Origin of the sequence: Pseudomonas sp. GM78, assembly GCF_000282475.1 — a bacterium.
Taxonomy (GTDB): domain Bacteria; phylum Pseudomonadota; class Gammaproteobacteria; order Pseudomonadales; family Pseudomonadaceae; genus Aquipseudomonas.
On the sequence record NZ_AKJF01000021.1, the window covers coordinates 1 to 57,671 of the forward strand.

The 57,671-nt window shown below is 60.4% G+C and carries 42 protein-coding genes and 1 pseudogene (1 of these 43 running past the window's edge); 15 read left to right on the forward strand and 28 right to left on the reverse strand.

The window, feature by feature from the left end; all coding sequences use genetic code 11:
* The 5 genes and pseudogenes from PMI35_RS29265 to PMI35_RS29245 all read right to left on the reverse strand — a co-directional run.
* Nucleotides 1-246, reverse strand: a pseudogene (locus PMI35_RS29265) (BatB protein); the annotation flags it as partial.
* Nucleotides 239-733: a DUF4381 domain-containing protein gene (locus PMI35_RS29260; RefSeq protein ID WP_008055130.1), complete on the reverse strand. Its 495-nt coding sequence runs from the start codon at nucleotides 731-733 to the stop codon at nucleotides 239-241. The pseudogene PMI35_RS29265 and the gene PMI35_RS29260, both read right to left, overlap by 8 nt.
* A complete protein-coding gene (locus PMI35_RS29255; RefSeq protein ID WP_008055131.1) occupies nucleotides 730-1,674 on the reverse strand; it encodes a DUF58 domain-containing protein in 945 nt (314 codons plus the stop codon). The genes PMI35_RS29260 and PMI35_RS29255 overlap by 4 nt, the downstream gene beginning before the upstream one ends.
* Before the next feature lie 5 nt (nucleotides 1,675-1,679).
* A complete protein-coding gene (locus PMI35_RS29250; RefSeq protein ID WP_008055132.1) occupies nucleotides 1,680-2,639 on the reverse strand; it encodes an AAA family ATPase in 960 nt (319 codons plus the stop codon).
* 266 nt (nucleotides 2,640-2,905) lie between these two features.
* Nucleotides 2,906-3,259, reverse strand: a complete 354-nt coding sequence (locus PMI35_RS29245) for a hypothetical protein (RefSeq protein WP_008055133.1) — start codon at nucleotides 3,257-3,259, stop codon at nucleotides 2,906-2,908.
* Nucleotides 3,260-3,617: 358 nt separating this feature from the next.
* On the opposite strand from PMI35_RS29245, the gene PMI35_RS29240 reads away from it, so the two are divergent.
* Nucleotides 3,618-5,012 carry a hypothetical protein gene (locus PMI35_RS29240; RefSeq protein ID WP_008055134.1) on the forward strand — a complete coding sequence of 465 codons (1,395 nt, stop codon included), beginning with the start codon at nucleotides 3,618-3,620 and terminating at the stop codon, nucleotides 5,010-5,012.
* A 488-nt stretch (nucleotides 5,013-5,500) separates the two neighbouring features.
* Nucleotides 5,501-10,390, forward strand: a complete 4,890-nt coding sequence (locus PMI35_RS29235) for an NAD-glutamate dehydrogenase (RefSeq protein ID WP_008055135.1) — start codon at nucleotides 5,501-5,503, stop codon at nucleotides 10,388-10,390.
* A 181-nt stretch (nucleotides 10,391-10,571) separates the two neighbouring features.
* Here the strand turns inward: PMI35_RS29235 and PMI35_RS29230 are convergent, their stop codons facing one another.
* The 4 genes from PMI35_RS29230 to pdxR form a co-directional block, all read right to left on the reverse strand.
* Nucleotides 10,572-11,282 (reverse strand): hypothetical protein, encoded by a 711-nt coding sequence (locus tag PMI35_RS29230; RefSeq protein WP_008055136.1) that lies wholly within the window; start codon nucleotides 11,280-11,282, stop codon nucleotides 10,572-10,574.
* Nucleotides 11,283-11,511: 229 nt separating this feature from the next.
* Nucleotides 11,512-11,922 (reverse strand): cupin domain-containing protein, encoded by a 411-nt coding sequence (locus tag PMI35_RS29225; protein WP_008055137.1) that lies wholly within the window; start codon nucleotides 11,920-11,922, stop codon nucleotides 11,512-11,514.
* A 204-nt stretch (nucleotides 11,923-12,126) separates the two neighbouring features.
* Nucleotides 12,127-12,420 carry an antibiotic biosynthesis monooxygenase family protein gene (locus PMI35_RS29220; protein ID WP_008055138.1) on the reverse strand — a complete coding sequence of 98 codons (294 nt, stop codon included), beginning with the start codon at nucleotides 12,418-12,420 and terminating at the stop codon, nucleotides 12,127-12,129.
* Between the two features lie 100 nt (nucleotides 12,421-12,520).
* Nucleotides 12,521-13,954 carry a MocR-like pyridoxine biosynthesis transcription factor PdxR gene (gene pdxR, locus PMI35_RS29215; RefSeq protein WP_008055140.1) on the reverse strand — a complete coding sequence of 478 codons (1,434 nt, stop codon included), beginning with the start codon at nucleotides 13,952-13,954 and terminating at the stop codon, nucleotides 12,521-12,523.
* A gap of 203 nt (nucleotides 13,955-14,157) precedes the next feature.
* On the opposite strand from pdxR, the gene PMI35_RS29210 reads away from it, so the two are divergent.
* The 4 genes from PMI35_RS29210 to PMI35_RS29195 all read left to right on the forward strand — a co-directional run bounded on the left by PMI35_RS29210 (nucleotide 14,158) and on the right by PMI35_RS29195 (nucleotide 16,937).
* A complete protein-coding gene (locus PMI35_RS29210; RefSeq protein ID WP_008055141.1) occupies nucleotides 14,158-14,598 on the forward strand; it encodes a carboxymuconolactone decarboxylase family protein in 441 nt (146 codons plus the stop codon).
* Between the two features lie 73 nt (nucleotides 14,599-14,671).
* The gene (locus PMI35_RS29205) at nucleotides 14,672-15,652 is read left to right on the forward strand and encodes a LysR family transcriptional regulator (protein WP_008055144.1); all 981 of its coding nucleotides are present in this window, start codon (nucleotides 14,672-14,674) and stop codon (nucleotides 15,650-15,652) included.
* A 176-nt stretch (nucleotides 15,653-15,828) separates the two neighbouring features.
* Nucleotides 15,829-16,350, forward strand: a complete 522-nt coding sequence (locus PMI35_RS29200; RefSeq protein ID WP_008055145.1) for a GNAT family N-acetyltransferase — start codon at nucleotides 15,829-15,831, stop codon at nucleotides 16,348-16,350.
* 92 nt (nucleotides 16,351-16,442) lie between these two features.
* Nucleotides 16,443-16,937 (forward strand): hypothetical protein, encoded by a 495-nt coding sequence (locus tag PMI35_RS29195; RefSeq protein ID WP_008055146.1) that lies wholly within the window; start codon nucleotides 16,443-16,445, stop codon nucleotides 16,935-16,937.
* A gap of 50 nt (nucleotides 16,938-16,987) precedes the next feature.
* Here PMI35_RS29195 and PMI35_RS29190 read toward each other — a convergent pair whose 3' ends face one another.
* The gene (locus PMI35_RS29190) at nucleotides 16,988-17,209 is read right to left on the reverse strand and encodes a hypothetical protein (protein ID WP_008055147.1); all 222 of its coding nucleotides are present in this window, start codon (nucleotides 17,207-17,209) and stop codon (nucleotides 16,988-16,990) included.
* Nucleotides 17,209-18,636 (reverse strand): cytochrome-c oxidase, cbb3-type subunit I, encoded by a 1,428-nt coding sequence (gene ccoN / locus PMI35_RS29185; RefSeq protein WP_032831315.1) that lies wholly within the window; start codon nucleotides 18,634-18,636, stop codon nucleotides 17,209-17,211. The genes PMI35_RS29190 and ccoN overlap by 1 nt, the downstream gene beginning before the upstream one ends.
* A gap of 369 nt (nucleotides 18,637-19,005) precedes the next feature.
* On the opposite strand from ccoN, the gene PMI35_RS29180 reads away from it, so the two are divergent.
* The gene (locus tag PMI35_RS29180) at nucleotides 19,006-20,679 is read left to right on the forward strand and encodes a nitrite/sulfite reductase (protein ID WP_008055150.1); all 1,674 of its coding nucleotides are present in this window, start codon (nucleotides 19,006-19,008) and stop codon (nucleotides 20,677-20,679) included.
* Nucleotides 20,676-21,155: a DUF934 domain-containing protein gene (locus PMI35_RS29175; RefSeq protein WP_008055153.1), complete on the forward strand. Its 480-nt coding sequence runs from the start codon at nucleotides 20,676-20,678 to the stop codon at nucleotides 21,153-21,155. The genes PMI35_RS29180 and PMI35_RS29175 overlap by 4 nt, the downstream gene beginning before the upstream one ends.
* Nucleotides 21,156-21,335: 180 nt before the next feature.
* Here PMI35_RS29175 and PMI35_RS34520 read toward each other — a convergent pair whose 3' ends face one another.
* The 16 genes from PMI35_RS34520 to PMI35_RS29100 form a co-directional block, all read right to left on the reverse strand.
* Complete coding sequence (locus PMI35_RS34520) at nucleotides 21,336-24,929, reverse strand: hypothetical protein (protein WP_008055154.1); 3,594 nt, start codon at nucleotides 24,927-24,929, stop codon at nucleotides 21,336-21,338.
* A 298-nt stretch (nucleotides 24,930-25,227) separates the two neighbouring features.
* Entirely contained in the window at nucleotides 25,228-27,588 is a 2,361-nt protein-coding gene (locus PMI35_RS29170) for a tetratricopeptide repeat protein (protein WP_008055156.1), read from the reverse strand.
* Nucleotides 27,589-27,813: 225 nt separating this feature from the next.
* Nucleotides 27,814-30,327: a fused MFS/spermidine synthase gene (locus PMI35_RS29165; protein ID WP_008055157.1), complete on the reverse strand. Its 2,514-nt coding sequence runs from the start codon at nucleotides 30,325-30,327 to the stop codon at nucleotides 27,814-27,816.
* Nucleotides 30,328-30,521: 194 nt separating this feature from the next.
* On the reverse strand, nucleotides 30,522-32,099 hold the full coding sequence (locus PMI35_RS29160) for an arylsulfatase (protein ID WP_008055158.1): 1,578 nt from the start codon (nucleotides 32,097-32,099) through the stop codon (nucleotides 30,522-30,524).
* A gap of 70 nt (nucleotides 32,100-32,169) precedes the next feature.
* Nucleotides 32,170-33,198: an HAD family hydrolase gene (locus PMI35_RS29155; RefSeq protein ID WP_008055159.1), complete on the reverse strand. Its 1,029-nt coding sequence runs from the start codon at nucleotides 33,196-33,198 to the stop codon at nucleotides 32,170-32,172.
* Nucleotides 33,195-34,616, reverse strand: a complete 1,422-nt coding sequence (locus tag PMI35_RS29150) for a BatD family protein (protein ID WP_008055160.1) — start codon at nucleotides 34,614-34,616, stop codon at nucleotides 33,195-33,197. The genes PMI35_RS29155 and PMI35_RS29150 overlap by 4 nt, the downstream gene beginning before the upstream one ends.
* Nucleotides 34,613-36,193: a VWA domain-containing protein gene (locus PMI35_RS29145; RefSeq protein WP_008055161.1), complete on the reverse strand. Its 1,581-nt coding sequence runs from the start codon at nucleotides 36,191-36,193 to the stop codon at nucleotides 34,613-34,615. The genes PMI35_RS29150 and PMI35_RS29145 overlap by 4 nt, the downstream gene beginning before the upstream one ends.
* Nucleotide 36,194: 1 nt before the next feature.
* Nucleotides 36,195-37,187, reverse strand: coding sequence for a vWA domain-containing protein (locus PMI35_RS29140; RefSeq protein WP_008055162.1), 993 nt, complete (start codon nucleotides 37,185-37,187; stop codon nucleotides 36,195-36,197).
* Nucleotides 37,174-37,752 (reverse strand): DUF4381 domain-containing protein, encoded by a 579-nt coding sequence (locus tag PMI35_RS29135; protein WP_008055163.1) that lies wholly within the window; start codon nucleotides 37,750-37,752, stop codon nucleotides 37,174-37,176. The genes PMI35_RS29140 and PMI35_RS29135 overlap by 14 nt, the downstream gene beginning before the upstream one ends.
* On the reverse strand, nucleotides 37,749-38,684 hold the full coding sequence (locus tag PMI35_RS29130; protein WP_008055164.1) for a DUF58 domain-containing protein: 936 nt from the start codon (nucleotides 38,682-38,684) through the stop codon (nucleotides 37,749-37,751). Before PMI35_RS29130 ends, PMI35_RS29135 begins: the two co-directional genes overlap by 4 nt.
* A complete protein-coding gene (locus PMI35_RS29125; protein WP_008055166.1) occupies nucleotides 38,681-39,661 on the reverse strand; it encodes an AAA family ATPase in 981 nt (326 codons plus the stop codon). Before PMI35_RS29125 ends, PMI35_RS29130 begins: the two co-directional genes overlap by 4 nt.
* An 8-nt stretch (nucleotides 39,662-39,669) precedes the next feature.
* The gene (locus tag PMI35_RS29120; protein WP_008055168.1) at nucleotides 39,670-40,617 is read right to left on the reverse strand and encodes a SphA family protein; all 948 of its coding nucleotides are present in this window, start codon (nucleotides 40,615-40,617) and stop codon (nucleotides 39,670-39,672) included.
* Between the two features lie 43 nt (nucleotides 40,618-40,660).
* Complete coding sequence (locus PMI35_RS29115; protein ID WP_008055170.1) at nucleotides 40,661-42,112, reverse strand: DUF1254 domain-containing protein; 1,452 nt, start codon at nucleotides 42,110-42,112, stop codon at nucleotides 40,661-40,663.
* A 9-nt stretch (nucleotides 42,113-42,121) separates the two neighbouring features.
* Nucleotides 42,122-42,913, reverse strand: a complete 792-nt coding sequence (locus tag PMI35_RS29110; protein ID WP_008055172.1) for a hypothetical protein — start codon at nucleotides 42,911-42,913, stop codon at nucleotides 42,122-42,124.
* A gap of 285 nt (nucleotides 42,914-43,198) precedes the next feature.
* Nucleotides 43,199-43,477, reverse strand: coding sequence for a DUF6124 family protein (locus PMI35_RS29105; RefSeq protein ID WP_008055173.1), 279 nt, complete (start codon nucleotides 43,475-43,477; stop codon nucleotides 43,199-43,201).
* Nucleotides 43,478-43,980: 503 nt separating this feature from the next.
* Nucleotides 43,981-44,403: a YciI family protein gene (locus PMI35_RS29100; protein ID WP_008055174.1), complete on the reverse strand. Its 423-nt coding sequence runs from the start codon at nucleotides 44,401-44,403 to the stop codon at nucleotides 43,981-43,983.
* 231 nt (nucleotides 44,404-44,634) lie between these two features.
* On the opposite strand from PMI35_RS29100, the gene tpx reads away from it, so the two are divergent.
* The 7 genes from tpx to PMI35_RS29065 all read left to right on the forward strand — a co-directional run bounded on the left by tpx (nucleotide 44,635) and on the right by PMI35_RS29065 (nucleotide 57,507).
* Nucleotides 44,635-45,135 carry a thiol peroxidase gene (gene tpx, locus PMI35_RS29095; RefSeq protein WP_008055176.1) on the forward strand — a complete coding sequence of 167 codons (501 nt, stop codon included), beginning with the start codon at nucleotides 44,635-44,637 and terminating at the stop codon, nucleotides 45,133-45,135.
* Nucleotides 45,136-45,313: 178 nt separating this feature from the next.
* Nucleotides 45,314-46,630, forward strand: a complete 1,317-nt coding sequence (locus PMI35_RS29090; protein ID WP_032831312.1) for an MdtA/MuxA family multidrug efflux RND transporter periplasmic adaptor subunit — start codon at nucleotides 45,314-45,316, stop codon at nucleotides 46,628-46,630.
* The gene (locus PMI35_RS29085) at nucleotides 46,627-49,731 is read left to right on the forward strand and encodes an MdtB/MuxB family multidrug efflux RND transporter permease subunit (protein WP_008055179.1); all 3,105 of its coding nucleotides are present in this window, start codon (nucleotides 46,627-46,629) and stop codon (nucleotides 49,729-49,731) included. The genes PMI35_RS29090 and PMI35_RS29085 overlap by 4 nt, the downstream gene beginning before the upstream one ends.
* Nucleotides 49,728-52,835, forward strand: a complete 3,108-nt coding sequence (locus tag PMI35_RS29080; RefSeq protein ID WP_008055181.1) for an efflux RND transporter permease subunit — start codon at nucleotides 49,728-49,730, stop codon at nucleotides 52,833-52,835. The genes PMI35_RS29085 and PMI35_RS29080 overlap by 4 nt, the downstream gene beginning before the upstream one ends.
* Nucleotides 52,832-54,319 (forward strand): efflux transporter outer membrane subunit, encoded by a 1,488-nt coding sequence (locus PMI35_RS29075; protein ID WP_008055183.1) that lies wholly within the window; start codon nucleotides 52,832-52,834, stop codon nucleotides 54,317-54,319. Before PMI35_RS29080 ends, PMI35_RS29075 begins: the two co-directional genes overlap by 4 nt.
* A 267-nt stretch (nucleotides 54,320-54,586) precedes the next feature.
* On the forward strand, nucleotides 54,587-56,668 hold the full coding sequence (locus tag PMI35_RS29070) for a putative bifunctional diguanylate cyclase/phosphodiesterase (protein WP_008055187.1): 2,082 nt from the start codon (nucleotides 54,587-54,589) through the stop codon (nucleotides 56,666-56,668).
* A gap of 92 nt (nucleotides 56,669-56,760) precedes the next feature.
* Entirely contained in the window at nucleotides 56,761-57,507 is a 747-nt protein-coding gene (locus PMI35_RS29065; RefSeq protein WP_008055188.1) for an SDR family oxidoreductase, read from the forward strand.
* Nucleotides 57,508-57,597: 90 nt separating this feature from the next.
* Here PMI35_RS29065 and mapR read toward each other — a convergent pair whose 3' ends face one another.
* Nucleotides 57,598-57,671 carry the 3' end of a GntR family transcriptional regulator MpaR gene (gene mapR / locus PMI35_RS29060; protein WP_008055189.1) on the reverse strand. 1,336 nt of this gene lie beyond the right edge of the window, so 74 of the gene's 1,410 nt are visible here — the last part of the coding sequence; its start codon lies beyond the right edge, outside the window; its stop codon occupies nucleotides 57,598-57,600.

Here is a 57,671-nt window from a genome sequence, read left to right on the forward strand (position 1 = left end):
TGGCTCGCCGAGCCATTGCGGGCGCGCAGCGGCGCTCAGCAACAGCAACCAGAGCAGCAGGAACGGCGCCTGCTGGCGCCAGGCCGGCAGGTTGGCGCGGGCGCGGCGCCGGGCCAGGCCTTCGAGGTCACTGAGGAAACTGACCTTGAGCGCCGGTTCGCCACTGTCGGCCACCGGCAACAGCACACGCATCAACCAGGGCAGCGGCAGCAGGGCGAAGATCCACGGCCAGGCGAACTCAAACATGTTTGCGAATCCAGGTGTCGACGGCCTGGGTCAAGCCGGCGATGGCCTTGTCGTCGAGCTTGCATTCGGGCTTGTAGGCGCCTTCGACCAGCACCATCCAGCGGGTCAGGCCCGCTGCGGGGCAACGGTTGTCGAGAAACGCCAGCCATTTGCGGCCATTGAGGGTATGGCTCTGGCTGTAGGGGTAATGGTTACGGCACAGACGCTTGAGCAGGCCATTGAGCTGCTGCAGCCAGGCACCGGCGGGCGCGCCGTCGTAAGGTTTGGGCATGCGCGCCAGCTCCGCCAGTGCGGCCACGCGCACCGGGTCCAGGGGTTGTTCGACGGGTGCCTCCGGCGGCTTGCCAGGCCACAGGTGGCGCAGTTTCCACAGGCCGAAGCCAATGGCTGGTAGCAACAACAGCAGCAACCACCAACCCGGTGCCGGCGGCCAGAAAGCTACGGGGGGCGGGGAAATCAGTGGCTGCAGTTGCTCGAGACCGTTCATCGACCTTTTCCCGGCTTCTGTGGGTTGAGGTACTCACGCAGTTGCTCGACCATTTCACTTTGCGTGCTCAACGGCATCAGTAACACCCGCAGCTTCTGCGCGAGCAACTCCCAGCGGGCGATGCGGTCTTCGGCCTGGGCGCGATAGGTCTGGCGCAGGTCGAAGTTGAGCGTGTCCAGTTCCAGTTGTGCGCCACGCTCGGCGAAGCGCAACAGTCCGGCGGCGGGCAGGGCATGGTCCAGTGGATCGGACACCGGCAGCAGCAACAGGTCGCAATGGCGTGACAACAGGCTCAGCTGTTGTTCGGCGTTGCCGGACAAGGCACGTTCATCGCAGATCACGATCACCAGGCTGCCAGGGCGCAACACTTCGCGCGCGCGGCGCAAGGCAATGCCGAACGCATCGCCAGCGGGCTCGCTTTCGGTGTGCAGCGACTGGTTGACCCGTACCAGGCGGTTGAGCAACTGCAGCAGGCTCTGTTTGCTGCGCCTTGGCTTGATTTCGTAATGCTCGTTGTCGCCGAACACCAGGCCGCCAACCCGGTCGTTATGCCCCAGGGCGGCCCAGCCAATCAGGCTCGCGGCCTGGGCGGCCAGCACCGACTTGAACATCAGCCCCGAGCCGAAAAACAGGCGACGGCTTTGCTCGACCATGATGAAAATCGGCCGCTCACGCTCTTCGTGGAACAGTTTGGTGTGGGGCTCCTGGGTCCGGGCGGTGACGCGCCAGTCGATGCTGCGCACATCGTCGCCGGCCTGGTAGACCCGCACCTGATCGAAATCCACCCCACGGCCACGCAGCTTGGAATGGTGCAGGCCGATCAGCGGGCTGCGCTGGCTCGGCGTGGAAAACAGCTGCACTTCGCGCACGCGGTGGCGCATCTCGATCAGCTCGGCGAGCGTGACACGGATGCCCGGTTGGGGCGGCAGGAGGGCGTTCATCGGGCTCAAGCGACAGCTACGACGTCGAGAATCCGCTGGACCACCCGGTCCTGGTCGATACCGGCGGCTTCGGCTTCAAAGGACAGGATGATGCGGTGGCGCAGCACATCGAACAGTACCGCCTGGATGTCTTCGGGGCTGACGAAGTCGCGACCGGCCAGCCAGGCGTGGGCCCGCGCACAACGATCCAGGGCAATTGAACCGCGGGGGCTGGCGCCGTAGGCGATCCATTCGGCCATTTCCGGATCGAACTTGGCCGGGTTGCGCGTGGCCATGACCAGTTGCACCAGGTATTCCTCCACGGCGTCGGCCATGTACAGCCCGAGAATCTCCTTGCGTGCGGCGAAGATCGCCTGCTGGCTGACCCGGCGCTCGGGCTTGGTTTCGCCGTTCAAGGCTTCGCCACGGGCCTGTTGCAGGATACGGCGTTCGACGGCCGCGTCCGGAAAACCGATTTTCACGTGCATCAGGAAGCGGTCCAGCTGCGCTTCCGGTAGCGGGTAGGTGCCTTCCTGCTCGATCGGGTTTTGCGTGGCCATCACCAGGAACAATGGCGAAAGCTCATAGGTGCTGCGTCCGACACTGACCTGACGCTCACCCATGGCTTCGAGCAGCGCCGACTGGACCTTTGCCGGGGCGCGGTTGATTTCGTCCGCCAGCACCAGATTATGGAAGATCGGGCCTTGCTGGAACACGAAGCTGCCGGTTTCCGGGCGATAGATCTCGGTACCGGTGATGTCGGCGGGCAACAGGTCGGGGGTGAACTGGATGCGATGGAACTGCGCTTCGATGCCTTCGGCAAGTTCTTTGATGGCCTTGGTCTTGGCCAGGCCAGGAGCCCCCTCGACCAGCATGTGGCCGTCGGCAAGCAGGGCGATGAGCAAGCGCTCGATGAGTTTTTCCTGGCCGAGAATCTGCGTTGAAAGAAAGGTTCGCAGCGCGAGCAGCGCTTCACGATGTTCCATCGATGACTGTTCCTGGAAAGGGTGACCTAGACGCTCGAATAACGCCAGGGCTGGGGGCGTTACTTTAATCCATCGCGGGGGGCGGCGACTAACGGCATTTTGTGCAAAGTGCGGGAAATGATTGGGGAAATTGTGGGATTTGGCTGGCGGGGAGTGATTGGGTGGCTGTGCCGACCCCATCGCGAGCAGGCTCACTCCTACAGTGACGGTGTACGCCGCTCAATTGTAGGAGTGAGCCTGCTCGCGATGAGGGCCGCTCAAACACCTCAAATCTGGCTGATAAAGGTGCCGGTACCGTCAAGGATGTTCTTCAGGGTTTCCTCAACTTCCGCCAGATCCACCATGTCCGGGTTGAAGGTGATCTCCAGCACATCATCCCCATTCAACGCATCGGCATCCGCGGCAGCGATTTCGATCTTCACCAGGGTAGGGCTTAAGGTGACTTTCACGCCGTCGAGGGTCGAAGGCTCGCCATCCAGGGTGATTTCCAGCTCGTCCTCGTCCGGGTAACGGCTCATGAGAAACATCTCACCCTTTTCGCTGTGGCAGCACAGCATGGCCATGTTGTCTTCCTCGTCGTCGCACGGGTTGACGATCAAGAGGGCGGTGGTCATTTGCATGGGGAATTCCTGGCTCGGCGAGCGTGATGAACGTGACAAAAAAAGCAATTCTGCCAGCCCGTGGGAATTTCTGCTGCCTCAGGTGCTGGAGCGACGGGAAAAAACCGATTTCCATTATCAGTCTGATGTATCGAGAGGCCGATAAAATTCGACTTTGTGAATGGTGAAAGGTGCTTCTCACAGACTTTTCCTAACATGCCCTAGGAAATTTCCGAGCCCGTCGCAGGACGTTTGCAAGAGCCAAAAATAACGCTCTGCCCACCGGTTTTTTACTTGTATTGGCGTCATTCAATCCCTTAGCGTGATCGCCCAGACGCAAAGGATTGCGCAGTCAATCATGAAAAAAGGACCTCTTTCGATGAGTCAGTATTTCGAATGGGCGGATGAGATCAAGCACCTGTCCGAGGAACAAATCGAGCAACTGTACCAGCGGTATCTGGACGGTGAAAAAAGTGCCGATCTGAAAATCGAGTTCAACATTGCGCCTGAAGTGCGCAGTCTGTTGAAAATATTGCCGCCGATTATCAGCAAGGACCTGACTTGCCCGTACTGCGACCTGCCCATGTGGGTGCGCCGGCACGCCAAGGGTACCCCTGTCTCAATTCGTAACCATTTCAAGTGCGTACGTTGCGAGCACTATCACCATGAGCCCGGCCACTATGGGCGAAACAAGCCCTGTACTTGCAATGAGTGCTACAAGCTGCGCCAGCAGGAAATCGCCGCCCGGGCGCAACGCGATCGTCTCGAGCTGGAGAAACGCTACGCAACGTCACGTCCGTCGGTGCCTTATGCGTCGCTGGGTTTCGTCCAGAAACTGACATTGCTCGCCTTGCTGGACGACGGCCATGTCGCTGGCGCCGAGCGCATTGCCTCGCTCGACGCCGGGTTGCGCAGCGAACCGTTGGCGCCCACCGATGAGGCCTGTGAAGCGCTGGTGAGGAACCTGTACGATGCCGGCGTGCTGAACGTCGATCTGGATGGCGACATCAAGGCCTTCGATCGAGCGGCCGGCTACCTGATCAAAGACTTTTCCTGCGTGAGCTGGCTACCCAATGTCGCGCTGGAAACCGGCGTACGCAGCACTCGCGACGCCCTGTACCAGGCGTTGTATCAGGAACTGTCCGGCAGTGTTCAGCCGTCCTGGAAAAGCGAGCTGTATGCCTTGATGTTGAGCCTGGCCCGGGACGAGTCGATTCAGTACATCCAGGTACTGGCCAGCGAAGTGAGCTTTGTGTTCAGTGCCCGAGGGCGTTCCGAAACCGTTGTCGGCCAGCTTCTGCAGGACTTCTCGGTGAGCCATGTCTACTACTTTGCGCGATTGGCGGTGAAGAATGCCGCGCATTTTTATGCCACCGGCAACTCCAAGGGCCGAAACCACGCTTGCAACACCATCCCGGGCAACATGTTGGGCACGGCTCAGGATGCCAAGGCGCGAAACTGGCGCAAAACCGCCTATCGCGATTCGCGAGTGCCGCAGTCGTCCTTGCATCGAATCCTGTACGACGTGGTGCTGAAGGACAGCGGGGCCGGTTTTTCCAAGTCTCCCGGCCTCTACTGGCGTGATGAACTGGTGCCACGGTTTTTTTCCGGCGATGCCTGTGGGGCGGACCTGACCGGGCATCTGCAGCTGTTCTGCCGCGAGTGTGAATCGAGTAACGTCGATGCCAGCATGGACCGGATGACGATTCAAATGCTCTGTTACGACTGCGCGACAGTGAGCAAATTTCAGGCGATCGAAGACTTGATCGACTGAACTGGTCAAGGTTTTTTCAACGCGCCCAATAGCGTCCATGGTCGGTTCGGCGATCATGGATGCTGTCAATTTCTGGTTGAGGCGTGGCGCAGGCGTGCTGGTCGATCGCGCTGGCACGAATATCCTGCAAAAAACGTGCACTCAGCCCCGAAATCGACTCCGACTGCTAGTGTTGTTCAGTGTGCGCCTGCAGAGCAGCGTACCGTTGACCGAATATGTCGCAGCACCGCAAGCATGGGCCTTGCCGCACTCGTTAAGCTGCGCAACGGATGAGCACCCGTAAAGGCATTGCGTTGCCCGCAGCCCAGTCGCTTTTGCAGATGCCCATTCACGGAAGGTGAATGTGACCCGAGTGTCTCGTTTAGCTTCACCCACCTGTCACCCTGTTTCCTCTGCCCGAGAATCAGGAACAGGGTGACGGGTAGCCCCTGACAGGGGTTTTGCACGCGACGCTTCCATCAATAACAAGCCCAAGCGGAGTACCACAGATGGCGTTCTTCACCGCAGCCAGCAAAGCCGACTTCCAGCACCAACTGCAAGCGGCACTGGCGCAGCACATCAGTGAACAGGCACTGCCACAAGTGGCGCTGTTCGCTGAACAATTCTTCGGCATCATTTCCCTGGATGAACTGACCCAACGTCGGTTGTCTGACCTCGCTGGCTGTACCCTTTCTGCGTGGCGCCTGCTTGAGCGCTTCGATCATGCGCAACCGCAAGTGCGCGTCTACAACCCCGATTACGAACGCCACGGCTGGCAGTCGACCCACACCGCGGTCGAAGTGCTGCACCACGACCTGCCGTTCCTGGTGGACTCGGTGCGTACCGAGCTGAACCGTCGCGGCTACAGCATCCACACCCTGCAAACCACCGTGCTGAGCGTGCGTCGCGGCAGCAAGGGCGAGTTGCTGGAAATCCTGCCTAAAGGCACCCAGGGCGACGACGTGCTGCAAGAGTCGTTGATGTACCTGGAAATCGACCGTTGCGCCAACACCGCCGAACTGAATGTGCTGACCCGGGAACTGGAGCAGGTGCTGGGTGAAGTGCGCGTCGCGGTCAGCGACTTCGAACCGATGAAAGCCAAGGTCCAGGAAATCCTCACCCACCTGGACAACAGCCAGTTCGCCATCGATGCCGACGAAAAGAGCGAAATCAAGGGTTTCCTCGAATGGCTGGTGGGCAACCATTTCACCTTCCTGGGCTACGAAGAGTTCGTGGTCAGCGATGAAGCCGATGGCGGCCACATCGTCTATGACAAGGACTCCTTCCTCGGCCTGACCAAACTGCTGCGCGCCGGCCTGACCTACGATGACCTGCGCATCGAAGACTACGCCGTGAACTACCTGCGCGAACCGACCCTGCTGTCGTTCGCCAAGGCCGCGCACCCAAGCCGTGTACACCGCCCGGCTTACCCGGACTACGTGTCGATCCGTGAAATCGATGCCAACGGCAAGGTCATCAAGGAATGCCGCTTCATGGGCCTGTATACCTCCTCGGTGTACGGCGAGAGCGTGCGGGTCATCCCGTACATCCGCCGCAAGGTCGCGGAAATCGAACGCCGTTCGGGCTTCCAGGCCAAGGCTCACCTGGGCAAGGAACTGGCGCAGGTGCTTGAAGTGCTGCCGCGCGACGATCTGTTCCAGACCCCGGTGGACGAGCTGTTCAGCACCGTGATGTCGATCGTGCAGATCCAGGAACGCAACAAGATCCGCGTGTTCCTGCGCAAGGATCCGTACGGTCGCTTCTGCTACTGCCTGGCCTACGTGCCGCGTGATATTTACTCCACCGAAGTGCGGCAGAAGATCCAGCAAGTGCTGATGGATCGCCTCAAGGCCTCGGATTGCGAGTTCTGGACGTTCTTCTCCGAGTCCGTGCTGGCCCGCGTGCAGCTTATTTTGCGCGTCGACCCGAAAAACCGCATCGACATCGACCCGCAGCAACTGGAAAACGAAGTGATCCAGGCGTGCCGCAGCTGGCAGGACGATTACTCGGCCCTGACCGTCGAAACCTTCGGCGAAGCCCATGGCACCAACGTGCTGGCCGACTTCCCGAAAGGCTTCCCGGCCGGTTACCGCGAGCGTTTCGCAGCGCATTCGGCGGTGGTCGACATGCAGCACCTGCTGAACCTCAACGAAAAAAATCCGCTGGTGATGAGCTTCTACCAGCCGCTGGGCCAGGTCGGCCAGCGTGAGTTGCATTGCAAGCTGTACCACGCCGATACCCCGTTGGCCCTGTCCGACGTCCTGCCGATCCTGGAAAACCTCGGCCTGCGCGTGCTCGGTGAGTTCCCGTACCGCCTGCGCCACAACAGTGGTCGCGAGTTCTGGATTCACGACTTCGCCTTCACCGCCGCCGAAGGCCTGGACCTGGACATCCAGCAACTCAACGACACCCTGCAGGACGCGTTCGTCCACATCGTGCGCGGCGATGCCGAAAACGATGCATTTAACCGCCTGGTACTGACCGCCGGCCTGCCATGGCGCGACGTGGCGCTGCTGCGTGCGTACGCCCGTTACCTCAAGCAGATTCGCCTGGGCTTCGACCTGGGCTACATCGCCAGCACCCTGAACAACCACACCGACATCGCCCGCGAGTTGACCCGGTTGTTCAAGACCCGTTTCTACCTGGCGCGCAAGCTCAGCAGCGACGATCTGGAGCAACGTCTGGAACATGCGATTCTGACTGCACTGGACGACGTTCAGGTACTGAACGAAGACCGCATCCTGCGTCGCTACCTGGACCTGATCAAGGCCACCCTGCGTACCAACTTCTACCAGACCGACGCCAACGGCCATAACAAGTCGTACTTCAGCTTCAAGTTCAACCCGCACCTGATTCCTGAACTGCCGAAGCCGGTGCCGAAGTTCGAAATCTTCGTTTACTCGCCGCGCGTCGAAGGCGTGCACCTGCGTTTCGGCAACGTTGCCCGTGGTGGCCTGCGCTGGTCGGACCGTGAAGAAGACTTCCGTACCGAAGTCCTGGGCCTGGTAAAAGCCCAGCAAGTGAAGAACTCGGTGATCGTGCCGGTGGGCGCCAAGGGCGGCTTCCTGCCGCGTCGCCTGCCACTGGGCGGCAGCCGGGACGAGATCGCGGCCGAGGGCATCGCCTGCTACCGCATCTTCATTTCCGGCCTGTTGGACATCACCGACAACCTCAAGGACGGCGCGCTGGTGCCACCGGCCAACGTCGTGCGTCATGACGATGATGACCCGTACCTGGTAGTTGCTGCGGACAAGGGCACCGCGACCTTCTCCGACATCGCCAACGGCATCGCCATCGACTACGGCTTCTGGCTGGGTGACGCGTTTGCGTCCGGTGGTTCGGCCGGTTACGACCACAAGAAAATGGGCATCACCGCCAAGGGCGCGTGGGTCGGCGTACAGCGCCACTTCCGCGAGCGCGGAATCAATGTCCAGGAAGACAGCATCACCGTGGTCGGTGTCGGCGACATGGCCGGTGACGTGTTCGGTAACGGCTTGTTGATGTCCGACAAGCTGCAACTGGTCGCAGCGTTCAACCACCTGCACATCTTCATTGACCCGAACCCGAACCCGGCGACCAGCTTCGCCGAGCGTCAGCGCCTGTTCGACCTGCCACGTTCGGCCTGGTCGGACTACGACACCAGCATCATGTCCGAAGGCGGCGGTATCTTCTCCCGTAGCGCCAAGAGCATCGCGATTTCCCCGCAGATGCAGGAACGCTTCGACATCCAGGCCGACAAGCTGACCCCGACCGAACTGCTGAACGCCTTGCTCAAGGCGCCGGTGGACCTGTTGTGGAACGGCGGTATCGGTACTTACGTCAAGGCCAGCAGCGAAAGCCACGCCGATGTCGGCGACAAGGCCAACGACGCACTGCGCGTGAACGGCAACGAACTGCGCTGCAAAGTGGTGGGCGAGGGCGGTAACCTCGGCATGACCCAGCTGGGTCGTGTGGAATTCGGCCTCAATGGCGGCGGTTCCAACACCGACTTCATCGACAACGCCGGTGGCGTGGATTGCTCCGACCACGAAGTGAACATCAAGATCCTGCTGAACGAAGTGGTTCAGGCCGGCGACATGACCGACAAGCAACGCAACCAGTTGCTGGCGAGCATGACCGACGAAGTCGGTGGTCTGGTGTTGGGCAACAACTACAAGCAGACCCAGGCACTGTCCCTGGCAGCCCGTCGTGCCTTGCCGCGGATTGCCGAATACAAGCGCCTGATGAACGATCTGGAAGGTCGGGGCAAGCTGGATCGCGCCATCGAGTTCCTGCCGGCTGAAGACCAGCTCAACGAGCGCGTCGCGGCGGGCCATGGCCTGACCCGTGCCGAGCTGTCGGTGCTGATCTCCTACAGCAAGATCGACCTCAAGGAGCAGCTGCTGGGCTCCCTGGTGCCGGACGACGACTACCTGACCCGCGACATGGAAACCGCTTTCCCGCCGACCCTGGTGAACAAGTTTTCCGAAGCCATGCGCCGTCACCGCCTGAAGCGCGAAATCGTCAGCACCCAGATCGCCAACGACCTGGTCAACCACATGGGCATCACCTTCGTTCAGCGACTCAAGGAGTCGACCGGCATGAGCCCGGCGAACGTGGCTGGCGCTTACGTAATCGTGCGTGACATTTTCCATCTCCCGCACTGGTTCCGTCAGATCGAAAACCTGGACTACAAGGTTTCCGCCGACGTGCAACTGGAGCTGATGGACGAGCTGATGCGTTTGGGTCGTCGTGCCACGCGCTGGTTCCTGCGTGCCCGTCGTAACGAGCAGAACGCTGCCCGTGACGTCGCGCATTTCGGTCCGCACCTGGCGGCATTGGGCCTCAAGCTCGACGAGCTGCTCAGTGGCGAGATCCGCGAAACCTGGCAGACCCGTTATCAGGCGTACGTCGCAGCCGGTGTGCCGGAGTTACTGGCGCGCATGGTGGCTGGCACCACGCACCTGTACACCCTGCTGCCGATCATCGAGGCCTCCGACGTGACCGGCCAGGACCCTGCGGACGTGGCCAAGGCCTACTTCGCCGTGGGCAGTGCGCTGGACATCACCTGGTACCTGCAACAGATCAGTGCCCTGCCGGTGGAAAACAACTGGCAGGCCTTGGCCCGTGAAGCGTTCCGCGATGACGTCGACTGGCAGCAACGTGCGATCACCATCTCGGTCCTGCAAGAGGGCAACGGCACCCAGGACGTGGAAACACGCCTGGCGTCGTGGATGGCGCAGCACGAAAGCATGATCGGGCGCTGGCGCGCCATGCTGGTGGAAATTCGTGCCGCCAGCGGTACGGACTACGCCATGTACGCGGTAGCCAACCGCGAGTTGCTGGACCTGGCGTTGAGCGGGCAAGCGGTGGTGCCTGTCACTGCCAACGCCAGCGCCGAGCTGGAACCGGCGGCCTGATCAGGCGCTGAATGAAAAAGCCCCGCATCGAGAGATGCGGGTTTTTTTTTTTCGCCGATTATTTTTGTAGCGCCTGTTCCGGCCTCTTCGCGGGCAAGCCCGCTCCCACAGGTGAGCGAGTATTTCCAAAAAAAAGCGATCCACTGTGGGAGCGGACTTGCCCGCGAAGAGGCCTTTTCAGTCAATACAACTTCTGACCCTTGTTATCGTCAAGCATCGACACTTTATCTGTCGGCTTGGACAACAAATTATTGAGCGACTGGTCAAACTTCTGCAGTGCCCTTACTTGCACATTCTGTTGCTCGTTAATGTCGGCGACAATCTCTTCGCTGCGTTTAAAGTCCGCCCAAACCGGACTTAGCGCCTTCGCGTCATGCCCTTTTGCAGTGCCAATATAACTCAGGTTCTTATCATAGAAGTCCACACTGACATTCGCTTCGACGTCCGAACTGCGCGAGGTGATCAGTTGGCTGCGGCTGTCGACGACGGCGACCACATCCGGTTTTGCCGCCTGCAGGCTCTGCATGTCCGGGTACACCGTGACCGAACCAAATTGCCGTTGCAGGGAGGCCTTGACCCAGTCCACCGCCAGATCCGGTTTTGACGTCGCCACATAGGCGTCATGGATCGACTGCACCAGCAGGCTCTGGCCGAAACCGGTGCCGGCATTGGCCTGGTAGTCTTGCAGGTAGGCACGGTTGGCCTGGGTATTGCGGCTGTAGACGATGCCAAGCGTTACATCGCTGCCGTTGGGGATGCTGGTTGCGCTGCTGCGACCTACCGGTTGCGTGAAGATACCGTCGAGCGGTGTCACCGCTGAAGGCGCCGTGGGAATCGAGCATCCGGTGATTAGAATGCTCATGGTCAATGTACTGACAAACGCAAGTTTCATGGTGTTTCTCCAGTGAAACAACTTCGGTCGGAAAGTTACAGTTGCCGCATGGGGGCGGCAGTGACTCCAGACTAAACCGTGCGCTGATTAATGAAATAGCCAATCCGTGAAGTTATACAGTGGCCAATAGTTTTGTTCGGTTTAAGTAAGGGTGGTTAATTGCCTGAGGATATAAAAACGCCCGAATCATGAGTTTGGGCGTTTTTATTTATGGCTGTGGGTTTAACCATCAGTTTTGCAAGGGGACCAACACTTTCTCGTCCGGCGACAACACCATGAATACCAACAGCTTGGCTGGTTTTGTTTTGCTGGCATTTTTCGAGACAAGATGTTCCGAGCCTGCAGGTTCGTACCAATACTCACCGGCCTTGTACGTGACCTCTTTTTCGCCCTTCACCTGGGAAGTGATCGATCCCGAAAGCACATAGGCCATGGCGGTGCCGTCATGTTTGTGCGCGATGGACGCCTGGCCTGGCTTGTAGTCGACCTCAATCATCAAGGCTTTTTTGCCCGGGGCGTTTTTCAGCATCTGGTCCTGCAACACCGTGACCTTTTCTGAAGGGTCACCGGCCTCATGGGCAAACGCCGAAGCGCAAACGGTCAAGGCAAGGGCAGCGAGAGAGCAGCGCAAAAGGTTCATGGTTCATCACCTGCAATGGTTGGTTGTCAGGGATCAATCTATTGCGCCAGAGGGGATAAACAAACAGCCAATTCTCGCGAAGGCCAGGGGACCAATGTGCGGCGGTGGAAGGCGCTGGAATGAAAAAGATCGCAGTCCCCGGAACGTTTGCAGAGGTACCCATACTCTGCAAACGCGACCAAGGACTGCGATCTTTAACCGTGTCTATCTGATCGGAAAGCTGTTGAAGTCGACGGCGTTGGCCAGCTGGCAATCGATCAGGTCGATGAAGCCTTGCACTTGGGGACTGTTGAAATGCGATTGCATCGCCGATTCCGATTGCCAGTGGGCGCTGACAGTCCAGCGATTACTGTCCTCAGGGCAGCGGTCGACCATATAGGATTCACAGCCCGGTAGTTCGCGCAGGGTGTCGACAATTTTTTGCAATTGCTTGCCCAGATCTTCCGAGCGGCCGGCGGCGGCCTGAACCTGTACGGTATTGATCACTTTGTAGGACATTGGCTCACACTCCTCATTGAGGGATAACGCCTATGCAGGATAGGCCTGCACCTGCGGACCACCAATAGCCAATCGCCGGATAAAAACGCAGACCAATCCGTCAGGCAACTTGCTGCAAAATGTCCCGGAAACGATCCAGGGCGATGTCGATGTCCAGGGTCTCGATGGCGCCAAAACCGAGGAAAAACCCCGCCTGGGGCGCTTGCTGGTAGAAAAAACTGTCGATGGCATAAAGTCCGACTTCTACTTTTTTTGCCAGCTCGATCACCAATGGCACGTCGATCGCGACCTTGCACAACACCACCATGTGAAAACCCGCTGTGGTCGGCACCGCTTCAAGCCAGGGCGCGAGATCACCGGCCATGCGCGCCAGGATCCGCTCGCGCCTGCCTGCGTAGATCGTATGGCAGCGACGAATGTGCTTGAGCAGGCAGCCTTCGGCGATGAATTTGGCCAGCGCCCATTGGGGCAGGGTGGAGGTGTGCAGGTCGGTGAGCTGCTTGGCGCGCACCACCGCCTCGAGAATCGCCGGCGGCAGGATCGCGTAACCCAGGCGCAGCTCTGGTAAAAGGGTTTTCGAGAAGGTCCCGACATAGGCAACGATCCCGCGCTCGTCCATGCTTTGCAGCGAGTCCGTGGGGCGGCCTTCGTAGCGAAACTCGCTGTCGTAGTCGTCCTCGATGATGATCGCCCCCAGTTCATGGGCGCGTGCCAGCAGCGCGGCCCGGCGCTCCTGGCTCATGGGCATGCCCAGCGGGAACTGGTGCGAGGGGGTGACATAGATCAGCCGCGTTCCGAGGGGGATTTTCTCCACCACAATGCCTTCGGCGTCCACCGGCACGCCAATCACCGTGGCGCCATGGGTGCCGAACAGCAGGCGCGCCGGCGGATAACCGGGGTCTTCCATGGCGACGATGCTGCCCGCTCGTATCAGCACCCGGGCAATCAGATCCAGCGCCTGCTGCGCGCCATTGCACACCACCACGTCCTCATCCTGGCAATTGACCCCGCGAGAAAAGGCGATGTGCTGGGCGATGGCATTGCGCAGCGCCGGCAGGCCTTCGGGCAGGCTGTAGAAACCCTTGGACCCGGCGATCTGGCGCAAGGCGTGGGACGTGCAGCGTCGCCAATCGTCCTGGGGAAACTGGCCCTTGCTGGTGGCGCCGCCAATGAAGTCGTAGCGCAGCGAGCCTTCCAGCGTCGGATGACGCAAAAATACCGGCAGGTTGCGCCAGGATTCGATCACCTCGCACCCGGCGAGCTCCGAATGGCTCTGCTTGCGCTCGATTTTCGAGACCCGGGCGTTGACGTAGGTGCCTTTGCCGATCACCCCGGTGAGGAAGTTTTCATAGGTCAGCTGGGCATAGGTATCGGAAATGGTCTTGCGCGAAATGCCCAGTTGCTCGGCCAGCAGGCGACTGGGTGGCAGTTGCGTCCCGGCGGCCAGGCGTCCCGATTCGATAGCGCTGCGCAGTTGCGTATACAACTGGCCCGCCAGGTCCTTGCGTCCGTTAATGACAACGTGTAGTTCCATACCGGCAAGGCTCCATGGCAATTGAGGCGCGTGTGCAGTGCCAGATTAACCTCAACTGGCGTTTATGCAGTAGTTGTGTGGCGCAAAAACCGCCAATTGGTCTGGGGCCCGGTGGACCACTGAAATTTCGCGCAATTGGATATGTAACGCAGCATTAACAACGGCTACCTTGGCGGCAAATCATCGTCCTATGAGGTCGCACCATGAACCCCCGCCTGGATTACTACAGTGCCTCGCCCAAGGCGATGAAAGCGATGATCGCCATGGAAGCCCTGACCAGCAGCCTGAGCATCGAGCCGGCGCTGCTGCACTTGATCAAGATCCGCGCTTCGCAGCTCAACGGCTGTGCGTTCTGCACCGACATGCACTCGGTGGACGCCCGGCGCCTGGGCGAGACCGACCGCCGCCTGTACTCCATCGTGGTCTGGCGCGACAGCAACTTTTTCAACCCGCGCGAGCGCGCCGCCCTGGCCTGGACCGAAGCGGTGACACTGCTTTCGCAGGACCACGTGCCGGACGCTGTCTACGAGCAAGCCCGAGAGCAGTTCAGCGAGGGTGAACTGGTGGACCTGACCATCGCGGTCACCACCATCAACAGCTGGAATCGACTGGCCGTGAGTTTTCGCCAGGCGCCTAGCGCCTGAGCGGCTGTCATACGTCGTTCATGCAGATTGCGCAGGATGGAACTCCCAGTGAAAGATCGACAGGGAGTCATCGATGTCATTCATGGAAACCCGGGGCGTTCAGCCTGTAGCGCAATACCCCACACCTCTCGATAAAACCACGTCCTGGCGCACCCGCGCGGCGCAGATCGATCCACTGCAGGCGCAGTGCTTCAGCGTGATCGCCCGTTGCGGCTGCTTCATGCAGGCAGCCCGCCGTCTCAACATCAAGGCAACCCGGCTGCGCAAGCAATTGGCGCAGCTGGAAAAGCAGTTGCAGTGTTCACTGTTCAGCCCTTCGGAGAACGGGCTGGTGCTCAGTCGTGACGGCCTGCAACTGCACAAGCAGCTGACCGCGTTGGCGCATGAACGCGACCTGCCGGTGATCGAGCAACCCATTGTGCGCCTGGCTGTCGCCGAGACGATCCTGCACGACATCCTCGGTCGTGATCTGGTGGCGTTGTTGCGACGCAATGCCAGTGCACGCCTGGACATCATTACCCTCGACAGCGAATTGTCCCTGCAGGCGGTCAGTGCCGACGTCGTGGTTTGGCTGGCGGGTACCGACTCGCCGCTGCCGGGCCCGAGTTTTGCCGTCAGCGAGCCGCAATGCCTGGCGCAATTCGACTACGTTCCGCACATCGCCAAGCGCTATTCACGGGTCGCCTCGCGACCCGACAGCCTCGATGACCTGGCCGACTTCATGCTGGTGCAGTGGCAGCATGATCGGCAGATCGACAGCTTTCGGCCCTGGAACGACCTGGTCGACCAGCGCCCGGCCGGGATCGTGCAGTCGCATTCCTATCCACTGATGCTGGAGATGATCCGTTGCAGCGCCTGCATCGGCCTGCTGCCCGGCTACATGAGCCACTTTGACCGTGGCTTGATCGGTTTGCCGGGGTTGTTCCAGCCGCCGATGCAGCGCCAGGTGTGGCTGGCGGTGAATGCCGAGTCAGAGGGCGAGGCGCAGGTGCAGATGATTGTCGAGTTGATCCAGAACACTTTCAGTGAGCGTCGGGACTGGTTCGAGAGCTGAGCACAGCTCAAAAAATGTGGGAGCGAGCCTGCTCGCGATAGCGGTGGGTCCGCCAACATTAATAGCGACTGATACATCGCCATCGCGAGCAGGCTCGCTCCCACATTGGTTCTCGCCATGTTTGAAGAATGCGTTGTAGAGTGGGCGGCCATGTCTGTATCAAGGATGAATCACCCATGAGCGCTACCGACGCTGTCATCACCCTCGAACGCTTCGACGAATCCCACCTCGTCGGCGTTACCGCGCTCTACAACGACCCTGCGGTCACCCGTCAAGTGTTGCAAATGCCATATCAGTCCGTCGAAGCCTGGCGCAAACGCCTGGAAGCGGACAACGTACGCTCGGTCAAACTGGTCGCGTTGCATCAGGGCGTCGTGGTCGGCGAGCTTGGCCTTGAACAGTTTTCACGTATCCGACGCAGTCATGCCGGCAGTTTTGGCATGGGCGTGGCGCCAGCCTGGCAGGGCAAGGGCGTGGGTTCGCAACTGCTGGCAGCGGCGCTGGATATTGCCGACAACTGGATGAACCTGCGGCGGGTCGAACTGAGCGTGTATGCCGACAACGAAGCCGCCATCGGCCTGTACCGCAAGTTCGGCTTCGAGACCGAAGGGCTGTTTCGCGACTATGCGGTGCGTGATGGCGGCTACGTCGATACCTTGAGCATGGCGCGTTTGCGACGCATGCCCAATAGCGATTGATCCATACCGCTCGCGCTTTTAGTCGTACGCGGGCGGCGCGCATCTGCCATGCTGAACGTCCGCAACACCGCTTCAATCAAGGGAACACCGCAATGGACGACGTACGGCAACTGGGCGAGATGCTTCGTCATTACGCAGAAAGCGAAGCGCACAAAAAGCAGCTGTTCGAGACGCAATCGGCCGAGTGGGCCAGGCGCATTGGTGAGCTATTTGACCAAATCCAGCAGTGGCTGGAGCCGGTTCTGGCGCCGAATCTGCTGGAGGTGAGCCGCGAAGCGTATGTCGCGTCCGGGCCGAGTGTTCCGGTGGAAACCTCCACCTTCAAGACTGAAAAGCTGAGCATCCTGATCGCCGGCAAACCGGTGGAGTTCGTGCCGGATGTGATGGGGGCCGGTGGGCAGATTTCCCTGGCGGTCATGGGCTTTACCGCGGCCCGCTATGGCAGTGTTTCGCTGGTGTGTATGCCGCCGTCCAATGGCTGGCAGTGGCGCAAGACCAACGGTCTTAAAGACCCGGATACCTTTGTCTTCGAGGCGGATTTTCTGGCGCAGCAGTTGCAGAGTTTGATTCCGCGCGAACGCGCTTGATCCGAGACCGCCATCGCTGGGAAGCCAGCGATGGCACTCTAAGCATCGCCTCAAATCTCGATATTCCCCCAACCCTTTGCGGGCTCTTCTGGCGCGACAGCATGTATGCGCTTGCCAGTAGCGGCTTCGACCCGCCGGGCGACCTCAGGGTCATCGGCAAACGGCATCAGGCTGGCATCGTCCAGACTTTCGGCGGTCTGGTGGCGCAGGCAGTTTTCGATGGCGAACCACAGGAACACCACCCCCAGGCTATTCAACACGAATTCAGTCATCAGGCTATCTGCGCCTCGCATTCCGCCAGCGCCACGTCGGACACCCGCACCGTCCGCCACACGTTGTAAGCCATCACCAGCATGCCAGTGAGAAACAGCACGCCACCGGCAAAGCGCACCACGAACCCCGGATGGCTGGCCTGCAAGGTTTCGACGAAGGAATAGGTCAGCGTGCCGTCATCGTTGATCGCACGCCACATCAGGCCCTGGGTGATGCCGTTGACCCACATCGAGGCGATGTACAGCACGGTGCCGATGGTCGCCAACCAGAAGTGCAGGTTCATCAGGCCTACGCTGTGCATTTGTGCGCGACCGAAGACCTTCGGCACCATGTGGTAAGTCGCGCCGAAGGTGATCATCGCCACCCAGCCGAGGGCGCCGGCGTGGACGTGGCCGATGGTCCAGTCGGTGTAGTGGGAGAGGGCGTTGACCGTCTTGATCGCCATCATCGGCCCTTCGAAGGTCGACATGCCGTAGAACGCCAGGGACAGCACGAGAAAGCGCAGGATCGGGTCGGTGCGCAACTTATGCCAGGCGCCCGAAAGCGTCATCATGCCGTTGATCATCCCGCCCCAGCTCGGCGCCAACAGGATCAGCGACATGGCCATGCCCAGCGACTGCGCCCAGTCCGGCAAGGCGGTGTAGTGCAAGTGGTGGGGGCCGGCCCAGATGTAGAGGGTGATCAGCGCCCAGAAATGCACGATCGACAAACGATAGGAATACACCGGCCGGCCCGCTTGTTTGGGCACGAAGTAATACATCATCCCGAGGAAACCGGTGGTCAGGAAAAAGCCCACGGCGTTGTGCCCGTACCACCACTGCACCATAGCGTCGGTCGCCCCCGAATACACCGGATAGGACTTGAACCAGTCCACTGGAATCGCCAGGTGATTGACCACGTGCAGCATCGCGATCACCACGATGAACGCACCGAAGAACCAGTTGCCGACATAGATGTGCCGGGTCTTGCGCTGCACCACGGTGGTGAAGAACACGATGGCGTAGGCGACCCAGACCAGGGTCATCCACACCGCGCCGGAGAACTCGATTTCGGCGTATTCCTTGGTGGTGGTGTAGCCCAGCGGCAACGTGATGAGCATCACCACGATGACCGATTGCCAGCCCCAGAACGTGAAGGCGGCGAGTTTGTCCGAGAACAGTCGCACCTGGCAGGTTCGCTGCACCGCATAGTAGCTGGCGGCGAATTGCGCGCTGCCAGCGAAACCGAAAATCACCAGGCTGGTGTGCAACGGGCGCAAGCGCCCGAACGTGGTCCAGGGCAGGTCCAGGTTCAACTGCGGCCACACCAGCTGCGAGGCGATCCACACGCCCATCGCCATCCCCACGACGCCCCAGATCACGGTTGCCACGATGAATTGGCGCACGACCTTGTAGTTATAGGCCTGTCCGGTAGTTGTTGTGCTCATGATCAATGCTTCCACGGTTGCAATGGCGGGCAACTGTAAAAACATTGGCAAATTCAAAACAGACTCAGGGAAAAGTCATTTATGCGGATCAGATCTGCATCGAGTCAAGCTGTGTGCATTTAACCCTGATACGGTTTTTTCATGAGTAGCTGAATCTGTAATGAAAACTAGCACGCGTCCATAGTCACTACCTCGAAACGAGCCGCCGTTGATGCCGTCCACCCTGTGGGAGCGAACCTGCTCGCGAAGAGTCCAGCACATTCAACATCGATGTCGCCTGATACTCCGCCTTCGCGAGCAGGCTCGCTCCCACAAGGATCGCGCCAGGCATCAGCAACAGAGCCCGATCAAACCTGATGAGGTAGCCAGATGTATCAGTACGACGACTATGACCGGGCACTGGTGTTCGAGCGGGTTGCGCAGTTTCGCGATCAGGTCGAACGCTTCATGGCGGGCGAACTGAGCGAGGAAGAGTTCCTGCCGTTGCGCCTGCAAAACGGCCTGTACCTGCAAAAACATGCCTACATGCTGCGCGTCGCCATTCCCTACGGCACCCTGAGCGCCCGGCAGATGCGCACCCTGGCGAGCATCGCCCGGGATTACGATCGCGGCTACGGCCACTTCACGACGCGGCAGAACATGCAGTTCAACTGGATCGAACTGGCCCAGGTGCCGGACATCCTCGAACGCCTGGCCCAGGTCAACATGCACGCCATCCAGACCTCCGGCAACTGCGTGCGCAACATCACCACCGAAGCCTTTGCCGGGGTGGCGGCCGACGAAATGATCGACCCGCGCCCGCTGGCGGAAATCCTGCGGCAATGGTCGACCATCAACCCGGAGTTCCTCTACCTGCCGCGCAAGTTCAAGATCGCCATCTGCTCGGCCGAACAGGACCGCGCGGCAATCATGATGCATGACATCGGCCTCTATCTTTACCCGGGCGACGACGGGCAGATGCTGCTGCGGGTGATCGTCGGCGGCGGTCTTGGGCGCACGCCGATCCTCGGCTTGCAGATTCGCCAGGACTTGCCGTGGCAGCACCTGTTGTCCTACGTCGAGGCGGTGTTGCGGGTGTACAACCGTCATGGCCGGCGGGACAACAAGTACAAGGCGCGGATCAAGATTCTGGTGAAAGCCCTGGGCATTGAAGCGTTCGCCAGGGAAGTCGAGGAGGAGTGGACGCACATCAAGGATGGCCCGGCGCAACTGACCCTGGACGAGTTCGAGCGCGTGGCCGCTGCCTTCGTTGCGCCGCAATATCGCGACCTGGCGGATACCAGTCTAGATTTCGGCACGCACCTGGCCGAGAACCCGGCGTTCGCCCGCTGGGTGCAGCGCAATGTGCAGGCACACAAGGTAATGGGTTATGCCAGCGTGGTGCTGTCGACCAAACCGGGCAGCAGCGCGCCGCCGGGGGATGTCACAGCCATGCAAATGGAGGCGGTGGCGCAGTGGTCAGAGCATTTCGGCTTTGGCGAGATCCGCATCGCCCACGAGCAAAACATCGTGCTGCCGGACGTGTCAAAAGCCGATTTGTTCATGCTCTGGCGCCTGGCTTGCGAGCATAACCTCGGCAGCGCCAACGCCGGTTTGCTCACGGACATCATCGCCTGCCCCGGTGGTGATTTCTGTGCGCTGGCCAACGCCAAGTCGATCCCCATCGCCCAAGCCATTCAAGCGCGCTTCGAAGACCTCGATTACCTGCATGATCTGGGCGACATCAGCCTCAACATCTCCGGCTGCATGAACGCCTGCGGTCACCACCACATCGGCAACATCGGCATCCTGGGGGTCGATAAGAACGGCAGTGAGTGGTACCAGATCACCCTCGGTGGCGCCCAGGGCAAGCACAGCGCGTTGGGCAAGGTTATCGGCCCGTCGTTCAGCGCGGCGCAAGTGCCTGGGGTGATCGAGCACATCGTCGACACGTTCGTGCGTTACCGAGAAAACGAGGAATTGTTCGTCGACACCTTGCAGCGCATCGGCCTGGAACCGTTCAAAGAGGCGGTTTATCCGAAAGTGCTGGAGGTGTCGACATGAACAATCTGTTGCGTCTGGAGGAGGGCGGGGCGCGGATTGACCTGGATGATCCGTGGACGCTTATCCGCGATCTGGAGCCGCCATTGCCAAGGGGCAAGGTGATCTTGCCATTGGCGCGCTGGCTGGAAAGTCCACGCGAACACGCTGTGTGGCTGGGGCCGGACGATGAGGTGGAGGGGCTTGAACAGTGGTTTGGCCAGTTGCCGTTGATCGCCCTGGATTTTCCGAGTTTTCGCGATGGCCGGGCCTATAGCCAGGCCTATTTGCTGCGCACCCGATTGGGCTGGCGTGGGGAATTGCGTGCGGTGGGTGATGTGTTGCGCGACCAGCTCAGTCATATGCGCCACTGTGGATTCGACAGCTTTGCCGTGCGTGAAGACAAATCGGCCGAGGACGCGCTCAAGGGGCTGGCCGGGATGAGCGTGTCATATGGGCGTTCGGTGATTGAGCCGCGGCCGTTGTTTCGGCGGCGTTGACGTAAATTATGCATTGGCAGGGCTGACGCTTTCGCGAAGGGGCCATTGGATCAGCCCCCCGATCATTTCAACGCGGGTTCCCCCATGTTCATTTTCTTCCAGCCCTGCAACAGCACCGGGGCCTTCGGTACTTGGCCGCTGTCCAGGTAGTCATGGTGACTGGCTGAGGGAGCGCCGCTGTTACTTTGTAGTGAACTCAGAGATCAGCGGCGATGAATGACCGTTTTCATTGCGAGCTGTAATGGTTACATCGTAACGGGTGCGTGGAAGCAAAACCGGCTTCGTAAAGGTCAGGGCTGTAAAATAGTGCGAGGTGCTTCCCAGTGGTCCGGTGATCGCTATGTCATATTCGAGTACATCTCCTGAAGATTTATCCCATTCCAGGGTCGGTATGGGTATTAATGATGTTTGTGTATAGCGGAAGTTGCTCGGTGCGCTCGGTAATTCGCCTTCAATAATTACCGCTATCGACGCCGTTTCGGAGATGTTGCCAAATAGATCCATGGCGCAGATTTTAATGTTGTATTCGCCGGGCAGTAGGAACACTGTGTATTGGGTGAGTGGCGTACTGTCGAAATATACATCCTCGAGATAGATAACATATTCAAGCGCGCGGGTGTCATCGGTCGCCGCATCCCAGGTAAATGTGCTGGAGTTCGAAGTCGACTCCGTCGTTTTTAAGTTGGTTGGCATGCTGGGCGGCGTTATGTACTTTGGTTCATAGTGAAGAGTGGTGGGCTCAGACATCGCACCTACAGCATCAAAAGAAAATAATTCTACGATATAGGTAAAGCCTGGAATCAAGTCTCTTAAAACTGCAGAATTGGTAATCAACGACGTTTCGTAATGGTAGCCATCAACCATAATCATCACCCCTGCCGGATAGAGGGCGTCGGGAGCATGAGACCAATCCAGTCTGGCGGTAGTAGAAGTCAGAGCCTTGATGGAGGCACTGGGTGAGGGATACACAGGTGCTGTCCCCGTGGTTCTGAACACAGTTCGTTCACTGGCCAAGGATAGATTTCCGTCCTTGTCCTCTGCACGGACATAGACAGAGTGGACTTGTCCAGAAGCTATCTTATCAAGAGTGAGTTCGTTGGTTGGGGTGTATCGGACACTTATACCATTGCGCACCAATTTGTAACGGGTAACACCTGTGTTGTCGCTTGCCGAAGTCCAACTCACATATGCCGAGTTGTTGGTAATATGGCTGATTAAAGGTTTGCCCGGTTGAGTTGGAGGTGTCACATCATCCAATACAGTATTGAAGGTAGTTGTTTCAGAGGTGGCTCCGTCCAGTATGGTTTTTACCATAAAGGTGAAGTGGTGGGGAGGTTCACCAGGTGAAAACTGCTCAAGATTAAAGCTGTGGCCTAACGCGCCTGCTGTGAACGGCTGACCATTAATCGTTCCCTCATGAGTTGGAGACCTTGCAAAAATCGGGTCCCAGGAAAGTCTGCAGGTTCCGGAGTTATGTTTTAGTTTCAGATTTGTCGGTGGTCTTAACAAGGTTTTAAATGCTTTCGGGCTGGGTTGTGACGTGCCTATCCTATTGACTGCGCGGACCTCGACAAGATAATGGGTACTGGTTCGTAAGTAATTAAGCTCGGCAGAAGGATGATTGGTTTGTCTAACCAGAACACCGTTGAGGTAAATTTTGTAGCGTATGGGCCCAACGCCAGACGATGGCGCCCAAATCAATGACGCTGAACTGTGACCCAAGGCAATGAGTTCGGGAATGCCAGGCGTCGTCGGTGGTGCGTAGCTTAAATTTATCGAAATGGGTGCAGAAACGTTATCGGTATTTTCATCAATTGCCCAGACTTCGTAGAGATAGTCAGTGGTAGAGTCGGGATTGATATTGGTAGCCGTGTAGGAACAAGGTGATGAGGGAACCAGAACGGGGGCTTCTTCGTTGCGAGAGATCGCATACCCGGTTAATCTTGTATCGGTCGAGGGGCACCACGTCAAAGTAAAGGATCCAGGGGCGATAGATGAGCCCTCTAAGTTGTCTGGCGCAGTAAGCTTGTTAAAGCATACGGTATACTCTGTAGTTTCTGAGCGCTCCTCCTTATCTGTTCCATAATTCATTACATACTGGATGCCGAACGTGAGGTCACGATCAGTCGGGGTTTTGTGGCTGAAGGAAAATCCGCTGGTGAATTCGCCAACTGGTTCGGTTTTAATTATAGTTCCATCTAAAGTGATTATAATGGTGAATTTCGCGAGAGCGTTGTTTGTAATGAGCCAGCCAATGTACATGACCTGACTCTCTGTAAAGGTCTTAACGCTTATCTCATTCCTTTGAGGTACCATCGGCCTTTGCGGAATGGACATGTTTGCCCACTCCGAGCTATTATTGCTCCAGTCTCTTGCGCATACTTTAATTGAAGCGTATTCCGCAGGATTTAGATTCGTAAGTGTGTATTCGACTCCGTCCACAAAATCGAGAAATGCTCCATTTTTTTGTATTTCGTAGCCTTTAATTCCAGCGCTATCCTGTGATTCGTCCCAGAATATAGATATTGTATAAAAACTTATATTTCTTATGAGAGGTCCCCCGGGTTTTGTGGGTGGGATGTTATCTTTTAAGTGGCTGAATACCTTGCTTGAAGGTGCGGAAATATTGCCCATTATATCAAAGGCGCGAATTGTATAGTTGTAGGGTCTGGCTAGGACGTTCGTGGAATATTCGTTTTCGTTAGTGGAAAAAAATAGATGCTCATCCTGATAGATTTGATGTCCCACTACGCCAGTGTTGTCGGTGCCGCGACTCCATTTGAAACTAGCAGCCTCTACGGGTTTCCCATTATCAATGAGTTGAGTTATTGTTAGATCGTTAGGTGCGACAGGAAGTGTCGTGTCCTGGCCGCGGGCAATATTAAGTGCGATGCAGCGATCAACAATTCCCGTTCTTTCAATAAAATCTACGTTGATGATGTTCCCGGTCTGCTGGCCCGGTTTGAAAACTGTATTCCCCCATAACCTGTGAGATGAATTCAGCACCGCTGGCCCTGAACTGTTATAAGCCGTCGCGGACAGTGACCAGAGGTTAGGCAGAGGCTCGGCCATCATTGTATTGCAAAATTCGACAATGTCACTCTCTGAAACGGAATCTTTATTTAGCCACGCATGCCTCAATGTGCCCCAGAATCCATTTCCATGCCCCCATGCAATGATAATGTTCTGCCTGGAGAATTTAGCACGAATTTCGCCAATGGTCAGATTCGCCGCGGAGGGCGGAATCAGCATTTCAAGTATGGGGTTAAAATATTTCAGGCATCGAGTTACACTGTCGGATGCATATTTTCCTCTGTCGTACTGATGAATATCTAATATGATGATTTCACCAGGGTTTTTTGTTGAAAATTCACGAACTTCGTCAATGCAGCTCTGAAGTGTTCGTCCCGTTACTATGGCGTGATTAAATACAAATTCTTCTTTAAAGATCCAGGTTGGAGAGTGATTTCCTACAAGTTTTTTATAGCTGGCATCATAGAGTCGAAGGTCTAAAACTCGTGCCCCCGCTTCCAATTGAAAACCAAATGAATTTGTCTGGCACGCGGCCCACAATTCCTCCAGACCCCAAAGGTGCGATGTATCCATGCCTGCGTTGTGAGCAGACGGCAAAGCCAATTGATAAAGTTTCATATTGGCGATAGCGGTAGCGTTATCAGTCATCCAGCGACTGTAATTGACTACAGATCGTTGTGCGACAGTAGGCTGCGTTGAATTTGACTCAACGTTCTGGGGCGTCGTTTGAGGGGTGCTCATGGCAATTTCCAATAAGGGAGAGATTGGTATTTTTTACTACCTTTAAGAGTTGCTCGCCACTATCAGAACTGCTAGTTGTTGTTTTTGAAGTTGTATCTATGCTTTAGGGGTTTGACTTTTGAAGTTCACCTTTGGTTGTAAGTTTCTGCAGTTCCTGGTTAAACCTGAAGGCGCCGCGGCCGTTATTTCGGCGACGTTAACCTGAGTTTTTAATTGGCGGTACTGACGCCTTCGCGGGCAAGCCCGCTCCTGTAGGAGCGAGGCTTGCCCGCGAAGGGGCCATTGGATCACCCCCCGATCATTTCAACGCCGGATCCCCCATGTTCATTTTCTTCCAGCCCTGCAACAGCACCTGGGCCTTCGGTTCCTGGCCGCTGTCCAGGTAGTACTGGATAAGCGACAGCCGCGCATTGCGGTTGGCTGGCTGCATTTTCAACAGCCTTTCCAGCTCCTCGCACGCGGCATCGACCTTGCCGCTGTCATGCAGGGCCACGGCCAGCACATAGCCGTATTGCGGACTCTGCGGTTCCAGTTGCGCGGCTTTGCGCAGGAAGGGCATGGCCTGATCGGATTTGCCTGCACGTACCAGTGACAAGCCCTGGGTGTGTTGCAGCAGTGCGGCGTCGGGGTGTTCCTTCAGGTTTTGCGCCAGCAGCGTTTGGGCTTCCTGACCGCGACCGTTGGCTTCCAGCCATTGCACAAGGGTCACCAGCGCCGGGTAGAAGTCCGGGTCGCGCTGGAGTGAGGTGCGCAACAAACCTTCGACTTCGCCGCTGCGGCCGCTGGCCTGGTAGAGCATGGCCAGGTTGAGGTTGGCTTCGGCGCGTTCGGCCAGGCTCTTCTGCACGGTCTCGTATTCGGCGATGGCCGCATTCCAGTTGTCCTGGGCCGTGCCCAGGCCATTGCGTGCCACGCTGAGTAGATCCCGGGCCGCGGCAATGCGTACCGCCTTGACCGGGTCGCTCAGCAACGGCGTCAACAGCGGCGCACGCTCCGGCGGTGGCAGGAAGGCACTGATCGCCCGCACGGCGCTTTCACGCACTTGCGGCGCCGCATTGCCCAAGTCCCGGGTGGCCAGTTTCAGCGCCTGCTCGCTGGGGTACAGCGGCAACTCGGCAAGCAGGGTCGCCCGTTGAATCGCTGGCAGGTTGCTGCGCTGCAATTGCTCGTACAGGGTTTGCGCGGCGCCAGGCTGGCCGTTGCGGATCAGCCACAGGCTTTCGTCGTAACGCGGGGCCTGGGCGGCGGTGGAGGTGTTCCAGAGCTTGAACTGCTCGGTAACCTTGTCGCCGGCCTTGCCCCGGTGACAGGTCAGGCAGGCGTCCGGAGTGCCGAGCTTTTTCGCCCGCTCGGGGTTGGGGATGCTGAAACTGTGGTCATGCCTAAAGTCATTGCCCATATAGAACTTGCCGGGCATATGGCAATCGATGCACTGCGACCCCGGCTGGCCCATGGTGTGGCGGGTGTGTTCGATGGAATCGTAGTTTTTCGCTTGCAGGCCCTTGCCGTCGACGCCTTCGACGGAGGTCTTGCCAGCGGTGTTGTGGCATTGCAGGCACACGCCATTGCCCGGCGCCTTCAATTCGCTGCTGTGGGGGTTGTGGCAGTTGCTGCAGCGCACGCCCTTGTCGAACATTTTGCTCTGGGCGAACGAACCGTGTTCGAACACTTCATCCTTGATCTTGCCATCCAGCGCATACAGCTCGCGGGTCAGGGCACTGGGCAGGTAGTCGTCCATCAGGCGCTTGCCAACGGTGAAGCCGTCGCCCAGTGGCGCACGACGCGAGTGACAGCGGGCACAGGTTTCGATCTCGACGGTGGCGTTTTTGTCCTTGAGGTCGACGGCAAAACCCGAGTGGACCAGATCGCCTTTTTTCGTCGTCCATTGCAGGTGATTGGAGGCCGGGCCGTGGCAGGCCTGGCAGCCGACGCCGAGGCTGTTCCACTGGCTGTCGAAGGTGTTTTTCGCGGTATCGAAATTGCGCTTGTAGCCGGTGGTGTGGCACTCGACGCACATGAAGTTGGCGTTCTGGCTCGGCTTGCTCCAGTGCAGCGGGTCCTTGAAGGTCACACCCTGGCCTGGATAGAGATGAAACCAGCGCTGCTTCTCGGTATCCCAGGCAATGCCGAGGGCTTGCAAGCGACCTTCGCCGACCTCTATCAGGTATTGCTGCAAGGGTGCGATGCCAAAGGTGTAGGCGACCTTGAAGTCGGCGTTCTTGCCGTCGATGCCAGGGGTGTTGACCCAGAAGCCGTCGTCCTTGCGCGAGAACCGGGTCGTTTCGTTTTCGCCCTTGAAAGTGACGTTGTTGAAGTCGCCGAGCATGGTCTGCGCGTTGGCCTCCTGCATCGCCAATTGGTGATGGGAACCTTGCCAGTCCATGACCTGTGCGCTGTGGCAGCCCTGGCATTGCTGCTCGTCGACCATGGTCGCCGGCGCCATGGCGACGGGTTGCGGTTGCGCTTTTGCGGGTTGCGCGACAGGTGTATTGACCGGCGCATAGCTCACCGGAGCCGGTTGGCTGCTGAGCAGGAACCAGCCGATGCCCGCGACCGCCAGCAATAAGGCGCCGATGGTGACGGGGAACAGGTAGCGATGAATCAGGGTCGGTTGCGAATCAGGGTTTGGCTCTACTGCTTTATTTTTATGTTTCGGCATTACGACTTCCGTAGTCCAGGTGCGTTTGCCGTCAGGCGCGCGTTCATGCTCGATGCAGCTTTGCCGGATGGCCGGTTTCTGTCAAATGATGGTTGTGGTGAAGCTGATGGCCCAATCGCTGGCAAGCCAGCTCCCACAGGGAGTTGTGTCGTACCTGAATGTTGTGAACGACGCCAAAACTGTGGGAGCTGGCTTGCCAGCGATAGCGGCCTGACAGGCGCCGCATCACTCCCCGACAAACCACCGGAAATACGGATTCCCCCCATCCCCGCGCATCACCTCGCGCACATCCCTGGCCCAGGCATCCCGGTCACCGTCATAGGCGTGCAGGCTCGCCCGGTAGAACTGCATCAGGCGCTGTTGGTGGGTGTTCATTCGCTCGCTAAACCCCTGATTGGCGTTCACCAGCACCGGCGGTTGGTGCAAGTCCAGCAGGGCCGGCAGCACGCGGGTGATCTCCTTGGCTCGCACCCACGGCGCGTATTCGATTCGCGGCTGGTCATCCGTCACTGCGGGTGCATCAGCGGCAAAGCGCTCCAAGCCGGCGCGGTCGGTGACCCAGGTCGCGAGCAGGGCGGCGGCCGAGCCGATACCGACGTCTTGCAGAGTGCTGCGCACAGTGTCCTGCTGGAAACGTTGAGTGATTTTGGCGGCATCCAGCTCGATCGGCTCCAGCGACCCCACCAGCAGCATTTCGTGGAACTCGCTGGTCCATAGGGTGGCGTAGGGGAAGACATCAAGGAAACTGCGCACCAGCGAGCGCGAGTCGTCGATGTTTTGCGTTGGCAGCGGCAGCCATTGTGCGACCAGGCCCTGTTTCTGCAAGCGGCTGGCGGCCAACTGGTAGAAGTCCCGGGAATACAGGTTGACCACGCCGGCAGCGGAGGGCGGTGGCGGTTCGAGGGTGATCAAGTCGTAGCGTTGCGGGTTGCGCAGCAGTTCCTGGCGACCGTCGCGCAGGCGCACGTCGACACCCGGGTCGGCGGCGGCATTGAAGTTGCCCTTGAACAGCGGCGCGGCCTTGACCACCGACGGCAGCAGTTCAGCGACAACGCGCTGCTCCAGGCCCGGATAGCGCGTCAGGGCGCCGGCGGTGATGCCCGTGCCGAAACCGATCACCAGTGCCGAGCGCGGTTCGCCGTTGTGGATCAACAATGGCAGCAGCGCCTGGATGCGCATGTAGCGCAGCGAAGGCATGGCGTCGCCGGTGTTTGAGACACCCTGGATGTACAAGCGCTGGAACGCCCTCTGGCCCTTGCCCTGGGTGACCACGGCGACGGTACCGCCGCGACCCTCCTCATAGAACGCCAAGGTGCCGTTGCGCGCGCCGGGCAGCAGGCTGGCCAGCTTGTCCACCGGGGTCAGCAGCGCCAGCGCCACCGATACCAGGCCGACGGCGATCACACCCTGTCGCCGTCCCTTCTTCACGCCATGGCCCTTGCGCACGGCACAGTAGCCAATCCCCGCGGCGATGATCGCCAGCAGTCCCAGGGTTCGAACCAGGCCCAGCAGCGGGATCAGCACAAAGCCGCAGAGCATCACCCCGACGATACCGCCCAGGGTATTGAACGCCACCACCTCGCCGACATTGCGCCCTACATGGTCGCGCCCGACGCTCAAGCGCAGCGCCACGGGAAACGCCGCGCCTAGCAGCAGCGTCGGCACGAACACGATGCTCAGCGCCGCCACGGCGAAGCGTGTGCTCATGCCGAGCAATTCACTGGCGCCCAATGACAGCACCCAGGCTTCGGCCGCGCTTTGCGCGAGCACCAGCCAACGCCCCAGCAGTGCAATTTCCAGCAATGCGATCAAGCCGGCACCGGCGATCAGCAGGCCGAACACACCCCAGGGATCGCGCAGGCGATCCACCCGACGGGCGAGCAGGGCGCTGCCGAAGAACAGCCCGGTGAGGTACGTCGCCAACACCACGGCAAAGGCATAGGTGCGGGTACTCATGAACTGCACGATGGATTGCGACCAGACCACTTCGTAGCCCAGGGCCACGCCGCCGGCAATCGAATACAGCCACAGGGCCAGGCGATCCGGCGCTTTGTCGGCGTGGTGGTGGACCGGGGTTTCAACGGCCAGGACACGTTGACGCTGGAACCACAGGGCACCGGCGGCGGCCAGCAGATTGAGCATCGCGGCGGCCAGGGCACTGCCGCGCACCCCGAAGGTGGCAATCAATACGAACGCCGCGAGCAGAGTGCCGGCAATGGCGCCCGCAGTGTTGGCCGCGTAGAGGTGACCACCGGCCTTGCCCAATTGCTGCGGATCGGCGGCCAGGGAACGCACCAGCACCGGCAGCGTGCCGCCCATCAGCAACGCCGGAAGGCCCACCAGCGCAAACGGCAACACCCAGGCCAACAGGCCCACCTGCTGCTCCAGCCAGGCAAACGGACTGGCCGCCAGGCTCATGGCGAAGGTCGCGCCGACCCCCAGCACCGCCACCAGCACTTCCAGCCCGGCATACAACAGGACCGGTTGCTGCAAGCGGTCCGCCCAGCGGCCGAACAACAGGCCGCCCAGGGCCAGACCGGCGAAAAAAGCGCTGATCCCGGTGGTGATGGCGTACACCTCGACGCCCACCACCAGCGACAGCTGCTTGATCCACAGCACCTGATACACCAGCGCGGCGGAGCCAGAGACGAACAGCAACAGGGCGGGGATCAACAGCGCCGGGGAGGCGACGTGGGGGGCAGGTATGGCCGACGACTTGCTGGCGACACGTGAGGACATTGCGGATTGCCTTGTTCCAGTTCAAAAGCATCTGCGACTGCGCCGGCCTCATCGCGAGCAGGCTCGCTCCCACAGTAGATCTTCGGTGCAACCAAAATCCCTGTGGGAGCGAGCCTGCTCGCGATGGGGACGACGCGGTCCCAAGTCTAAAATAGAGCCGCTCGCCGATGAAGGCGAGCGGCGGTCAAGCGGTCTTACTTGGCGCCCGCTTTCATTTTTTCTGCGATTTTCTTGTCAACTTCCTCTTGTACCTGGTCGATGCTGAAGCTCGCCGGGCGTTGGCTAGGCGGGTAATCGACAAAGGTTTGCAGGAAGGCTGCGGATTTCGAGATACCCTGGAATATCAGATAGTCGTTCTTCGCAAGCCAGTCATAGTATTGGTCAGATACAACATCGGCACGCTCGTAGGGGTCCATGCGCAAGTTGAAAATCTTCGGCACGCGCAGGCAGGTGAACGGTTCGCTCCAGACCTTGAAGCCCCCCGGCGCACGTTGCTCGCAGAAGACGAACTTCCAGTCGTTGTAACGCATGCTCACCAGCACGCCATCATCGTTGAAGTAGAAGAACTCGTTACGCGCACTCTTGTCGGCCTTGCCGGTCAGATAATCCAACTGGTTGTAACCGTCCAGGTGCACCTTGAAGTTCTTCCCGCCCAGGTCGGCGCCCTTGAGCAGGCGGTCCTTGATATCGGTATCGCCGACAGCCGCCAGCAAGGTCGGGAACCAGTCCAGTCCGGAGAACATCTGTGTCGACACTTCACCAGGCTTGACGTGGCCCGGCCAGCGAATCATCGCCGGAACCCGATAGGCACCTTCCCAGTTGGAGTTTTTCTCGTTGCGGAACGGGGTGGTTGCCGCATCCGGCCAGGACCATTGGTTCGGGCCGTTGTCGGTGGTGTAGACCACGATGGTGTTATCGGTGATCTTCAGGTCATCCAGCGTCTTCAGCAACTTGCCGACGTCGCCATCGTGTTCAAGCATGCCGTCGGCATACTCGTTACCGGGCATGCCGCTCTGGCCCTGCATGGATTCGCGCACGTGAGTGAAGGCATGCATGCGGGTGGTGTTCATCCAGACGAAGAACGGTTTGTCTGCCTTGGCCTGTTTCTCGATGAACGCCTGGGCGGCGGCGGTGGTTTCGTCGTCGATGGTTTCCATGCGTTTTTTGGTCAGCGCGCCGGTGTCTTCGATCTTGCCATCGGCGAAGCTGTGGATCACGCCGCGCGGAGAGGCTGCCTTGACGAACTCGGCATCGTCCTTCGGCCAGTAGGGGCGTTCCGGCTCTTCTTCGGCGTTGAGGTGGTAGAGGTTGCCGAAGAACTCGTCAAAGCCATGGTTGGTGGGCAGGTACTCGTCCTTGTCACCCAAATGGTTTTTACCGAACTGACCCGTTGCGTAACCCTTGGCCTTGAGCGCCTGGGCAATGGTCACGTCCCTGGCCTGCAAACCCACCGGCACGCCCGGCATGCCCACTTTGGACAGGCCGGTGCGCAGTGCGGACTGGCCGGTAATGAAGGTCGAGCGCCCGGCCGTGCAACTGTTCTCCGCGTAATAGTCGGTGAACATCATGCCTTCCTTGGCAATGCGGTCGATGTTCGGCGTCTTGTAGCCGACCACACCCATGGAGTAGGCGCTGATATTGGTCTGGCCGATGTCGTCGCCGAAGATCACGAGAATGTTGGGCTTATCCGCGGCCCCGGCTGTCGCCGAGAACGCCATCACCGAAGCCGCCAGCAAGGCCGCCTTCGGTAACCACTTGCGTATGCCAGTCATATGACTTGCTCCTTTTGCTTGAGTCGCTCGGGTGCGACAAACGTTCATTGCGGTCCTGCGTCACGCTTTTTTATTGCACTTGCTCAGGTTTGGCGGCATCGAACGGATAGATCCGGCGCCACTCGGCAGCCATGTCCACAACGGTCCAGCCACGGTTTTTTGCTTCGTCCAGGGCCTTGTCCAGGCGGCCGATCTGCGACTGGCGGTCATAGGCCCATTCACGCTTGGCGTCGGTGTGATGCACCAGCCCCATGAAACGTTTGCCCGGCCCGGCAGCGGTCCACTGCAGCATTTGCAGGTCGCCGTCGGAGTTGCCGAACGCCAGGATCGGTCGGCGCCCGATCACGGCGTCGATACTCACCGGCTTGCCCGGCCCGTCATCGTTGTGGGCCAGTTTCGGCGTGCGCAGGATCGACGCCTTGCCATCCTTGTATTCAAACGAGGTGACGAATGTGGTGCCGATCACCTGCTCGGGCGGGATGCCGTAGACCTTTTCGGCGAAGGCGCGCATGAAGCCGGTGTCGCCACCGGAAACGATGTAGGTCTTGAAGGACTGGCCGCGCAGGTAGTCGAGCATTTCCAGCATCGGCTGGAAGATCATTTCGGTGTACGGCTTGCCGGTTTTCGGGTGGCGGGCCTGGCTCAACCAGGTCTTGGCGTAATCGTCGAAGGCTTCGGTGGTCATGCCGGTGTGGGTTGCACCGAAGATTTTCATCATGCCGTCGAGGCCGCTGGCGGCCAGGGCCTGGTGATCGTTTTCGAGCACGGCCTGGAATGGCTGGGTGGTCTTCCATTCCGGGTGCTGCGGCGCGGTGCGCTTGACCTCTTCCAGGGCGAACAGCAATTCGAAGTACATCGGCTGCTCGCTCCACAAGGTGCCGTCGTTATCGAACACGGCGATACGGTCCTCGGGTTTGACGAAGTCCTTGCTGCTTTGGTCGGTCACGGCCTGGACGAATTCGATGATGTTCTTTTTCGACGGACCGTCGTTCCACGACGGCAGTGGTTCGGCGGCCTGCGCCAGCAATGGCAGGCTCAGGGCCAGTGCCAGCAGCAGCTTTAACCCGTGGAACTGGCGGTGCGCTATCGGGTTCGTCATGGGAAATCCTTCTCGTGAACGGGGTTGAGTGGTCGTAGTGCGCTAGCGACTGATTCTTGCTTGTGTTCGGCCTGACTATGCAGCGTAGTCAAGGATTGCCTGAGTTGAAGCAGTGCCTGATCTTTGGCCGGCTGCCGGCCGTAGCACGCACGCAGGAACGCTTGCAGGCGCGGGCCGAAGGCGGTGAGTTTCAGGCCCTTGCGCCGGCGCCGGGTCCACAGGTACAGGGCGCTCAACTGCGCGGGTTGGCCTTCAAGTTGTGGCGGGATCTGGCGCCAGGCGTACTCGGACGATTCCAGCCAGGCTGCGTGACGGGCACGGCGGCGCGCCTGCCAGGCGAGGTGCGCACGATGAATGAACGGGCGCGCCAACCACACCAACAGCGCCACGCCCAACAGCAGCGCCAGCAGGCCAAAGGCGAATCCCGAGAGGTGCAGGCGGTTTTGCTGGCCGAGTTTTTTCAGGTCTTCGGTGATCGAGAAAACCGGTTTGTAGGCGCTATCGGCAACGGCGTCGAAGCTCACCGCGGGCACCTGGGCCGTGCGGGTCTGCTGGCTGCCGGTGTCCCACCATTTCAGCTCGATGGCCGGCAGGTTGTGCTGGCCTTGCGTGTCGATGCGGTAGGTCACGCTGTCGATGCGCTGGCCACCTGTGAAGTTGCCGCGACCGTCGTCCAGATTGCTGACCTGCGGGTTTTTCGGGTAGCGGCTGAGGCCACTGACATCCCCCAGCGTCGGCGTCGGCAACGACATGGCCAGAGCGCCGTCGGCTTGCAGGGTCAATTGGCGGGTGAGGCTGTCGCCGACTTTCAACGCAGTGGCCGGTTTGATGATGTCCTGGGTGAAACGCAGCCCATGGGCAACCAGTACCGGCTCGCCGGGCTTGAACCCCGGCGGTTGTGTCGCGGTGAAGTGCAGCGGTTGGCTTTGCGCACTGAGCTCGAGGGTGGCTTGCCCCGGGGTTGCTCGGACCGTCAGCGGCGCAATATCGAAAGTCTGGGCGACGTTTGGTGTGATCAGGTAGCTGTAGCGCATGCCGTTGAAGGATTTGCCGTCGAGCGTCTGGTTCAGGTGTTCGGCGTGACCGTCCGACGGCAGCACCAGGGCACCGGGCAATTTCAGGTCGGGCAGCGTGGGGGCGCTGGTGAACCAGGTGTCGGTGAGCACATCCAGGCGTAATTCGATGAGGCTGCCGACCATGGCGGTGTCGGCGGGTTGCAGGCTGGCCTGGACGCGCAGTTCGGGTTCGGCGGCGAGAGCGGTGGTGCTGATCATGCAAAGGAGCAGGGCGCCGAGCTTTGTGGTGAATGATCTGGCGTCTTCGCGAGCAGGCTCGCTCCCACAGTGGATCTGCGATGCACAAAAATCCCCTGTGGGAGCGAGCCTGCTCGCGAAGAGCGCGACTCGGTCAATGATCATGGCTTGCCCTCTGCCTGATCCTGCAAACTGAACTTCTGCTTCAGGAACTTCGCCGGCGATGTCGTCAGGTTCTGCAACCACTGCGCATCCGAAGCCGCCTGTTCGGTTTGCAACGCTTTGCTTTGGCCCTTGCCCGGTGCCTTGTCCATCTTGATTTCGTCCGGTTTGACCTCGGGGGCATTCTGTTCGGCGCTTTCGGTGTCTTTCTGCAAGGCGATAGCCAGCGCCAGGTTGGCCGTGGCCTCAGGGAATTGCGGCTGCAACTTCAGCGCCTGGGTGTAGGCCGCGATGGCCTCGTCGAATTTGAAGCGGCGCACGTAAATGTTGCCCAGGTAGAAATACGCCTGGGGTGTTTGCAGCCGCGCGAAGCTGGCCAGGGCCAGGTCGAAGTCGGCGGCGTTGTAGGCGGCGATGCCTTTCCAGTACGGGTCGACAAAGTGCGCGGCGGCCAGGGGGAAATGTTCATGTTCGAAGGCCCAGCGACCTTGCTGGTCCGGGGTGAAAAAGGCATCGGTCAGCACATTGGCGTGCGCTGGGGCCGGCTGCACGATAAGGCCGACAGCCAACAGCAAACCGGCCATCCAGTTCAAGCTCCAGCCCTTGCGCACACTGAAAAACGCAATCAGCAACAGCGGCCAGCACAGCCAGTAGCCGGCGTCCTTCCAGTGCAATTCATGCTGCTCGTCACTGGCGCTCTGGAAATGCTGTTGGGCGTGCAGCTCCACCCAATCCAGGTCGTCGTCATTGAGCGTCAGGCTGCCCAGCGGCGCATCCATGGCTGACGCGAGTTGCTTGAGTGCGGCCTGATCAAAACTGCCCAGTGCCGGGCGACCATTGCTGTCGGTGCGCGGCTGGCCATTGGCATCGCGGATCATCCCGCCGTCCTCGCTGCCGACCGCGAGGATCAGCACCTGCAGCGCGCTGTCGGCCATTTGTTTGTCCAGGCCCGCCAGGGCCGAGGTGTCTGCGCCGTCGGTGAGCAATAACAGGGTGCCCGGGGATTTTTCCGCCGCCAGCAGGCGCTTGGCCTGATCGATCACCGCCGCGACATTTTTCCCCGGTTTGCCGATCAGATCGGTGCTTAGGGCTTGAATGAAGCTGTCGAGCAGGGCCGGATCGTCAGTCGGTGGCAATACCAGGTGTGCGCTGCCCGCGTAGGCGATCAGCGCATTGCGCGCGCCGGCACGACGCTGAATCAGGTCATGCAGCTTGTGCTTGGCCGCTTCCAGCCGAGTCGGTTGCACGTCGCTGGCATCCATCGATGGCGACAGGTCGATGGCGATGATCAGCGGCGCCCGGTTTTCAAGGAAGTCCGGGCGATCCTGTTCCCAGGTCGGTCCCGCGGCGGCAACCGCCCCCAACATCAACAGCGCGCAGACCAGATGCACCGGGCGTAGCCATTGCTGGTCCCGGGGGGTAATCAGCAAGTGCGGCAGCAAGTGCCCGGCGATGTTGCTGCGCAAACGCCGCTGCAAGTCACGGCTGCGGCGCCACAGCAGTGGCAACAGGGCAGCAAACGGCAGCAGCAACAGCCAGAGTGGGCGCAGGAAGTGGAAGTCGCTGAGGTTGATCTCCATCTCAGGCCTCCTGCTGCTGACGAGCGATGGACAGGCGCGGCAGTAGCATCGCGCACAGGTGGTAGAGCGAAAGCAGGGCGATCGCGGCGCCGAGCGGCCACCAGAACAGGTCTCGCTTGGGTTGGTGGCTGAGGGTTTTAACTTGATGCGGGGTGAGTGTGTCGAGGGTGCTGTAGACCTGGTTCAGCGCGTTGCGGTCTTCGGCGCGGAAGAACTTTCCGCCTGTCGCCGTGGCGATCTGCTGCAGGCCCTGCAAGTTGACCTTGGCCTCACCGGAGGCGTCAGGGTCGCCAATGCCGATGGTGTGAATCACCACGCCCTTGGCCGCGGCCATTTGCGCCGCGTGGTCCGGGGTGATCGCACTGCTGGTGTCGTTGCCGTCGGTGAGCAGGATCACGACTTTTTCCTGCTCATGGGCCTGGTCGAGCAGTTTCAGGCTCAGGCCGATGGCATCGCCAATCGCCGTGTTGGGGCCGGCCATGCCGATGCCGGTGTCGTCCAGCAACAGCGAAAGGCTGGCGTGATCGAGGGTCAAGGGCGCCTGGGGGTACGCGCCACTGCCGAACACGATGAGGCCGAGGCGATCCTCTTTGCGCTTGTCGATAAAGCCATGCACGACTTCCTTGACCGCTGCCAGGCGATTGATCTTCTGGCCATTGGCGTCGGTGAAGTCGGTGGTTTCCATGGACTGGGATATGTCGATGGCCAGCATCAGGTCGCGCACCGGTTGCTGGCGCTCGATGGGCTTTTCCACGTACACCGGCCGGGCCGCCGCCAGCAGCAACAGTGCCCACACCAGCAGGTTCAGCAGCAATTGCCAGGGGTTGGTACGCGTACCGGCCTCACTCGGCACCTGGCCGACTGCGCGGCTCATGGCACCGAAAAACGGCACGCGCACGGCGCTGCGCGCCTCACGGTAATCGGGCAGGTAGCGATAACCGAACCACGGCATCGGCAGCAGAAGTAACAGCCAGGGGTAATCAAGCTGCCACATGATGACGCTCCACCCAAAGTTTGCAGGTGTCGAACAGCTGCTGGCGTTGCTCATTCGGCATGGCGCGCAGCACGGCATCAGGGGCGTAGGCGAGTTGCGACAGTTGTTGGCTGAAGTTGGCGGGGAGGGGCTGTGGGCTGTGTCGTTCCAGGAAGACCTGCCAATCCTTCCCGCCTAGCGCGGTCACCTGTGGGAGTGAGCCTGCTCGCGATAGCGTTGGATCAGTCGGCAAGGATTTTGAATGTGAGGGCCTCATCGCGAGCAGGCTCACTCCTACAGGTTTTGTGTTCGGTATGGAGATGGCCACACGCTTGAGCAGCTCCGGAAGCTCCCGCAACGCATTCAGGTCATCACTGCGCTTTTGCAACTGCGCCAACCGCAGCAACGCCTCACGCCGATAACGGTCTCGCCGCCATTGCCGGTAACGCCGCGCACCCAGCAGCACCACCGCCATCACAAACACAGCCAACAACAGCCACCATCCCCAGGTCTGCGGCGCGTAGCTGACCGGCGCCGGCAGTGCGATCTCCTTGAGTTGCTCGATGCTCGGAACGTTCGGATTCATCGCCGCGCTCCCGCCTGCTTGCCCAGCTCGGCCCGCAGCTGTTCGTGCGCTTCGGTGGCGGTGCTGAACATCATCAACGGCACCTGGCTGCGCCGCAGCAACGTGGCCACGTCCTTGAGCCGGCCACTTAGAAAATCGCCCAACGGCTGGTGCACCTGACGCCGCTCCACCGCCAGTTCAACCTGCAGCTGGCCTTGGGTGACCAACAGGCGGCCATTTTTCGGCAGGTTCAACGCCAAGGGGTCGTAGACCTGCATGGCGATCACATCGTTGTGCGCCGCCAGTTGCCGCATCAGCTGCAAGGTGCGCTCGCCGGCGCCGGCAAAGTCACTGACGATGCAGATCAAATGATCATGGCCGGCCAGCGCCAGGCACTGTTGCAAGACCTTGTCGAGCTGGTCTTCGCCTTCGGCGTCCGGGTTGGCCGCGTTCAGTTCCTGATTCTGCTGGGCGATACGGCTGCACAGCGCTTCGATCCGCTTGCGGCTGCGCAGCGGGGCAATCGCGTCGATACGCTGATCGTTGAACACCAGTCCGCCAACCCGATCCCCCGCGTTGAACACCATCCACGCCGCCAAAGCGCCGAGCTCGGCGGCAATGGCGGATTTGAAGCTGCGTTGCGAGCCGAAAAACATGCTCATGCGCTGGTCGACCAGGATCAGCGCCGGGCGGTCGCGCTCTTCGGTGAAGGTGCGCACCACGGGTTTGCCGGTGCGCAGCGAGGCGCGCCAGTCGAGGTGGCGCAAATCGTCCCCCGGCTGATAGCGGCGCAGCTCATCGAAATTCAAGCCACGGCCACGCAGGCGCGAGGCATGGTTGCCGGCGAGGATGCTGCCTTGCGGCTGGCGCGCGAGAAAACTCAGGTCACGGGCCTTGAACTCCAGGGCCATCAATTGCGCCAGAGAGACGTAGACCAGGCCGTCGATGTTCATGCCGGGATCGCAACCTTGTCGAGCAAACGGTCAAGCACCTGGTCGGCCGTCACGCCGTCCGCCACCGCGTCGTAGCTCAGTTGCAGGCGATGACGCAGCACCGGGTGCACCACGGCGCGCACGTTGTCCGGCGAAACGAAGTCCTGGCCCTGCAACCACGCATCGGCGCGGGCACAGCGGTCCAGGCCGATCCCGCCGCGGGGGCTGGCACCGATGGCGATCCAGCGACCGAGGTCGGCGTCGTAATCCGCCGGGTGGCGCGTGGCGTTGATCAGGTCGATCAGGTAGCGGTCGATGGCGGGGGACACGTGCACCGCACTGACTTCCCGGCGAGCGGTGAAGATCACGTCCTGGGCCAGGGCAAAGCCTTGCACCGCCGTGGTCTTGGCGCCGAGGGCCTGTTCTTCCTCGCGCAGCAGGCGCAGCACCTGGCTTTCGTTTTCCGCGCTCGGATAATCCAGCAGCACTTTCATCAGGAAGCGGTCCATCTGCGCTTCCGGCAGTGGGTAGGTGCCTTCCTGTTCGATCGGGTTCTGCGTCGCCACCACGATGAACAGTTCCGGCAGCGTGTGGCTGTTACCAGCCACGGTGATCTGCCGTTCTTCCATGGCTTCGAGCAGCGCGGCCTGGACCTTGGCCGGGGCGCGGTTGATTTCGTCGGCCAGGATCAGGTTGCCGAACAGTGGCCCAGGCTGGAAGCGGATCTCGTTATTACCCTCGACCTGGTGCAGCACCTCGGCGCCGGTGATGTCGGACGGCAGCAGGTCGGGGGTGAACTGGATGCGGCTCATCTTCGCGTCCAGGTGCTTGGCCAGTGCCTTAACGGTGCGAGTCTTGGCCAGCCCCGGCAGGCTTTCCAGCAACAAGTGGCCGTTAGCCAGTAGGCCGACCAGAATCTGCCTGATCACCTGGTCCTGGCCGAGCACGGCTTCGGCGATGCTGGCTTGCAGGGCGTTGAGGTCAGTGAGTGCGCTCATGCTTGCTCCTAGAAAAACGCCAACGTCAGGTTGACCGAAAAACCATTGCCCTCGGGCCGGTTCTTGGTGTCGAACTCCGGGATCCAGCGGGCGTTGAAATTGGCCTGGGCATCGGCGAACTTGCCCTGCCAGCCAAACGTCGGACCGGCACCCACCGAACGCCCGCGAAAGCCGCTATTGGCGCCTGATCCGGTGTCGTCGGTGAGCTGCTGGATGTAGCCCGCCGCCAAACCGGCGTTCCAGCCGTTGCCGAAACCGTGGGTCCATAGGGCGTCGAGGGTGAAAATGTCGCCGTTTTGATAATCGGTGGCATCGTTTTCGGTGTAGAACTCAAGCCCCCCGGACAGGGTGAACTCGCCGCCCTTGCCGTCGAGGTGGGTGAAGGCCACGGTGGGCATGAAGGTGTAATTGTTCTGGCCGGCGTTGGCCAGGCGATCGTCGTTGTAGGCGCCGGTCGGCACGTAGATCGGCAGCGAGAGCGAAAGGTGGTTGACCTCGTCGAAGTGGTAGCCGGCAGCGATGGGCGTCACCAGCATGTCGGCGAACTGGGTGGCAGTGTCTTCGGTGCCCAGGGTCCTGCCGCGCGGGCCGGTGATGCTCGCGGTGATGTCGGTGTACTGCACCGGAACGCCGATGGCCGAGGCGTAGTTCCATTTGCCCTTGCCGGTATCCCAGACATGGGTGAAGTTGGCCATGGTGTAGGAGATTTTCAGGTCCAGGCCGGTACTCAGGGCGCCCACGATGGGCACCTGTGCATTGCCCTTGAGGTCGCCGTCGTACCAGAAACTGCTCAACGACATCACCCAGCCGGGTTCCGGTGGCACGATCCCGGCATTGGAAAATACCTGCAGGCCGGTCATCGGCCGGCCGCCACCACCTTCAGCCGCCAGCAACGACGGGCTGGCGCCGACCATGCACAAGGCCAACAACGGACGTACAACAAAAGCCCTGACCATCAACGACTCCATTTACCTGTTTTGTTTAATTCAACACTCGGCGTCATTCCACAGCCGTGATGTCGTCGAGTTTCCAGCTCTTGTCGAAATAGGGCAGGGTCGGGGCGTACAGGCGGAAATAGCTGAACCAGTGTTTGCCCGGCAGGGTTTGTACCCAGTTGTTTTCGAAACCTTCTGGTGCGGTGGGACCGAAGTACAGGTCCACCGAACCATCGGCGTTCATTTTCAGGTCCTGGCGCGACGACAGGTCGGCCTTGCGCTGCGGGTTGTCGATCAGGCAGCGGCTGTCGATGTCGTATACGGTCATCGACCAGAATTGCTTGGCCGGTGGGTTGGCGCCGACGTGCAAGCGATAGTGTTTGGCGCCGTCGAGCCAGTTGCCCTTGGCGTCGGTATAGGCGCCGAGGTAGGTCTGGCCCAGCCCCGGGGTTCTCGACACCATGCCTTTGGTGTTGGTCACCGCCTCGTAGAACCAGGCGCTGCGTTCCCATAACTGGTCGTAATAGGCAACGCGCTGGGAAGGATCGGTGATGTTTAACACCTTGTCCCACTGGCGGTCCGGCCAGTATTGGGCGCCGGGGAAACGCTTGGCGAAGGTATTGGCCTTGGCGATCAGCTCGCCGATCTGTGCACCTTGTTCCAGGGCCTTGCGTTGATTGGCGTCAGGGTTGAAGGGCTTGTCCTTCTCGATGCCCAGGCTGGCAAGCATGGCCATGTAGAAACGATCACGTTCGTTGACCGGTTCTTTCTGAATGATCTGGTGCAGGCGTTCCCAGTACGCCATCCCCCTGGGCTGGGTGCCGGACCAGGCTTTGCCGCCGGGGGAGAGCAGTCGGGTCTGGCCTGGCTCGGCACGTCTGGCGTAGGGGTACATCCTGAATTGTTCGACCAACGCCTTGCCCTTGGCCGGATCGGGATCGAGCACGCGAAATCCCACCAGCACGTTCATGGTCTGCGACTTGGCCAGGTAATACTTGCCAGCATCCGCCGGTGGCTCGGCGCCCGGTGGCAACACCAGGTACTTGCCGCCCTTGCCTTTGTCCGGGCCGGTCTGGCCCATGTCGATGATCGCGCGTTGCCAGAAATCGCCAACACCGCCTGCGGTCGGCCCGGGGGGCAGCTCGATCACCAGAGGACCGGTTTCATTAAGATCGACGAAACCCAGGATGTAGGGCGTGGTGGCGTTGGCGGTGATGACGCCGAGCTTGTCTTCGTAACTGTCGAGCACCATCAGGTCGCCACTGCGGGCACCCAGCTTGTCGCTGAATTCTTGCTGCCACTGCGCGTAAGACACCAGCGGCAACGCCCACAAGTAACTCTGGGTGGCTTGCTGGAAATCCAGTTCGGCATAGAGCTTGGCGATGGACTCATGGGCTGGCAGTTCACCTTCCATGTCGATCTGGCCGATCCGGGTGTCCGGTTCCTGGGCACCGACCCCGCAACTGACGAACATCGTCATCAGGCTGAAACCGGCTGCGCGAATCGCACCGTGCATAGGGATTCCTTATTTGCCGAAGGTGGCGTTGAGGCCGACGAACAGCGTGAATTGCGGCATGCCATCGCCTTTTTTCTCGACGGTCCATTGCGGTTCGATGAAGGCATTGAGGATATTGGACCCGTCTTTCCACACTTTGCCGCCACCCAAACCGAGTGGGATGTAGTGGGTGTCGTTCTTCAGGTCGAAGGTCCAGATGCCGGTGGAGCGCAGGTACCAGCCCTTTTCCAGGTTATGGATGATGAAGGGCTGCATCGTTGCGCTTTCGACGTTGGGCCGGTCGTGGTCACCGGCGAACGAACTCTGGTATTGCACCAGCGCGCCCAGCAGCCCGCGGGGTGAAGAGTCGATAGCGACCGCGGCCAGGCCGCCTTGCCATTTGCCCGTGCCGAGTTCGTCCTGGTCGGCAGTGGGGGCGGTGAGCATCGGGCCGATGCCCAACTGCACGCCTTCGGTCTTCACCAGGAAAATATCGAACAGGTTCAGGTCACCTTCGCCGGTGCTGTAGCCACCGTTCGGGTCCGGGTGGGTACTGATCGGCGCCGTGGCGCGGATCAATTGCGGTACGCCAATGTAATCGTTGGGCGCAATCGGCAGCGTGCCGCGTATCAGCAGGTCATTGGTATGGATGTTGGTGTCGTAGTATCTGGGGGTGTAGTAGTCCTGGGCGCTCATGCCTGGCGCGAAGTTCAGCGGGTTGTTGCTTTTGTTGGCGGTCTCGGCGTTGTCCGCATGGGCGCACAAAACAGGCGCAAGCGAAGCCATCAGAAGATAGGCGTGCATCCCCAATTTGTTTGTCATGATTCCCCGATTCCTTGGTGGCTCATTTGGACAACCCGGCACTTGGCGGCCGTTACGACGTAGTCTCTTTCTGATCAGCCTGTAGGACACGTCTTTTGAACCTAGCAGCTAAATGGGGGTTAGCCAGTCCAAGGGATTAATTCTTTGGTTTTTTGTACAAGTTTTTCGAGGTTTTTGTGTACTAAAAAGTTAATACGAATCAAGGGATTGGAAAACAAAGCGCCCGCCATCGGTACGAGCACGATGGCGGGCTTGTGGTTTTTGGTGGTGAGGCGGTAGGGGTGGCTAAGGCGGATCAAGATTATCCAGCACCCGATTCACCGCCATCTCTCCCAGCATGATCGACTGCTGGATCCCCAGCAGGGTGTGGCTCTGCGGCCCTTTCAGTGTCGCGGCGAAATCACTGGTCATGACATTCGCCGAGGCGAGGGACACACAGGCGTACTCCAGCAAGGTCAGATTGTCGATATCGGGGGCGATGAGGACGATGTGGCTGGGTTGACGGCGGGATTCGGGGATGGCGTCCGGCTCGGTGTCCGGTGGATTTTGTGTCGATTGGACCATGGCAACGTACCTCTACATGTAGGGCCGCAACCATTTCGCTACTAAACGAAAGGGTGGCAGCTGTGCGCAAGTTAGTAGACCGGTACGTTGCCAAACCCGGCGCATCCTAAGATGCCATGCGCACAACCGCCATCAAATGCAGGCCAATGCCTGACTGGATGACACCTATGCAACCGAAAGCAACATGCCGGGCTACTAAACCCGATCACTGAGGATCAGTGACGCGAATCAAGTTACCGGCCGCACTCAGGGCGCACAAGCCGGCGGATTCTGGCGTAGTTGTAGGCAATGCCGCAAGGCGCTGTAGTCTCGCGCAAGCTGGCATTTTGAAACAACTCATCACTTCCGTTAAGGCCGTTTATATCCCTGTAGGAGCGAGCATGCTCGCGAAAGACCTGAGTGCGCCGCGGGGTGTCAGGCTTCCAGCGTTATCGTTAACGACCATCGCGACGGTGCGACGATTCGACATGCTCGCTCCTACAGGGGAAAAAGCCCCAAATTCATCACTTCTTCCCCAGCCCAAACGCTCGCTCTTCCTGCTCGCGCAACTCCGGCGTTAATTCAGCACCGAAATCCTCCAGCTCGAACACCTGGCGAATCTCGATCTCGGGTTCGGTGCCCGGCATCGGGTTGGGGCAGCGCTTGACCCATTCGATGGCTTCTTCCCTGGACTTCACCTGCCATAGCCAGTAGCCGGCGATGAGTTCCTTGGTTTCGGCGAAGGGGCCGTCGATCACCGTGCGCTTGTCGCCTGCGAAACGCACGCGGGCGCCTTTGCTGCTGGGGTGCAGGCCTTCGCCGGCGAGGAGGATGCCGGCCTTGGCCAGTTCTTCGTTGTAGTTGCCCATGGCGGTGAGCAGTTCGGTGCTGGGCATGATGCCGGCTTCAGAGTCCTTGCTGGCCTTGATGATGATCATGAAACGCATGGTGTGGTCTCCGCTGGATGTGGATGCTTCACTTATAGTCGAATGATCTGCGGTTGAATCGACAGCGGTGGGTCAACAAATTTCTGGAGTTCGGTATACGCAGGCACCCGTGCCGGTTTTGTGCACCGACACATGACAATTTGTATCCACCCCATAGGTCACCGGCGCATTTCGTGGTTAACTTCTGCCTCTTCAAAATTCTCCACCCCAACGTTCAGAAGGACTCCGTTCATGGCTCAAGTCACTCTTAAAGGCAATCCGGTTCAAGTCAACGGCCAACTGCCTCAAGCCGGTTCCAAGGCGCCAGCCTTTTCCCTGGTTGCCGGCAATCTGTCCGACGTCACCCTGCAAGACTTTGCCGGCAAGCGCAAAGTGCTGAACATTTTCCCAAGCATCGATACTCCGACCTGCGCCACCTCCGTGCGCCAGTTCAACGCCAAGGCGAGCAGCGTCGACAACACCGTGGTGCTGTGCATCTCCGCTGACCTGCCGTTCGCCCAAGCCCGCTTCTGCGGTGCCGAAGGCCTGGAAAACGTTCAGAACCTGTCTACCCTGCGCGGTGCCGAGTTCATCGAGAACTACGGCGTTGCCATCGCTGATGGCCCGCTCAAGGGCCTGACCGCCCGTGCCGTGGTGGTTCTGGACGAGAACGACAACGTGCTGCACAGCGAGCTGGTCAAGGAAATCGCTGACGAGCCAAACTACGAAGCGGCCCTTGCCGTTCTGAAATAAGTAAAGCATTACAATTGTTAACGGCCTGGCCCTGTCCAGGCCGTTTTCATTTGTGTTTCAGTGTCTTGGATAAATCTCCTGTTACGTAAGCCGAAGGTAAATTGCCGGTAAAGGCGCTTTGCTTAAGACCCGCCAGTGCTTATCGTTCAGCCTCATGTAAAACAAGCCCACGCGCCCAATGGTTGATCACTCAATGCAATCCTCTGCTTCCCGTAGTCCTCGTCGCTGGCTGTTTGGCCTGCTTGTCCTGTTGGTCATCGCTGCCCTGTGCTGGAAATTCTGTCCCGGCAGCGGTTCGCCGAAAGAGGGCGCGCAGCCGAAAGCCGTGGCCGGCCACACCGGCAGGTCAGGCGGGATGCGGCCAGGGTTCGGCGGGGCGGCGGGGCCGGTGCCGGTGCGCGTTGCGCCGGCGGTCACGGGAGATTTCCCGCTGTATTACAAGGCGCTGGGCACGGTGACGGCGCTGAACACCATCAATGTTCGCAGCCGTGTCGGCGGCGAACTGATGAAGATCTATTTCGAGGAAGGGCAGATGGTCAAGGCTGGCGATCTGCTGGCTGAAATCGACCCGCGCCCTTACCAGAACGCCTTGCTCCAGGCTGAAGGCACCTTGCTGCAGAACCAGGCGCAGTTGAAGAATGCCCAGGTTGACGTCGAGCGTTACACCGGCCTCTACCGCGAGGACAGCATCGCCAAACAGACCCTGGACACCGCCGTAGCGCTGGTCGGTCAGTTCCAGGGCACGGTCAAGACCAACCAGGCGGCGGTCAACGACGCCAAGCTCAATCTCGAATTCACCAAGATCCGCGCCCCCATTACCGGTCGCGTCGGCCTGCGCCAGCTCGATGTTGGCAACCTGGTAGCAGCCAACGACACCACGGCGCTGGCGATCATCACCCAGACCCAACCGATCAGCGTCGCCTTCACTTTGCCGGAAAACAGCCTTGATGTGGTGCTGGCACGCTATCGCAGCGGCGCCAAGCTGCCGGCCGAAGCCTGGGATCGCGGCGATACCAAGCTGCAGGCCACCGGCGTGCTGCAGAGCCTGGACAACCAGATCGACGTCACCACCGGTACCCTGAAATTCAAGGCACGTTACGAGAACCGCGACCAATCGTTGTTCCCCAACCAGTTCGTCAACGTTCGCCTGCTGGCGGACACCCTCAAAGGCGTGGTGCTTGCGCCATCGGCGGCGATCCAGTTCGGCACCAACGGCACCTTCGTCTATGCCCTGGACGGCGACAAGAAGGTCAAGATCCGCCAACTGAAAATCGGCGCCAGCGACGGCGAAAACACCGTGGTCACCGAAGGCCTGTCCGCCGGGGATCGTGTGGTGCTGGAAGGCACCGACCGCTTGAAGGACGGCAGCGACGTGGAAGTGGTCAACGACCCGCAGCAAGTGCCGACCAGCCCGGCGGGCCACCTGCAGGGTAAATCGGCGGCCAACGCGCCTGAGCCGGCGACCACCGACAAGGCGAAAAAGGGCGGCGCATGAATCTCTCGCGGCTGTTCATCCTTCGCCCGGTAGCGACCACCCTGAGCATGCTGGCCATTATCCTGGCCGGCGTGATCGCCTATCGCTTGCTACCGGTGTCGGCCTTGCCTCAGGTCGATTACCCGACCATCCGCGTCATGACCCTGTATCCCGGCGCGAGCCCGGATGTCATGACCAGCGCCGTGACCGCGCCACTTGAGCGTCAGTTCGGGCAGATGCCCGGCCTGACCCAGATGGCGTCCACCAGCTCCGGCGGCGCCTCGGTGCTGACCCTGCGTTTCAGCCTCGACATCAACATGGACGTCGCCGAACAGCAGGTACAGGCGGCAATCAATGCCGCGACCAACCTGTTGCCCAAGGATTTGCCGGCACCGCCGGTGTACAACAAGGTCAACCCGGCCGACACCCCGGTGCTGACCCTGGCCATCACCTCCAAGACCATGCTGTTGCCCAAGCTCAATGACCTGGTCGACACCCGCATGGCGCAGAAAATCGCCCAGATCAGCGGCGTCGGCATGGTCAGCATCGCCGGTGGCCAGCGCCAAGCCGTGCGGATCAAGGTCAACCCTGAGGCCCTGGCGGCCAATGGCCTGAACCTTTCGGACGTGCGCACCCTGATCGGCGCGTCCAATGTCAACCAGCCCAAGGGCAACTTCGACGGCCCGACCCGGGTCTCGATGCTCGATGCCAACGATCAACTGACCTCGCCCAAGGACTACGCCAACCTGATTCTGGCCTACGCCAATGGCGCGCCGTTGCGGCTTAAAGATGTGGCGGAAATCGTCGACGGCGCCGAGAACGAGCGCCTGGCGGCCTGGGCCAACGAAAACCAGGCGGTGCTGCTGAACATCCAGCGTCAGCCCGGGGCCAACGTCATCGAAGTGGTGGACCGGATCAAGGCCTTGCTGCCGAGCATCACCGACAACCTGCCGGCCGGCCTCGACGTCACGGTGCTGACCGACCGCACCCAGACCATCCGAGCCTCGGTCACGGACGTACAGCACGAATTGCTGATCGCCATCGCCCTGGTGGTGATGGTTACCTTCCTGTTCCTGCGCCGGGCCAGTGCCACGATCATTCCGTCGGTGGCCGTGCCGCTGTCGTTGATCGGCACCTTCGGTGTCATGTACCTCGCGGGCTTTTCGGTCAACAACCTGACCCTGATGGCCCTGACCATCGCCACCGGCTTCGTGGTGGACGATGCGATCGTGATGCTGGAGAACATTTCCCGGTTCATCGAAGAGGGCGACAGCCCGTTGAACGCGGCGCTCAAGGGCGCCAAACAGATCGGTTTCACCCTGATCTCCCTGACCCTGTCGCTGATTGCGGTGCTGATCCCTCTGCTGTTCATGGCCGACGTGGTGGGGCGGCTGTTCCGCGAATTCGCCATCACCCTCGCGGTGGCGATCCTGATTTCCCTGGTGGTGTCCCTGACCCTGACCCCGATGATGTGCGCGCGGCTGCTCAAGCGTGAACCCAAGGAAGAAGAGCAGGGCCGTTTCTATCGTGCGAGCGGCGCGGCAATTGATTGGATGATCGCGGCTTACGGACGCAAGTTAAAGTGGGTTCTCAAGCATCAACCGCTGACGCTACTGGTGGCGATCGGTACCCTGGCGTTGACGGTGTTCCTGTACATGGTGGTGCCCAAGGGGTTCTTTCCGGTGCAGGACACCGGGGTGATCCAGGGCATTTCCGAGGCACCGCAGTCGATTTCCTTCGCGGCGATGAGTGAGCGTCAGCAGGAATTGGCCAAGGTGATCCTGGCGGATCCGGCGGTCGAGAGCCTGTCGTCCTACATCGGCGTCGACGGCGACAACTCGACGCTCAACAGCGGCCGGCTGCTGATCAACCTCAAAGCCCACAACGACCGCGACCTGAGCGCGACGCAAGTGATCGCGCGCTTGCAGCCGGAGCTGGACAAACTGGTCGGCATTCGCCTGTTCATGCAACCGGTGCAGGACCTGACCATCGAAGATCGGGTCAGCCGTACGCAATACCAGTTCAGCATGTCGTCACCGGATTCCGAGCTGCTCAGCCTGTGGAGCGGGCGCCTGGTCGAAGCGCTGGCCCAGCGCCCGGAACTGACCGATGTTGCCAGCGACCTGCAGGACAAAGGCTTGCAGGTCTATCTGGTGATCGATCGCGACGCCGCGTCGCGGGTCGGCGTGTCGGTGTCGAACATTACCGACGCGCTGTACGACGCCTTCGGTCAGCGGCAGATTTCCACCATCTACACCCAGGCCAGCCAGTACCGCGTGGTGCTGCAATCGCAGTCCGGCGAGAAGATCGGTCCGCAGGCGCTGGACCAGATCCACGTCAAGACCACCGATGGCGGGCAAGTGCGCCTGTCCAGCCTTGCGCATATCGAAGAGCGCCAGGCGCAACTGGCGATCACCCACATCGGCCAGTTTCCGGCGGTGATGATGTCGTTCAACCTGGCGCCCGGCGTGGCGCTGGGGCATGCGGTAGAGATCATCGAGCAGGTGCAGCAGGACATCGGCATGCCAATTGGCGTGCAGACCCAGTTCCAGGGCGCGGCCGAAGCGTTCCAGGCGTCGCTGTCGAGCACCTTGCTGCTGATCCTGGCGGCGGTGGTGACCATGTACATCGTGCTGGGCGTGCTCTACGAGAGCTACATCCACCCGATCACCATTCTGTCGACCTTGCCCTCGGCGGCGGTCGGCGCCTTGCTGGCGTTGATCCTCAGTGGAAATGACCTGGGGATGATCGCGATCATCGGCATCATCCTGCTGATCGGCATCGTGAAGAAGAACGCGATCATGATGATCGACTTCGCCCTCGACGCCGAACGCAACCAGGGCGTGGACCCGGAGACGGCGATCTATCAGGCGGCACTGTTGCGTTTCCGGCCGATCCTGATGACCACCCTGGCGGCCCTGTTCGGCGCGGTGCCGTTGATGCTGGCCACCGGTTCCGGTGCGGAGTTGCGTCAACCGCTGGGCCTGGTGATGGTCGGCGGCCTGCTGTTGAGCCAGGTTTTGACCTTGTTCACCACGCCGGTGATCTACCTGTACTTCGACCGTCTCGGTCGACGCTGGGGTCGCAAGCCTGAACCAGCGGACGCGGTAGAGCAGCCATGAACCTGTCGGGACCTTTCATCAAGCGCCCGGTTGCGACCATGCTGCTGAGCCTGGCGATCATGTTACTGGGCGGGGTCAGCTTCGGCCTGTTGCCGGTGTCACCGCTGCCGCAAATGGACTTCCCGGTGATCGTGGTGCAGGCCAGTCTGCCCGGCGCCAGCCCCGAGGTCATGGCGTCGACGGTGGCTACACCGCTTGAGCGTTCCTTCGGCGCCATCGCCGGGGTCAACACCATGAGCAGCCGCTCCAGCCAGGGCTCGACCCGGGTCATTCTGCAATTCGACCTGGACCGCGACATCAACGGCGCGGCGCGGGAAGTGCAGGCGGCGATCAATGCCTCGCGCAACCTGCTGCCCAGCGGCATGCGCAGCATGCCGACCTACAAGAAGGTCAACCCGTCCCAGGCGCCGATCATGGTGCTGTCGCTGACCTCGGACGTGCTGGAAAAAGGCCAGCTCTATGACCTGGCCTCGACCATCCTGTCCCAGAGCCTGTCGCAGGTGCAGGGCGTGGGCGAAGTACAGATCGGCGGCAGCTCCCTGCCGGCGGTGCGCATCGAACTCGAACCCCAGGCGCTCAACCAGTACGGCGTGGCCCTGGACGATGTGCGCAACACCATTGCCAATGCCAACGTGCGCCGGCCCAAGGGCTCGGTCGAAGACGATCAGCGCCTGTGGCAGGTGCAAGCCAACGATCAACTGGAAAAGGCCAAGGACTACGAGTCGCTGATCATTCACTACGCGGACGGCGCAGCCCTGCGCCTGAAGGATGTGGCCAAGGTCAGCGATGGCGTCGAGGACCGCTACAACAGCGGTTTCTTCAACAACGATTCGGCGGTACTGCTGGTGATCAACCGCCAGGCCGGCGCCAACATCATCGAGACGGTCAACGAGATCAAGGCCCAATTGCCAGCGTTGCAGGCTGTGCTGCCGGCCAGCGTCAAGCTGAACCTGGCCATGGACCGCTCGCCGGTGATCAAGGCCACGCTGCACGAAGCGGAAATGACCCTGCTGATCGCCGTGGCGCTGGTGATCCTGGTGGTGTTCCTGTTCCTCGGTAACTTCCGTGCGTCGCTGATCCCGACCCTGGCGGTGCCGGTGTCGCTGGTTGGCACCTTTGCCGTGATGTACCTATACGGGTTCTCGCTGAACAACCTGTCGCTGATGGCCTTGATCCTGGCCACCGGGCTGGTGGTGGATGATGCCATCGTGGTGCTGGAGAACATTTCCCGGCACATCGACGCGGGTGTGCGGCCGATGAAGGCCGCGTACCTCGGTGCCCAGGAAGTCGGCTTCACCTTGCTGTCGATGAACGCGTCGCTGGTGGCGGTGTTCCTGTCGATCCTGTTCATGGGCGGGATCATCGAGAGCCTGTTCCGCGAATTTTCCATCACCCTGGCGGCGTCCATCTTGGTGTCGCTGGTGGTCTCGCTGACCTTGACGCCGATGCTCTGTGCCCGCTGGCTCAAGCCACACACACCAGGCCAGGAAAACCGCCTGCAACGCTGGAGTCAGCGGGCCAACGAATGGATGGTCGGCAAGTACGCCACCAGCCTCGATTGGGTGCTGCGTCACCGGCGCCTGACGCTGTTCAGTCTTTTCGTGACAATTGGCGTGAATATCGCGCTGTATATCGTTGTTCCTAAAGTATTTCTTCCGCAGCAAGACACTGGGCAACTGATCGGTTTCGTGCGGGGCGATGACGGTTTGTCGTTCAGTGTGATGCAACCGAAAATGGAGGCCTTCCGCCGCGCCGTGCTCAAGGACGACGCCGTGGAAAGCGTCGCCGGCTTCATTGGTGGCAGCAACGGCACCAACAACGCGTTCATGCTGGTACGCCTCAAGCCGATCAAGGAGCGCAACCTCTCCGCGCAAAAGGTCATCGAACGCCTGCGCAAGGAAATGCCCAAGGTCGCCGGCGCGCAGCTGATGCTGATGGCCGACCAGGACCTGCAGTTTGGCGGCGGTCGCGAACAGACCTCGTCGCAGTATTCCTACATCCTGCAAAGCGGTGACCTGGGCGCGCTACGCGAGTGGTATCCGAAAGTGGTGACCGCGCTCAAGGCGCTGCCGGAATTGACCGCGATCGATGCCCGCGAAGGCCGGGGCGCCCAGCAGGTGACGCTGATCGTCGACCGCGACCAGGCCAAGCGCCTGGGCGTGGACATGGACATGGTCACGGCGGTGCTCAACAACGCCTACGCCCAGCGGCAGATTTCGACCATCTACGACAGCCTCAACCAGTATCAGGTGGTGATGGAGGTCAATCCCAAGTACGCCCAGGACCCGATCACGCTCAAGCAGGTGCAGGTGATCACCGCGGACGGCGCGCGGATTCCGCTGTCGACCATCGCCCATTACGAGAACAGCCTGGCAGACGATCGGGTCAGCCATGAAGGCCAGTTCGCCTCGGAAAGCATTGCCTTCGACATGGCCGAAGGCGTGACCGTGGAGCAGGGCAGTGCCGCCATCGAGCGGGCGATTGCCTCGGTGGGCCTGCCGGAAGAGGTCATCGCGAAAATGGCCGGCACCGCCGATGCCTTCGCCGCGACCCAGAAAAGCCAGCCGTGGATGATCCTCGGTGCGCTGGTGGCGGTGTACCTGGTGCTGGGCGTGCTGTATGAAAGCTACATTCATCCGCTGACCATTCTTTCGACCTTGCCTTCGGCGGGGGTCGGCGCGTTGCTGTCGATCTATGCCCTGGGCGGTGAGTTCAGCCTGATCTCGTTGCTCGGTTTGTTCCTGCTGATCGGTGTGGTGAAGAAAAACGCCATCCTGATGATCGACCTGGCGTTGCAGCTCGAGCGCCATCAGGGCATGGCGCCGCTGGAATCGATTCGCAACGCCTGCCTGCAACGTTTGCGGCCGATCCTGATGACCACCCTGGCGGCGATCCTTGGCGCCTTGCCGCTATTGCTGAGCCGTGCTGAAGGCGCGGAAATGCGCCAGCCGCTGGGCCTGACCATCATCGGCGGGCTGATCTTCAGCCAGGTGCTGACCCTTTACACCACCCCGGTGGTTTACCTCTATCTCGACAAACTGCGCCATCGCTTCAACCATTGGCGTGGGGTGCGTACCGACGTTGCTCTGGAAACTCCGCTATGACTGACCGTTCGCTGTTCAACCTGGCTACACCGCTGATTACCGCCCGAGGGTCGCGGTTGCTGAGCCTGTCGCTGTGCGTGGCGATGCTCAGTGCCTGCGCCGTCGGCCCGGATTACCAGCGCCCGCAAACCGCAGACCCTGCGCAGTACAAGGAAGCGGCCGGCTGGACCCAGGCCAATCCGAGCGATTCCCTCGCCCGCGGTGCGTGGTGGGAGCTGTACGGCGACCGGCAACTCAATGGCCTGATCGAGCAACTCAACAGCGCCAACCAGACCGTTGCCCAGTCTGAAGCCCAGTACCGCCAGGCCCAAGCCTTGGTGCGCAGCGCCCGGGGTGCGTTTTTTCCGACGGTGGACCTGAGCCTGGGGAAAAACCGCTCCAGCCAGGGCACCGGCAGCAGCAGTTCCAGCCTGACCAGTTCGTCCAGTGGTATTCGTGACACCTACACCGCCCAGGCCGGGGTCAGTTGGGAGGCCGATGTCTGGGGCAAACTGCGCCGCGGCCTCGAAGCCGACACCGCCAATGCCCAGGCGAGTTTTGCCGATCTGGCGGCGATGCGCCTGAGCCAGCAGTCGGAGCTGGTGCAGAACTACCTGCAATTGCGCGTGATGGACGAGCAGAAACGCTTGCTGGAAGCGACCGTCGCGGCTTACCAGCGTTCGCTGAAAATGACTGAAAACCAGTACCGTGCCGGGGTTTCCGGCAAGGACGCGGTGGCCCAGGCCCAGACGCAACTCAAGGGCACCGAGGCGGATATGGTCGACCTGATCTGGCAGCGTGCCCAACTGGAAAACGCCATCGCCGTGCTGATCGGCCTGCCGCCGGCCGAATTCAGCCTGGCGGAAACCCAGAGCATCCCTGCCTTGCCTGATGTGCCACTGAGCCTGCCTTCGCAACTGCTGGAACGCCGACCGGACATCGCCTCGGCGGAACGCTCGGTCATCGCCGCGAACGCCAACATCGGCGTGGCCAAGGCCGCTTATTACCCGGACCTGACCCTGAACCTGAACGGCGGCTACAGCAGCAGCACGTCGAAAGACTTGTTCAGCCTGCCGAACCGCTTCTGGTCGGTCGGCCCGCAACTGGGCATGACCTTGTTCGACGGCGGTCAGCGGTCGGCGGAAGTGGACCGCAGCGAAGCGGCTTACGACGAAACCGTGGCCAAATACCGTCAGACCGTACTCGACGGTTTCCGCGAGGTGGAGAACTTTCTGGTCCAGCTCAAGGTGCTGCAGGACGAAGCCGTGGTGCGCCAACAGGCGCTGGACGCGGCCCGCGAATCGTTGCGCCTGACCGAGAACCAGTACAAGGCGGGGGTGATCGCCTACCTCGATGTGGTGGTGGTCCAGGCCGCGGCATTGAACAATGAACGCAGTACCCTCGACCTGTTGCAGAGCCGCCTGATCGCCAGTGTCCAGTTGATTGCGGCGCTGGGTGGCGGCTGGGACGGGCAGCTAACCCCTGATCAACGTGCCTCATTGTAGGAGCGAGCCTGCTCGCGATGGACGTCAACGATAACGCGGATTGTCTGGATGCCCGCGTCATCGTTGACGACCATCGCGAGCGGGCTCGCTCCTACAGGTTCAGATTCGCTTTGATAGAGTTAATGTAAAACCTTAAAACAAGCGTTTCATCGCCTTGCTGGCATTTTGCTCATTTTGTGAGTGCGTTCTCATTTGGAATCAGTACAATCGGCCGGATTTACACCTCCGAGAATGGAAGCAGTACGGGGGTGATTGCGAGACACTTCCATGCTCATCGGTAGTTATTCCCCAACGCTGGTCATCATTTCGCTCTGTGTGGCAATTCTTGCGTCATACACTGCACTGGACCTGACCGGGCGCATTGCCACGGCCAAGGGCCGGGCGGTGCATTGCTGGACGGCGGGCGGCGCGTTCGCCATGGGTATCGGTGTATGGTCGATGCATTTCATCGGCATGCTCGCCTTCAAGCTGCCCATCGATCTGGGGTACGACCTCTCTATCACCTTGCTGTCGCTGTTGATCGGCATCCTGTCATGCGGCTTCGCCCTGTGGCTGGTCAGTCAGGCACAGTTACCGGCCTGGCAGCTGGCGTTCGGTGCGCTGGTCATGGGCGCCGGCATCAGTGCCATGCATTACACCGGCATGGCGGCCATGCGCATGCAGCCGGGCATCGACTATGACCCGACGCTGTTCAGCGCCTCGTTGCTGATCGCGGTCGGTGCCTCCGGCGCTGCACTGTGGATTGCGTTCCGCCTGCGCCAGCACACGCCTTATGTCCGTCTGATCCGCGGTGGCGCGGCGGTGATCATGGGCATTGCCATCGTCGGCATGCACTACACCGGCATGGCCGCCGCGCAATTTCCCGAAGGCAGTTTTTGCGGCGCAGCGGGCAATGGCCTGAGCGGCAACGGCCTCGACAACCTGGTACTGATCACCACCCTGGCGGTATTGAGCATCGCCTTGCTGACCTCGATCCTCGATGCGCGCCTGGAAGCACGAACCGCCAGCCTTGCCCAGTCGCTGACCGAAGCCAACCGCGAACTCACCCAGCTGGCCTTGCACGACACCCTGACCGGCCTGCCAAATCGGGTGTTGCTGGCCGACCGCATCGATCAGGGCATTTCCAGGGTCGACAATGAGGGCGGTTGCCTGGCATTGATGTTCATCGATCTCGATGGCTTCAAGCCGGTCAATGACGCCTTCGGTCACCATATGGGCGACCAGTTGCTGCGCGAAGTCAGCCTGCGCCTGCGTGAAGACCTGCGCGGCCAGGACACCCTGGCGCGCATCGGTGGCGACGAGTTCGTGCTGCTGGTGCAATTGAGCGAGCCGGACGACGCGATGAACCTCGCCGCCCGCCAGGTGAGCTTGATCGCCCGTGCATTCCGGGTGGCCGAGCATGATCTGCAGATCTCCGCCAGCGTCGGCATCGCCCTGTATCCGGGCAATGGCCAGACCGCTCACGAATTGCTGATGAACGCCGATGCGGCGATGTACCACGCCAAGGGCACGGGCAAGAACGGCTACAGCTTCTTCGATGCCTCGATGAACAGCAACGCGCGCAAGCAGCTGCAATTGCTGCAAGACCTGCGCAATGCCGTGGACCAGAACGAGTTCAGCCTGCACTACCAGCCCAAATTCGATGCCCACAACGGCCGTCCGGTGGGGGCCGAAGCGTTGTTGCGCTGGGAGCATCCGACCCAGGGCATGCTGCTGCCGGACAAGTTCATTGAACTGGCGGAGAAGACCGGACTGATCATTCCCATCGGCGAATGGGTTCTCAACGAAGCCTGCCGCCAGATGCGCGAATGGTACGTGCTCGGCTACACCGGTTGGCGCATCGCGGTGAACCTCTCGGCCTTGCAATTTTGCCATGTGGGCCTGGTGCAGAGTGTCGCCAAGGCGCTGGCCACCCACCATTTGCCGGCCAACAGCCTGACCCTGGAAATCACCGAGACCACCGCCATGAGCGATGCCGATGCCAGCATGACGGTGCTACAGGAGCTGTCGGACATGGGCGTTGACCTGTCCATCGACGACTTTGGTACCGGCTACTCGAGCTTGATGTACCTCAAGCGCCTGCCGGCCAACGAGCTGAAGATCGACCGCGGTTTCGTCCGCGACCTGGAACGTGACAGCGATGACGCCGCCATCGTTTCGGCCATTGTCGCCCTCGGTCAGGCGCTGGGCTTGCGGATCGTCGCCGAAGGCGTGGAAACGGGCTCGCAGCAGGACTTCCTGACCCAACTCGGTTGTGATTCGCTGCAGGGCTACCTGCTGGGGCACCCGTTGCCGGCCGAACGCTTCATGAAGGAAATCCACCGCAGCGAGCAATTGGAACTGGCCTGATCTGGCCGGGCCGATGACGGTGCCATGCAAAATCCGCAAATGGCGGTTATTCTTCCCCCCGACTGCATAGGCTTGAAAGGGGGAATGCTTGCATGGACAAAGTCATCGTCATCACTGGTGCCAGTCGTGGCATTGGTGCCGCTACAGCGCTGTTGGCCGCCAAACAGGGCTATCGGATCTGCATCAACTACCAGGCCGATGAGCAGGCGGCGCACACGGTGCTGGACCAGGTCCGCGCCTTGGGTGCCCAAGCCATCGCCGTGCGCGCCGACGTCAGCATCGAAGACGAAGTCATCGCCTTGTTCAACCGGGTGGACAGCGAGCTGGGGCGGGTCACGGCGCTGGTGAACAACGCCGGCACCGTGGGGCAAAAATCCCGGGTCGACGAAATGTCCGAATTCCGCATCCTCAAAATCCTCAAGACCAACGTGTTGGCGCCAGTCCTCTGCGCCAAGCACGCCATCTTGCGCATGTCGCCCAAGCACGGCGGGCAGGGCGGCAGCATTGTCAACGTCTCCTCGGTCGCCGCGCGTTTGGGCTCACCCAACGAGTACGTCGATTACGCAGCCTCCAAGGGCGCGCTCGATACCTTCACCATCGGCCTGTCCAAGGAAGTGGCGGGTGAGGGGATCCGGGTGAACGCCGTCCGTCCGGGCTACATCTACACCGATTTCCACGCCCTGAGCGGCGATCCGGATCGGGTCAGCAAGCTGGAGTCGGCGATACCGATGGCCCGCGGCGGGCGGCCGGATGAGGTGGCGGAGGCGATTGTGTGGTTGTTGTCGGACAAGGCGTCTTATGCGACGGGGACCTTTGTCGATCTTGGCGGCGGCCGGTAAACATCAAGATCAAAAGATCGCAGCCTGCGGCAGCTCCTACATGGGATTGCATTTCCCTGTAGGAGCTGCCGCAGGCTGCGATCTTTGCTTTTAGAAGGATCTTACAATCCGCCCCAACGTCTCCATCGCCTTCTCCGCCGCCTCATCCCAAGGGCTGCCATAAT

What these genes read in the sequence shown, in the direction of transcription:
- PMI35_RS29150 (WP_008055160.1), bottom strand. Translation starts at nt 34,616, where the DNA reads ATGATCATTGACCGAGTCGCGCTCTTCGCGAGCAGGCTCGCTCCCACA.
- PMI35_RS29070 (WP_008055187.1), top strand. Translation starts at nt 54,587, where the DNA reads ATGCTCATCGGTAGTTATTCCCCAACGCTGGTCATCATTTCGCTCTGT.
- PMI35_RS29090 (WP_032831312.1), top strand. Translation starts at nt 45,314, where the DNA reads ATGGTTGATCACTCAATGCAATCCTCTGCTTCCCGTAGTCCTCGTCGC.
- PMI35_RS29105 (WP_008055173.1), bottom strand. Translation starts at nt 43,477, where the DNA reads ATGGTCCAATCGACACAAAATCCACCGGACACCGAGCCGGACGCCATC.
- tpx (WP_008055176.1), top strand. Translation starts at nt 44,635, where the DNA reads ATGGCTCAAGTCACTCTTAAAGGCAATCCGGTTCAAGTCAACGGCCAA.
- PMI35_RS29115 (WP_008055170.1), bottom strand. Translation starts at nt 42,112, where the DNA reads ATGCACGGTGCGATTCGCGCAGCCGGTTTCAGCCTGATGACGATGTTC.
- PMI35_RS29075 (WP_008055183.1), top strand. Translation starts at nt 52,832, where the DNA reads ATGACTGACCGTTCGCTGTTCAACCTGGCTACACCGCTGATTACCGCC.
- PMI35_RS29145 (WP_008055161.1), bottom strand. Translation starts at nt 36,193, where the DNA reads ATGGAGATCAACCTCAGCGACTTCCACTTCCTGCGCCCACTCTGGCTG.
- PMI35_RS29155 (WP_008055159.1), bottom strand. Translation starts at nt 33,198, where the DNA reads ATGACGAACCCGATAGCGCACCGCCAGTTCCACGGGTTAAAGCTGCTG.
- PMI35_RS29100 (WP_008055174.1), bottom strand. Translation starts at nt 44,403, where the DNA reads ATGCGTTTCATGATCATCATCAAGGCCAGCAAGGACTCTGAAGCCGGC.
- PMI35_RS29170 (WP_008055156.1), bottom strand. Translation starts at nt 27,588, where the DNA reads ATGCCGAAACATAAAAATAAAGCAGTAGAGCCAAACCCTGATTCGCAA.
- PMI35_RS29165 (WP_008055157.1), bottom strand. Translation starts at nt 30,327, where the DNA reads ATGTCCTCACGTGTCGCCAGCAAGTCGTCGGCCATACCTGCCCCCCAC.
- ccoN (WP_032831315.1), bottom strand. Translation starts at nt 18,636, where the DNA reads ATGAGCACAACAACTACCGGACAGGCCTATAACTACAAGGTCGTGCGC.
- PMI35_RS29255 (WP_008055131.1), bottom strand. Translation starts at nt 1,674, where the DNA reads ATGAACGCCCTCCTGCCGCCCCAACCGGGCATCCGTGTCACGCTCGCC.
- pdxR (WP_008055140.1), bottom strand. Translation starts at nt 13,954, where the DNA reads ATGGAACTACACGTTGTCATTAACGGACGCAAGGACCTGGCGGGCCAG.
- PMI35_RS29260 (WP_008055130.1), bottom strand. Translation starts at nt 733, where the DNA reads ATGAACGGTCTCGAGCAACTGCAGCCACTGATTTCCCCGCCCCCCGTA.
- PMI35_RS29085 (WP_008055179.1), top strand. Translation starts at nt 46,627, where the DNA reads ATGAATCTCTCGCGGCTGTTCATCCTTCGCCCGGTAGCGACCACCCTG.
- PMI35_RS29200 (WP_008055145.1), top strand. Translation starts at nt 15,829, where the DNA reads ATGAGCGCTACCGACGCTGTCATCACCCTCGAACGCTTCGACGAATCC.
- PMI35_RS29230 (WP_008055136.1), bottom strand. Translation starts at nt 11,282, where the DNA reads ATGAAACTTGCGTTTGTCAGTACATTGACCATGAGCATTCTAATCACC.
- PMI35_RS29250 (WP_008055132.1), bottom strand. Translation starts at nt 2,639, where the DNA reads ATGGAACATCGTGAAGCGCTGCTCGCGCTGCGAACCTTTCTTTCAACG.
- PMI35_RS29110 (WP_008055172.1), bottom strand. Translation starts at nt 42,913, where the DNA reads ATGACAAACAAATTGGGGATGCACGCCTATCTTCTGATGGCTTCGCTT.
- PMI35_RS29175 (WP_008055153.1), top strand. Translation starts at nt 20,676, where the DNA reads ATGAACAATCTGTTGCGTCTGGAGGAGGGCGGGGCGCGGATTGACCTG.
- PMI35_RS29235 (WP_008055135.1), top strand. Translation starts at nt 5,501, where the DNA reads ATGGCGTTCTTCACCGCAGCCAGCAAAGCCGACTTCCAGCACCAACTG.
- PMI35_RS29130 (WP_008055164.1), bottom strand. Translation starts at nt 38,684, where the DNA reads ATGAACATCGACGGCCTGGTCTACGTCTCTCTGGCGCAATTGATGGCC.
- PMI35_RS29065 (WP_008055188.1), top strand. Translation starts at nt 56,761, where the DNA reads ATGGACAAAGTCATCGTCATCACTGGTGCCAGTCGTGGCATTGGTGCC.
- PMI35_RS34520 (WP_008055154.1), bottom strand. Translation starts at nt 24,929, where the DNA reads ATGAGCACCCCTCAAACGACGCCCCAGAACGTTGAGTCAAATTCAACG.
- PMI35_RS29205 (WP_008055144.1), top strand. Translation starts at nt 14,672, where the DNA reads ATGTCATTCATGGAAACCCGGGGCGTTCAGCCTGTAGCGCAATACCCC.
- PMI35_RS29195 (WP_008055146.1), top strand. Translation starts at nt 16,443, where the DNA reads ATGGACGACGTACGGCAACTGGGCGAGATGCTTCGTCATTACGCAGAA.
- PMI35_RS29220 (WP_008055138.1), bottom strand. Translation starts at nt 12,420, where the DNA reads ATGTCCTACAAAGTGATCAATACCGTACAGGTTCAGGCCGCCGCCGGC.
- PMI35_RS29180 (WP_008055150.1), top strand. Translation starts at nt 19,006, where the DNA reads ATGTATCAGTACGACGACTATGACCGGGCACTGGTGTTCGAGCGGGTT.
- PMI35_RS29245 (WP_008055133.1), bottom strand. Translation starts at nt 3,259, where the DNA reads ATGCAAATGACCACCGCCCTCTTGATCGTCAACCCGTGCGACGACGAG.
- PMI35_RS29135 (WP_008055163.1), bottom strand. Translation starts at nt 37,752, where the DNA reads ATGAATCCGAACGTTCCGAGCATCGAGCAACTCAAGGAGATCGCACTG.
- PMI35_RS29240 (WP_008055134.1), top strand. Translation starts at nt 3,618, where the DNA reads ATGAGTCAGTATTTCGAATGGGCGGATGAGATCAAGCACCTGTCCGAG.
- PMI35_RS29190 (WP_008055147.1), bottom strand. Translation starts at nt 17,209, where the DNA reads ATGACTGAATTCGTGTTGAATAGCCTGGGGGTGGTGTTCCTGTGGTTC.
- PMI35_RS29080 (WP_008055181.1), top strand. Translation starts at nt 49,728, where the DNA reads ATGAACCTGTCGGGACCTTTCATCAAGCGCCCGGTTGCGACCATGCTG.
- PMI35_RS29160 (WP_008055158.1), bottom strand. Translation starts at nt 32,099, where the DNA reads ATGACTGGCATACGCAAGTGGTTACCGAAGGCGGCCTTGCTGGCGGCT.
- PMI35_RS29140 (WP_008055162.1), bottom strand. Translation starts at nt 37,187, where the DNA reads ATGTGGCAGCTTGATTACCCCTGGCTGTTACTTCTGCTGCCGATGCCG.
- PMI35_RS29210 (WP_008055141.1), top strand. Translation starts at nt 14,158, where the DNA reads ATGAACCCCCGCCTGGATTACTACAGTGCCTCGCCCAAGGCGATGAAA.
- PMI35_RS29225 (WP_008055137.1), bottom strand. Translation starts at nt 11,922, where the DNA reads ATGAACCTTTTGCGCTGCTCTCTCGCTGCCCTTGCCTTGACCGTTTGC.
- PMI35_RS29120 (WP_008055168.1), bottom strand. Translation starts at nt 40,617, where the DNA reads ATGGTCAGGGCTTTTGTTGTACGTCCGTTGTTGGCCTTGTGCATGGTC.
- PMI35_RS29125 (WP_008055166.1), bottom strand. Translation starts at nt 39,661, where the DNA reads ATGAGCGCACTCACTGACCTCAACGCCCTGCAAGCCAGCATCGCCGAA.